Below are 57671 nucleotides of genomic sequence, written 5' to 3'. Positions count from 1 at the left end.
TGCCGCCACCGCGACGATAGCTGCCCCCATATAGAACCAGGCGAACGCGTTATGCTGTGGCATCGGACGGGTTTCCATCAGGCGCTTGTACCCGACCATGCCGATGGCAAAGCTGAGGTTCGCCAGCTGCACGAACATCAGCCCGGTCCAGAAGTGGTCGCTCACTTTGTCGTAGCGAATAATCGCCGCCCCGATCACCGCCAGCGCCGCGCTCAACAGATATCCCCAGCGCAAACGTCGTTTGCTGAGCAGATCGTAAATCAGCGTGATATAGAGCGGCGTAAGCACGGTGAAAAGCAGAAATTCAGAGACAGACAGGTAGACGTAAGCCCGGAAGCTGAACAGGTACATGATGCCGAGCTGCATCGCCCCCACCAGCATGTACAGCAAAATGGTCTTCAGCGATTGCCCGCGTGTACGCAGGAAGGGCAGGAATACCAGCGCCGCCAGCCCCACGCGCATCAGCACCGAGAAGTAGCTGTCGACGTGCCCGGCGAGGTACTCGCCAATCAGGCTAAAAGAGAAGGCCCACAGGATAGTGGTAATAATGAGTAGCGCCACAATGCTTGTCTCTCAGAAAGAAGGACAGGCATTGTAGCGAACTCTTTAGTTGACAACTGAGCAATAAACAATCAAATGAAGATTATTCAAGGAACAGTTTGCGCAGGTATTTTGGTACCGCGTTGTCAGCGTTAGACCCAATCACTTCCAGTTCCGGGTGCAGGTCTTTCAGACGCTGGTGTGCATTCTGCATAATGCAGCCTTTACCCGCCATAGAGAGCATCTCGGCGTCGTTCATGCCATCACCGAAAGCGATACAGTCTTTCAGTTCGAAGCCCAGACGTTTCGCCACGGCTTCCAGCGCGTGCCCTTTGGAAACACCCCCCGCCATAACTTCCAGACAGGTCAGGGTCGAGAAACTCACGTTGACGCGGTCACCCCAACGCGCATTAATCGCCTGTTCCAGCGGCAGCAACGCTTCGTGGCTTTCGCAGGTAAAGAACACCTTGCTGATCCCTTCCGGCTCCAGCAGGCCTGGCTCGTACAGGGAATAGTTAAATACCGCTTCCTTGAAGAAACGCATTTCATCCGGGCGATGGCGATTCATGAACCAGTCGTCATCGCGATAAACGTTAGTGATAATGTCCGGGTTGTTATGCACTACGCCGAACAGATCGGCGGCAATGTCGCGATCCAGGTTATGCGTAAAGATCAGGTTGCCATCGGTATCGTGCACGCGCGCGCCGTTGGAGGTGATCATGTACGATTTGATCTCAAGATTATCGCGGATCTGCCCCACGTCCACGTGGTGGCGGCCGGTGGCAAACACGAAGTTCACCCCGCGGGCGGTCAGAAGCTTTAAGGTCTCTTTCGCGTAAGGCGACAGGGTATGGTCGGGCGAAAGCAGCGTGCCATCTAAATCAGATGCAACAACCTGGTACATAGGGATTTCAACCTCTGGTGGTAAAACAACAATCAATTATGCCTGTCGAAAAATTCAACAATGGCGTTGAGCGCGACTGAGCGCATAGCGTCCTTTTCAAAAAGGATCTCATGGTACGCGCCGTTGATGACCAGCGGTTTACCCCCTTCGCAAGGGTGACCGGCGGCAGCGCGGAGTTCACAAAAGCGGTCATGCATGCGGTTATCCACCACACGCTCTTCTTCAGCCTGAATCAGAAGTGTCGGCGTATCATCTTTACCAACACCAGCAAGCACCTGTTCACCGGCAAGGATCCCTTCCCGCACCCAGTGATATGTCGGGCCACCGACGCGCAGGCGCGGTTCATCGGCATAAAAACGCAGGTTACGGCGATAACGCTGCCGGCTATGGGTCAATACGTTGAGGGCAAACGGCAGCGCGCGCCAGCGCCCTGTCCCGATGGCATACCCTTCACGAATGCGCTGATGGCCCTCAGCCCAGTCGAGAATATGGCGCACCATCCAGTCCGGAAAACGCATGACGATGCCATACATCGGCGCGGTGAGCGCAATGGCATCACACTGGTGGTCATAGCGCTGTAAAAACAGCGTCGAAATCGCCCCACCCATGGAGTGCGCCAGAATATAGCGCTTACGCCATGGGCCCGGCTGAACTTCCTGCTGCCAGAAGGCGGCAAGATCGTCGACGTAATCGCTGAAGTTATCCACATGACCGCGATGCGTGTCCGACAATAAGCGGCCAGAAAGCCCCTGCCCGCGATGGTCGATAATCAACACATCGAAGCCCAGATGGAACAGGTCATAGGCCAGTTCAGCGTATTTGATGTAGCTCTCGATACGTCCCGGACAGACCACGATCACCCGATCGTTTTTCTCATCATGGAAACGCACAAAGCGTACCGGAACATCGCCAACACCCGTAAACTCATCTTCCTCACGCTGACGCCAGAAATCGGTCAGCGGCCCCATAGAGAAAGCAGCAAATGCGTTTTCTCGTGTTTCCCAGTCCTTTTTCTGCTGAAACATCGGGTTTCCACCCCCGTAAGCCAAGGAATATCGTTTTTTCGTCACCGGTCACAAAATGACGTAACAATAGCGTATTGTGGCATAAAAACAGACAATTCGGGAGTTTCAAATGACCTTCGAGTGGTGGTTCGCTTATCTGCTGACATCCATCATCCTTAGCCTTTCCCCAGGTTCAGGCGCCATTAACACCATGACCACCTCCATCAACCACGGCTATCGCGGTGCCGCGGCGTCCATTGCCGGTTTGCAGACCGGTCTGGGCATTCATATCGTGCTGGTGGGCATTGGTCTGGGTACGCTGTTCTCCCGCTCGGTACTGGCCTTTGACGTGCTGAAATGGGCCGGTGCCGCGTACCTGATTTGGCTCGGTATTCAGCAGTGGCGTGCGGCAGGCTCAATTGATCTTAATACGCTCGCCCAGACGCAAACACGCGGACGCCTGTTTAAACGCGCGGTGTTTGTGAACCTGACCAACCCGAAAAGTATTGTTTTCCTTGCCGCGCTGTTCCCGCAGTTTATCGTCCCGCATCAGCCACAGGTTATGCAGTACGTGGTGCTGGGTGCGACCACCATTGTTGTCGATATCATCGTGATGATTGGTTACGCGACGCTGGCGCAGCGGATTGCGGTGTGGATTAAAGGGCCTAAGCAGATGAAGGCCCTGAACAAAATCTTTGGTTCGCTGTTTATGCTGGTAGGCGCGCTGCTTGCGTCAGCGCGTCATGCTTAGCGAGAAATGATGAGATGAATGCCAAAGCCGGCGAACAACGCGCCGGCGAAGCCGTCAATCCACTTCGCAATACGCTGGTAACCGCGGCGCATCGCCGGTAAGGCAAACAGGCTGGCAACCACGGTAAACCACGCAAAAGTTTCCACCACGATCAGCAGGAAAATGCCCCAACGCGCACCCGCCCCCACGTTGTCACCCACAAACAGGGAGAACACGGAGCCGAAATAGATAATCGCTTTTGGGTTCGCCAGGTTGGTGAGCAGCCCTTTAATAAAACTCCGGCCGCCCGTTGCCAGCTCAACTTTCGGTTCTTCCGGCTTTTTCTCTTCTTTCTTCAACGCCCCGCGCAGCATCTGGTAGCCCATCCAGCAAAGGTAAAGCCCCCCGCCAACCATGATGATGTTGTGCAACCAGGCCATCTTCGCCAGAATCAGGTTCAGACCAAGCAGCGCCACGGCCGCCCAGACCATAACGCCCATGGTGATACCCAGCACCCCCATCATCGCTTCTTTGCGGGAGCGGCTGACGGCGGTTTGTGACACGAAGAAAAAGTCAGGGCCCGGGCTCATGAGCGCAACGATGTGCACTAACGCCACGGTAAGAAATAGCATTAACATAATTAACTCGCAGGGAAATAATTAAGTGAGTCACCATCCTGACATTTTTTAGGCTGGCTGACTACTCCTCATCGTCACCGTCGACATGAGCGCGGATAAGCGCCATAAACTCTTTGCCAAAGCGCTCCAGCTTGCGCGTGCCAACACCGTTGACGCTGAGCATTTCGCTGGCGCTGAGCGGCGTCTGCTCTGCCATCTCGATAAGCGTCGCATCGTTGAAGACCACGTAGGGCGGAATGTTCTCTTCATCAGCAATGGCTTTACGCAGCTTGCGCAGTTTGGCAAACAGCTTGCGATCGTAATTGCCGCCGTACGATTTTTGCATCACCCGCGGCTTCAGGGCGACAAGGCGCGGAACCGCGAGCTTCAGTTCGATATCCCCGCGGAGCACCGGACGTGCCGCTTCGGTAAGCTGAAGCGCTGAGTGTTGGGCAATGTTTTGCGTGGCAAAGCCCAGGTGAATCAGCTGACGGATGATGCTCACCCAGTGCTCGTGGCTCTGGTCTTTGCCGATACCGTAGACGGGCAGCTTATCGTGTCCCATGTCGCGGATACGCTGGTTATTTGCCCCACGCAACACTTCCACCACGTAGCCCATGCCGAAGCGCTGGTTCACACGATAGATGGTCGAGAGCGCTTTGCGCGCATCCATCAGGCCATCGTATTGCTTTGGTGGGTCAAGACAGATATCGCAGTTGCCGCACGGCTCCTGACGCCCCTCGCCAAAGTAGTTGAGCAGCACCAGACGGCGGCAGGTTTGCGCTTCGGCAAACGCGCCCATCGCGTTGAGCTTGTGGCGTTCGATATCCTGCAGTTGGCCCTGCGGTTTCTCTTCCAGACAACGGCGCAGCCACGCCATGTCGGCCGGATCGTAAAACAGCATGGCTTCGGCAGGCAGCCCATCACGCCCGGCGCGGCCGGTTTCCTGGTAGTACGATTCGATATTGCGCGGAATGTCGAAGTGTACGACGAAGCGCACGTTCGGCTTGTTGATCCCCATTCCGAACGCCACCGTCGCCACCACAATCTGCAGGTCATCGCGCTGGAATTTCTCCTGCACATCGGCGCGAACCGCGTTTTCCAGCCCGGCATGGTAGGCGGCGGCGCTAAAACCACGGTTCTGCAGGCGCGCGGCCGTGTCTTCCACCTTCGCGCGGCTGTTGCAGTAGATGATGCCGGACTTCCCGCGCTGCTCCTGCACGTAGCGCAGAAGCTGATCCAGCGGCTTGAATTTTTCCATCAGCATGTAGCGGATGTTCGGGCGGTCGAAGCTGCTGACCTGAATCAGCGGATCGTTCAGCCCCAGCAGCCGGACGATATCCTGACGCGTGGTGTCATCTGCCGTCGCGGTGAGCGCCATAAACGGCAGTTCGGGAAAACGCTGACGGAGCTGGCCGAGCGCCGCATATTCCGGGCGGAAATCATGTCCCCACTGGGAGATACAGTGGGCTTCATCCACCGCCAGCAGGACCGGATTCCAGTGCGACAGATGATCGAGGAAGTTATCCAGCATCAGACGTTCCGGCGCGATATACAGCAGGCGAACCTGCCCGGTACGGCAACCGGCCATGACCTCTTGCTGCTGCTCGCGGGTCTGGCTGGAGTTAAGGCAGGCCGCCGCCACGCCGTTGGCAAGGAGCTGATCGACCTGATCTTTCATCAGGGAAATAAGAGGCGATACCACGACCGTCAGGCCGTTGAGCACCAGCGCGGGCACCTGATAGCAGAGGGATTTACCGCCGCCGGTAGGCATGACCACCAGACAATCGCGGCCTTCCAGCACGGTTTCAATGATGGTTTCCTGGCCAGGGCGGAACTGCTGGTAGCCAAAGGTTTCATGCAAAACCTGTTTAGCCAGCGATTCCTGATTCAATACTTCCGCCTGCGCCACGTTAACCCCATTTGCCAGAAATAAAACAGGCGCTATTTTCAGCGCCTGAGAGAGAAACTTCAACGTTTAACGAAAAAACATTCGAGCTGTCTAGAAAATATCGTTCAGCATCACGCCCACACCTACACGGGTCTGGTTGAAGTTGTAATCGATAAGCGACTCGCCGTAGCCGCTGTAAACCTGAGTATAGAGGCGAACGTGCTTGCTCACCGGATAACTGAGGCCCAGTTCCGCGCCACCGTAACCGGTGTTCCAGTTGTACTGGCCTTTGGCGCTCAGCACCGCGTCACCCAACTGATAGCCGATTTTGAGCTGATAGTAACCCATATATTTGGTGATATCCGGGTTGTCGTCGGTGTCGCCCACCACGAACCACGGCTTCACTTCCGCCATCCAGTTGCCGTTCTGCGCCATCAGTCGTGTATAGGCACGGTTCCAGCTGCGCGAGGTAGGGTCGGAGCGTCCGTTTGAATCGTGGTTAAAGCCCACCTCAATGTCACGCAGCGTCCAGCCCGCGAATTCATAATCGGTCGCAAAACCGAGGAACAGCTGCGGCTCATAGTTGGTTTCACGGAACGGTGAAGATTCGCCACTGTTGGAAAGCTGCCACCAGGATTTCTGCGTGTAAGAGGCGCCGAGCACCGAATTCGGTCCCAGAATGCCGCGCCAGAACGGGAACGCGAGACTTAACTGGAACTTCACTTCGTCTTTACGCGCATTATCGGACCAGTTATAGGAGCTTATCGCCTCTTTGTTGAGATCGCTGGTCTGCGTGTATATCACGTAGTTGGTGTCATACGGATACAGCGTGAACGGATTATCATGTTCCTGAAGAAGGTTCGCGATAATGCTGCCCTGCACGGCAGGTTGATCGTGAACTTCTTTAATCGTCGCTTCCTGGGCATATGCTGTGAGGGGCAGCGCAACTGCCGCCAGTAACCAGGCCAGATACGTCCGCATCGGTGGTGTTCTCCTGCAAAGAGTTAATTAGTTGAATTGTTATGTGGCGGATATTCTACATACTTCTGCGACAACTGCTGCATCCTCGTTTCTGAAAGTGGAATTCCTTATTGCTGAAGCATAAAATCAACATTTTATTAACAATAAGGATGTGATGCCTCATGTCAGCCATGCTTACCGCCGAAGAAGCGTTAAAACTCGTGGGCGAGATTTTTGTTTACCATATGCCGTTTAACCGTGCACTGGGTCTGGAACTCGAGTGCTACGAGAAAGCGTTTGCCCAGCTCAGCTTCAACAACCAGCCGATGATGGTAGGCAACTGGGCGCAGAGTATTTTGCACGGCGGGGTGATTGCCTCAGCGCTGGATGTGGCGGCGGGCCTGGTCTGTGTGGGCAGTACGCTGACGCGCCATGACACCATCAATGAAGACGAGTTGCGCCAGCGTTTGTCGCGTATGGGCACCATCGATTTACGCGTCGATTACCTGCGTCCCGGGCGTGGAAACCGTTTTACCGCCACCAGCAGCCTGCTGCGCGCCGGGAATAAGGTTGCCGTCGCCCGCGTTGAATTGCATAACGAAGAGCAGGTCTATATCGCCAGCGCAACTGCCACTTATATGGTGGGTTGAAACCCTAAAATCGGGTAAAATTAATTCACTTTTTTGTAACGGATTATCCCGATGGATGCTAAACAAACGCGGCAGGGCGTACTACTCGCCCTTGCCGCTTATTTTATTTGGGGTATCGCACCGGCGTACTTCAAGTTTATCGCTTACGTACCCGCTGACGAGATCCTCACACACCGTGTGATTTGGTCGTTTTTCTTTATGATCGCGCTGATGAGCGTTAGCCGTCAGTGGTCTGGCGTCAAAACGCTGCTGAAAACGCCGAAAAAGGTGTTCCTGCTGGCCCTCTCAGCCGTGCTGATAGGCGGCAACTGGCTGCTCTTTATCTGGGCAGTCAATAACCATCACATGCTCGAAGCGAGCCTGGGCTATTTTATTAATCCCCTGGTCAACATTGTTCTGGGCATGATTTTCCTGGGCGAGCGCTTCCGTCGCATGCAGTGGCTGGCGGTCATCCTCGCTTTTTGCGGCGTGCTGGTTCAACTGTGGACCTTCGGTTCGCTGCCCGTGATCGCTCTGGGTTTGGCGTTCAGCTTTGCGTTTTACGGGCTGGTCCGGAAGAAAATAGCCGTGGAAGCGCAGACCGGGATGCTGTTTGAAACCCTGTGGCTATTGCCGGTCGCGGCGATTTACCTGTTTGGTATTGCCGACAGCGCAACCAGCCATATGGGCAGTAACCCGTTGTCATTGAATCTGATGCTGATGGCGGCCGGTGTGGTAACCACCATTCCTCTGCTGTGCTTCACCGGTGCCGCGACGCGCCTGCGTCTCTCCACGCTGGGCTTCTTTCAGTACATCGGTCCGACGCTGATGTTCCTGCTGGCAGTGGTGTTTTACGGCGAAGTACCGGGCGCAGATAAGATGGTGACGTTTGCCTTTATCTGGGTGGCGCTGGCGATTTTTGTTGCAGACGCCCTTTATACCCAGCGCAGAACGCGCAAAGGATTGTAAGCGGTAATGAGGCGGGCAGGCACAATGCCACCCGCCTGATGTTTACAGCCAGTTACGGCGCTTGAAGTAGAGGTACGGCGCCAGCCCGGCGAGGATCATAAAGATAATCGCGCCAGGGTAGCCAAAGCTCCACTTAAGCTCCGGCATAAACTCAAAGTTCATCCCGTAGCTCGAGGCCACCAGCGTTGGTGGCAGGAAGACCACCGAGACCACCGAGAAGATCTTGATGATGCGGTTCTGCTCGATATTGATAAAGCCCATCGCCGCCTGCATCAGGAAGTTGACCTTCTGGAACAACGATTCATTGTGCGGCAGCAGGGATTCGATATCGCGCAGGATCTCACGCGCCTGCTCCAGCTGACCGCCCGGCAGACGCGCCTTACGCACCAGGAAGTTCAGCGCGCGCTGGGTATCCATCAGACACAAACGCACCTTCCAGCCGATATCTTCCAGCTCTGCCAGCGTCGAGAGCGCTTCGTCGTATTCATCGCCCTGATGCCCTTCCATAATGACGCGGCTCAGCTTTTCCAGGTCGCTGTAGATGTTTTCAATTTCATCCGCCAGCTGTTCGATTTTGGTTTCAAACAGGTCCAGCAGCAGTTCGTAGGCATTGCCGTCGACCATCGCCTGGCTACGGGCGCGCATGCGGTAGAGACGAAACGCGGGCAGCTCACGCTCGCGCAGGGTAAACAGGCGACCGTCACGAATGGTAAACGCCACGGTGGAGTTACCCGCGTGATCGTCGGCGTCTTCAAAGAAGAAGAAGGAGTGAATATGCAGACCGTCTTCATCTTCAAAAAAACGAGCAGATGCTTCGATGTCTTCCAGTTCCGGGCGGGTTGCCAGGCTTTGCCCCAGCTCAGATTGTACGCGAAGGCGCTCATCGTCGTCCGGCTCGACCAGATCCACCCATACGGCATCAATGAGGGGCTGTGACTCTTCGGCTTCAAGCCGAGTCAGTCGGTTATTTTCGAGTTGAAATGCGCTCAACATGACCGGGACTCCCAATGCAAAAAATATCGGACAGTTCGGTGGGCACACAGAAACAAATTGGGTTTCAGACCATTAAACAGCCTGACTCAGCGCGACGGGAATAATGCAGGTCGCTGACAACCACTAAGGCCATCAGCAAGAGGAGATAGCCTTAGGAGTTGTTCCTGGATGACAGGGAATTGAGCCAGTATCTACTGGGTGTGTCCAAGGCGAATGTCCTCTTAGCGTAATCGTGCGCGCATGTTACGCCAGCAGTAATAGTGGCGTCAACACGCAACGGAACGCTGAAGGGCATTAATTGACCTTCAACGTATAAGGCTAGCAGATTATTACAAAATAATGATATTTTTCTGAAAGTTACACAGTTTCCAGCCTGGCGTAGGCTGCCACCAGCCATTTGATACCTTGCCCCTGGAACGCCACCTGCAGGCGGCTGTGCTCGCCGCTACCTTCCAGATTGACGATGGTGCCTTCACCAAACTTAGCATGACGCACGCGCTGACCCAGCTTGTAGCCGGTGTCCGTTTCAGCAATCGGCGAGCCCATACGCTGATGGCTGACCGGGCGGCTGATACTGGCGCGCAGGCGCACCTCTTCCACGCACTCTTCCGGCAGTTCGCCGATAAAGCGCGACGGACGGTGATACACCTCTTTACCGTACAGGCGTCGGGTTTCGGCATAGGTCAGCGTCAGCTTTTGCATCGCGCGCGTCACGCCAACATAGGCCAGACGACGCTCCTCCTCCAGACGCCCACCTTCATCCAGCGACATCTGGCTCGGGAACATCCCCTCTTCCATCCCGACGATAAACACCTGCGGGAACTCCAGACCTTTGGCGGAGTGCAGGGTCATAAGTTGAACCGCATCCTGCCAGGTGTCTGCCTGCCCTTCGCCCGCTTCCAGCGCCGCGTGGGAGAGGAACGCCTGCAGCGGCATCAAATCTTCGTCTTCTTCGTTGTAGCTGAACTGGCGCGTTGCCGTCACCAGTTCCTCTAAGTTCTCAATACGGGTCTGGCCCTTTTCGCCTTTCTCCTGCTCATACATGGTGCGCAGGCCGGAGTCTTTAATCACCCGGTCGGTCTGTACGTGCAGAGGCATATCGGCCGTTTCCTGTGCCAGGGCATCAATCAGCTCCAGGAAGCGTTGTAAGGCGCTGGCTGCACGTCCGGCGAGCGCTTTCTCCTGCAACAGCTCGCGGCACGCCTGCCAGAGTGTCAGCTGGCGATCGCGGGAGGCCTGACGCACCACGTCCAGGGTACGGTCACCGATGCCGCGGGTTGGGGTGTTCACCACGCGCTCAAACGCCGCATCGTCATTACGGTTTGCGATCAGACGCAGATACGAGAGCGCGTCTTTGATCTCCTGACGTTCGAAGAAGCGCATGCCGCCGTAAATGCGGTACGGCATACTCACCTGCAGCAACGCCTCCTCCAGCACGCGCGACTGGGCGTTGCTGCGATAGAGAATGGCACACTGCTCCAGCGCGCCACCGTTGTCCTGCCAGGTTTTAATACGGTTCACCACAAAGCGCGCTTCATCAAGTTCGTTGAATGCGCAGTAGATAGAGATCGGTTCACCGTCAACGCCATCGGTCCACAGCTTTTTACCCAGACGCCCGTTGTTGTTCTCAATCAGGGCGTTGGCGGCGCTCAGAATGTTGCTGGTCGAACGGTAGTTCTGCTCCAGACGGATGGTCTGAGCACCGGGGAAATCATTGAGGAAGCGCTGAATGTTTTCCACCTGCGCCCCACGCCAGCCATAGATGGACTGATCGTCATCACCGACGATCATCACCTTGCCGGTATCACCGGCCAGCAGGCGGATCCATGCATACTGGATGTTGTTGGTATCCTGGAATTCGTCCACCAGAATATTGGTGAAGCGTTCACGATAGTGCTGCAGGATATGCGGTTTGTTGAGCCACAGCTCGTGCGCACGCAGCAGCAGCTCAGCAAAGTCCACCAGACCTGCGCGATCGCACGCCTCCTGATAGGCTTTATAAACGTTCTGCCAGGTTTGCTCGACCGGGTTGCCGAAGCTCTGAATATGGTGCGGACGCAGCCCTTCGTCTTTCTGGCCGTTGATGTACCACATTGCCTGACGCGGCGGCCACTGCTTCTCGTCGAGATTCATCGCCTTGATAAGACGCTTCAGCAGACGCAGCTGATCTTCGCTGTCGAGGATCTGGAAATCCTGCGGCAGGTTAGCGTCCATGTGGTGCGCCCGCAGCAGGCGATGCGCCAGACCGTGGAAAGTACCCACCCACATGCCGCCCTGGCTGGTGCCCATCAGCTGTGCGATTCGGTGGCGCATCTCTGCCGCCGCCTTGTTGGTAAACGTCACCGCCATAATGGAGTACGGCGAGCAGTTTTCCACGCTCTGCAGCCACGCAATACGGTGTACCAGCACGCGTGTCTTACCACTGCCCGCCCCAGCCAGCACCAGCATGTTGGTGCGCGAAGCGGCAACCGCGTCACGCTGTTTGTCATTAAGGCTGTCGAGCAGGTAAGAAACGTCCATTGGCACCGTCACGTAATGTCAGGCAGGCGAATGTGATTCCTTCGCCAAAACCCTGTTAATTTATACAGAACAATTGATGATTATATCAGCGTCGTGAGGGATGCCAACCGTGAAATTTCCACGTGCGGCAGAAGACGGCTGTCCGGCGTTGTCATCAGGTCAGCGTTTTCCGGCTTGATCCAGCAGGCCTGCATGCCGCAGCGGATCGCCCCGGCCACGTCCGTGGTCAGGTCATCACCCACATGCAACATTTCGCCGAGCGGCAGGTTCAGTTTTTCCGCCGCCAGGTGATACATATCGTTAAACGGTTTCGAGCGCCCGTGCGGGCCCGCGCGCAGCACAAACTCAAAATAATCGCCAAGACCAAACAGCTCAGGCTGGGCATTGCCATTGGTAATCGCCACCAGCGGCCACTTCTCTGCCAGCGCGGCCAGCGTATCGTGGGTCTCCTGTGGCACATCAATACGGCTGCGCCATTTGGCGAAGTTTTCCATGGACGCTTCAGCCCCTATCGCCGCATCACGCGCGCTCATGCCAACATTCAGCATCGCCTGTTCAACCGCACGTCGACGCCATTCGGTCACGTCATGGTAAATGTCCGGCTCGGTCTCCCGCAGGGTCTGACGCAGCTGCTGGAAGTCCTTGTTCTGCATCGTCTTCAGCGCCGGGTGATAGTTCTGCACAAACGTCAGCGACTCCTGCTCGGTACGCAGGATCACCTGGCGGTTATCATAAAGGGTGTCATCAAGGTCAAAGGTAAGGGCTGATATCTGACCCAGTGGGCGGTAAAAACGCATTATTTCCCCCGTTTGGCGCGTGGATGCGCCGCGTCATACACCGAGGCAAGGTGCTGGAAGTCTAAGTGGGTATAAATTTGGGTGGTGGACAAATTCGCGTGGCCGAGCAGTTCCTGCACGCCGCGCAGATCGCCGCTTGATTCAAGCATGTGGGTCGCAAAAGAGTGGCGCAGCTTGTGCGGGTGAACATGGCTGTTCAGCCCCTGCTTAATGCCCCACTCCGCAAAACGCTTCTGCACGTTACGCGCCGAGATCCGCTTGCCGAGTTTCGACAGGAACAGCGCATCTTCTTCCGCGCCAAACAGCCCGCGCAGGTCAAGCCAGTGCTCAATCCAGGCGACAGCGTTGCGACCAATCGGCAAGCGGCGCTCTTTGCTGCCCTTGCCCATCACCCACACTTCGCCGGTGTCCAGATCGAGATGTTTTATATCGAGATTGACCAGTTCAGACAGACGCAGTCCGGCACCGTACATCACCTCCAGCATCGCGCGGTCACGCACCGCCAGCGGATCGTTAAGATCGATATCCAGCAGGCGATTGACATCATCGACGTCGATATTTTTAGGCAGATGACGCGGTGCTTTTGGCGTGGCAATGCCTTTCGCCGGGTTGGCTTTAAGGCTGCCCTGGCTCACCAGCCAGTCGAAGAAACTGCGCAGGGCAGAGAGCCTGAGCGCCAGACTCGCCGGGCCTAACCCTTTCCTGCGGCTACGCACGACGACGCCACGAACCGTCGCAGCGTCACATTGTTGCCAGCTTTTCAGGCCGATTTCATCGGCAATCTGCATGATGGCATCAAGCTGACGCTGATAGTTCAGCAGCGTTATGGGGCTAAGCTGACGTTCAACCCCCAGGTAGCGCAGAAATCGCGCGACGTCAGTGGCAAGAAGTCCGTCCGTCATACGCGCTCAATCCAGCGCTCCAGCAGCTCAGGCAGCATCAGGGCGATCTCCTGCAACAGGTGCGTACCTTGCCCCTGCTCATAGTGATGCGCGTCGCGACTGGTAAATAACATCACGCCTAAGTCGCCATCGCGCCCCATCAATGACATGGCCACCGAGCCAATCGCTTTGGCTTCTGGCAATACCACCAGCAATTCTGGTCCGTTCAGCGGCCCCAGATAGTGATGTTGATGACCCAGGCGCTGAATACGTAGCGGCTCAAACGCCTGACGGCTCAGCGCCAGATGGGTGAAACCAGACGGTGCACCAATGCGCCAGCGGTCGGGGAAGAGACGAAGGGTTGCGCCTGCAAGCCCCAGTTCTCGCGCCCAGCGGTGGAAACGGCTGAGAAACTCGTCAAGGCTGTGGGCCGAGGCCAGACGCGCCTGCAGATGCAGCAGTCGATAGAACAGGCTTTCGTTATTGTTCGCCTGTTCCATGAGCAGCGTCATGTTCTCTTCAAGCTGATTGATGTGGTTGCGCGCGCGGGCCATGTGCCATTCGACCAGCGACACGGTCCCGCGCACCGGATGCGGCACGCGCATCTGTTCGACAAGACGTGCATTGCGAATAAAAAACGCGGGATTGTTCAGCAGATAATCAACAACAGCACTGTCGTCCAGTTCCGTCACCGTTTCCTGCAGTTCTTCCCCTGGTTGCTTCATAGATGGATAAACCCGTCATAGACATGTACCGCCGGGCCAGTCATAAACAGCGGATGACCCGGTCCTTTCCAGGCGATATCAAGACGACCGCCTGGTAACTCCACGCGAACCTCTTCTGCCAGTAACCCCTGAGCGATGCCGACGGCCACTGCCGCGCAGGCACCGCTTCCGCAGGCCTGGGTTTCGCCCGCGCCGCGTTCATACACCCGCAGACGGATGTGTTCACGCTTCACCACCTGCATAAAACCAATGTTCGCGCGTTCCGGGAAGCGTTCATGGCTTTCCAGCACCGGGCCGAGGGTTTCAACGGCGGCGGTCTCCACATCATCAACCTGAATCACGCAGTGCGGGTTTCCCATCGAGACGACGCCACACAATACTGTCTGCTCGGCCGCACGCATAATATAGGTCTTTTCCGCTTTGTTTGCGCGAAACGGCACGGCGGAAGGTTCAAAGTTCGGCTCGCCCATATTCACGCGAACCAGATCGTCATCGGTGACGCTGAGCACCATGCGACCATTCGCGGTACTGACGCGGATATCGCGCTTGTTCGTCAGCCCTTTCAGGCGGACAAAGCGGGCAAAACAGCGCGCACCGTTGCCGCACTGGGAGACTTCACTGCCGTCAGCGTTAAAAATACGGTAGTGGAAATCGAGGTCAGGATCGTACGGCGGCTCAACCACCAGCAGCTGATCGAACCCCACGCCCAGATGCCGATCCGCCAGGCGGCGGATCAGTTCCGGGGAGAAAAAGACATTCTGCGTTACCGCGTCGACGACCATAAAATCGTTGCCAAGGCCATGCATCTTAGAGAACTGCATCATTCGCTCCATTGCGCGGGTACAGAACGTAATCGTCAGAGATTAACCTGAGTCGGACCACCATTATTGCCACGATCGTTCGTGTCTGGCGTGGAAGACTCAATACCGCTTTGCACAGGTTTCGTCGGCGGCGGCGCCGTTTTATCCGCTGGCGGGAAGTAAAGCGGTCCCTTCAGTCCACAGCCCGTCAGACTAAACAGCGTGATGAGAACGGCAAGCGTTCGGAAAACGTTTTTCATTATAAAGTTGCCCGTAAGTTCAAATCTGTTTCTATCATCGCAGGAGAAGACACAAAAGCAAGAGTTTGCCGCTTTCCTGCAACGGGAATTATTTAGCGTTATACTGCCGGCATCACGAAAAACAGGAACAAAACCATGAACGACAGTGAATTCCATCGCCTTGCAGACACCTTATGGATGACCATCGAAGAGCGGCTTGACGACTGGGACGGCGACAGCGATATCGATTGTGAGATCAACGGCGGCATTCTGACCCTGAGCTTCGAAAACGGCAGCAAAATTATTATTAACCGCCAGGAGCCGCTTCACCAGGTCTGGCTGGCCGCCAAACAGGGTGGCTACCATTTCGATCTGAAAGAGGGCGAATGGGTGTGTGACCGTAGCGGCGAAACGTTCTGGGATCTGCTGGAACAGGCGGCGACCGCGCAGGCAGGCGAAGACGTGCGTTTTCGTTGAGTCTGTTTTGCCCGGTGGTGCACTGCATACCGGGCAAAAACCGTCAGGAGAAATACTGCTGCAACAGCGGGGTAGTGTCCTGGCTGGCGGGAACCGCTGGCGTAACGGCCTGCGTACGGAACGGAATCACCTGCGAACGTCCGTCTACATTCACAATCTGGTAGAACTGCGGTAGGTTAAAGTTGATGAAGCTGGAGCCGTAGGTAAAGCGGTCATGTGAGGACGAATAGAAGCGGCTGACGTCGCGCACCAGCTCCTCTTTACTGCCTTCACAGTGGTGATAAACCTCAGCGCGGTTCGTCTCATCCAGGATGTAGATGTTGAAACCGGCGTCGTCACCCGACTCTTCAAAGAAGAACTGAATAATTCCTTCGCTCGCAAAGCCATCCACGACCTGTGGCAGTTTCACGTGGTTGGTTTCCACCTGCACTGACAGGCCATGCAGCTTGTTGTGCGAAATGGCGCCGTAGAACTCGATGGCGTTTTCCAGCTTCTGTACTGAAACATTCAGGCGCTCGAAGAACAGGCCCCAGGTCTGTCCGGAGACGCGCAGCGCTTTAAAGCGACCGGTTTCCTGACGGGTACTGGAGAGGCGCAGTTCGATGCACTCTGAAACCAGCTGCTGCACACGGGTACGGATCAGACCGCGCAGATGCTGGCTATAGCAGAACACCTCAACGCTGTCCGGCGGCGCAGCGTCCTGGTGCATCTTGCCGAGAATCGTTTTCAGCGCTTCGATCATCGCCTGCTCGCCGTTGAAGTGCAGAGTACGCACTTCGTTCCACGAGTTGCGGTACAGCAGGTCTACGCTGCCCACCAGGCAGTTTTGCTGCTCGCCAAAGCTAAAGACATCCAGTTTGCGGAAGTCAAAATGAACCACCTGATTGCGGAAGGCCGCCGTCGGGTCATATTCCAGGTTGACGATGATCGCCAGATGGCGAATTTCACACGGACTGTAGAGCGCTTTTGGCGTCGGCGCCGGCAGACGCAGCGGGAAGTGGTGGGAGACATCCGCCACCATCTCCTGCAGTTTGGCTAAATCGACAACCTCGTTGCCTTTGATAAACAGCCGGGTACGCGAGGTCAGCAGGCCGTTGAACCAGGCCCAGGCCACCAGCTTGTTCAGGTAGCGGTTATATTCCAGCGGCTGATGGCTGATGATCGAGTCCATGCTTGGCGCACGGTTGTACAGGTACCACCCGGTGCGGTTTGCACGGCCCGGTGGCACATAGATAAAGGTCAGGTTCGGTTCTGACAGGTCCGGTGAAATCTGCGGGTTAACCAGCGTGACTTTACCCGGCAATGCTTCAAACGCCGCATACAGTTTACGCGTCAACACCCCGATATCCTGCGGGCTGGCGGAAACGCTGAGATTGTTACGACGCGCAAAGCGGATAAGGTTGCGGTAGCTTTGCATCATGGCATCGAGCAGTTCGTTGTGCGCTTCACGCACCTGATCGATTTTCCAGTTGGCGCGGTTATCAAGCATCGACAGACGTTCTTCGTCCCATCCCCACTCTTTAACCAACTGACTGACCACTTCACGACGCCAGCCCACGCATGCGCGTTCGCGGCTGAGTTTTTCACAGACTTTGAGATAGAAACATCGACGCACCAGATCGAGACGCGTGGTGTCATCAATGGCTTTCAGGTATTCGGTGACACGTTCAAGCATCATGCAGTAAGCATCCAGCCCGTAGGAGACAATTTCTCCGTCGTGCAGACGCTGTTTGATATCTTTCGCCAGCAAACGCGGCGTGGGGTATTCCCAGGAATAGGCTTCCAGCAGCAGGGTTTTCAGCACGGCCTTATACGGCGAATCAATGCTTTTATAGAGCTGCCAGAGGCTCGCGCCAAAGTACTCTTCGGCGGAAAGCGAACTGAGGCCACCCAGATCCAGCCATTCATTTGGTGTCAGCACACCCTGGGAGTACAACGACATTACGTAATCGTCGTAATGCTCTTCTTCGTCGCACGGCACCATATTCCACAGAATACGCTTACCGGCCAGGCGAACGGCAGTACGGTAAAACTCGTCCAGCAGTAAGATGTGCTGGGTTGAGCCGCAGTCTTCACCACCCAGACTGCCACTTTCGTTATGACGGAAACGGTTTTCATCAATCAGGAAGAAACTGACTTCCACGCCAAGCGACGCGGCCCAGCTTTCCAGCAGGCTGCACTTTCGTTGCAGCAGCTGACGCTCGTCGTTATCGAGCCAGGACTGATGACAGACCCAGATGTCCAGGTCCGAAGAACAGCTTTGCCCAACCGAGGAGGTGCTGCCCATGGTGTAAACGCCTGTAATCGGCAGTTCACCTTTCGGTGATTCCTGCGGCGGCATGCCACGGTAGAGTTCAAGTTCGGTCAGGTAGTGTTGTTGGGTTTCATCAGGCGTGAAAAGACAGATGCCTCTGGGAACGTTACCGTCAAGGTAGCCAGGCATCAGCGGATGGTGATAGTGCAATAATGTCGGCAGAAGACTGTATACCTGCTGGAAAGCAGGGCCCATAGCAGCAAGCGCGCGATCGACACGCAGTTGGTTTATGGCATCCAGTCTCTGTTTCAGAGTCTCAATATAGAGGTACAAGACGTATCGCCTGATGTTTCCGGGTGTCGCACGCTATTCAAAACAGAAATAACAGCGGACCCGCAGTATTACAAAAAGAGAACCGTTACCTTTTTTCGCCCTTATCATTATGGTGGTACCGACGAAAAAATGGTCTAAAACGTGATCAATTTAACACCTTGCCGGTTGACCGTAAAGAAAGATGCGCTACATACAGTGTAGCACCGTTCTGTACGTGTAAATTCCTTAATACGGCTGTGGCTGACGAGAACCCCGCCCTGTCCCTCTCTTCTTCATCACCGTAAAACTGCCATCCCAGAGTCAACAATGTTAGGATGGTTAGCGATTGATAATGACGGTAACAAGCATGTTAGACAATGTTTTGAGAATTGCCACACGCCAAAGCCCTCTTGCGCTCTGGCAGGCACATTATGTTAAGCAGCGCCTTGAAGCCTGCCACAGTGGATTGTGCGTCGAGCTGGTGCCGATGGTCACGCGCGGTGACGTGATCCTTGATACGCCACTGGCTAAAGTGGGCGGCAAGGGCCTGTTTGTCAAAGAACTGGAACTGGCATTGCTTGAGAACCGCGCCGATATCGCCGTACATTCGATGAAAGATGTGCCCGTCGAGTTCCCGGAAGGGCTGGGGCTGGTGACCATTTGCGAGCGTGAAGATCCGCGCGATGCGTTTGTCTCCAATCACTATGATTCGCTCGATGCGTTGCCAGAAGGCAGCGTGGTTGGCACGTCCAGTTTACGTCGTCAGTGTCAGCTGGCAGAACGTCGTCCGGACCTGATCATTCGTTCGCTGCGCGGTAACGTTGGTACGCGTCTGAGCAAGCTGGATAACGGCGATTACGATGCCATTATCCTCGCGGTTGCGGGTCTGAAGCGCCTGGGGCTGACGTCGCGCATTCGCGTCGCGTTGCCGCCTGAGCTGTCGCTGCCGGCTGTGGGTCAGGGGGCCGTCGGCATTGAATGCCGTCTGGATGATGAGCGTACCCGCGCGCTGCTTGCCCCACTGAACCATGATGAGACCGCTATCCGCGTTAACGCCGAGCGCGCCATGAACACCCGCCTCGAAGGAGGGTGTCAGGTGCCCATTGGCAGCTATGCTGAATTAATTAACGGTGAACTGTGGCTGCGAGCGCTGGTTGGCGCACCGGACGGTTCACAGATGGTCCGCGGCGAACGTCGCGGTAAAGCGCAAGATGCCGAACAGCTTGGCGTGTCGCTGGCAGAAGAGCTGCTGGATAACGGCGCCCGTGAGATCCTGGCTGAAGTTTATAATGGAGAACCCCCTGCATGAGTATTCTTGTCACCCGCCCTTCTCCCGCAGGAGAGCAATTAGTGAGCCGTCTGCGCGCACTGGGGCAGGTGGCCTGGAGTTTTCCGCTCATTGAATTCTCCCCCGGTCGGGAGCTGTCCGCGCTTGCCGACCATATGAATACCCTCCAGCAGGGCGACTTGCTGTTTGCGCTGTCGCAACATGCGGTGGAATTTGCCCAGGCACAGCTGCAACAGCAGGGGCTTAACTGGCCAACCGCTCCTCACTATTTTGCGATTGGTCGTACAACGGCACTGGCGCTGCATACCGTAAGCGGAACAGACGTTCGTTACCCGTTAGATCGGGAAATCAGCGAAGTCTTGCTACAATTACCTGAATTACAAACTATTGCCGGAAAGCGTGCACTCATTTTACGCGGTAACGGCGGGCGCGAACTGTTGGGCGAAACGCTGCGGGAACGCGGGGCTGAGGTCACGTTCTGCGAATGCTATCAGCGTTGTGCAAAACATTACGATGGTGCGGAAGAGGCGATGCGCTGGCATATGCGCGGCATTACGACCCTGGTGGTGACCAGCGGTGAAATGCTGCAGCAGCTCTGGTCGCTGGTGCCCCTTTGGTATCGTGAAAACTGGTTACTCCACTGCCGGCTTCTGGTCGTCAGTGAGCGTCTGGCGAACCAGGCCCGGGAACTGGGCTGGCAAGATATTCGGATCGCTGATAACGCTGACAACGATGCGCTGCTGCGCGCATTACAATAACTCTCATAATGGGAAGCCATAATGACGGAACACGATAAATCCTCCGCCGTGGTTGAAGAGACCAGGGAGACTGTGGACATCACGCCGCAGTCAGAAACGACTGAGAAAACCGTTGAGAAGAAGAACGGCAGCAATAAAACCAGCCTCGCGCTGAGCGCGATAGCCATCGCCATTGCGCTGGCCGCAGGCGTTGGCCTCTATGGCCTGGTGAAACAGCAAGGTTCCAGCCAGACGGCGACCAACGACACGCTGGTCAATCAGCTTACCGCCCTGCAAAAAGCGCAGGAGACGCAGAAAACTGAACTGGAAACGGTGATTAAACAGCAGTCCGCGGCGCTCGCTGAGGCGAACAGCAAACAGGAAGAGCTGACCAAACAGCTGGATGACGTGCAGCAGAAAGTCGCCACGATTTCCGGTACCGATGCCAAAACCTGGCTGCTCTCGCAGGCCGATTTCCTGGTGAAGCTGGCCGGACGTAAGCTCTGGAGCGATCAGGACGTCACCACCGCCGCCGCACTGCTGAAAAGCGCTGATGCGAGCCTGGCAGACATGAACGATCCGAGCCTCATTACCGCGCGTCGTGCCATTACCGAAGATATCGCCAGCCTCTCTGCCGTTTCGCAGGTGGACTACGATGGCATCATCCTGAAGGTCAATCAGCTTTCAAACCAGATTGATAACCTGCAGCTGGCGGATAACAACGACGATGACTCCCCGATGGATTCTGACGGCACCGAGCTTTCCAGCTCCCTGAGCGAATGGCGCGTGAACCTGCAAAAAAGCTGGCAGAACTTTATGGATAGCTTCATTACTATCCGCCGCCGCGACGAAACCGCCGTTCCGCTGTTAGCGCCGAATCAGGACATTTATCTGCGCGAAAACATTCGCTCCCGCCTGCTGGTGGCGGCTCAGGCCGTACCGCGTCATCAGGAAGAAACCTACAAACAGGCGCTTGATAACGTCTCGACATGGGTACGTGCTTACTACAATACCGATGATGCCACGACCACGGCTTTCCTCGATGACATTGATAAACTGAGCCAGCAGAACATCACCATGAACGTGCCGGATAAGCTGGAAAGCCAGCCGATTCTGGAGAAGCTGATGCAGACGCGCGTGCGCAACCTGCTGGCGCAACCGGGCGTTCCAGCAGAACCTCACGCCCAGGCCCCTGCCGCCGCGCCAGCGCCTGAAAGCGCGCCACAAGGAGAGTAATGATGCTTAAAGTACTCTTACTCTTCATCCTGCTGATCGCCGGGATCGTGCTGGGGCCGATGCTTGCTGGTCATCAGGGTTACGTCCTGATCCAGACCGATAACTACAACATCGAAACCAGCGTAACGGGTCTGGTGATCATCCTGATCCTCGGGGTGGTGGTGCTCATCGCAGTAGAGTGGATCCTGCGCCGAATTTTCCGTACCGGTGCGCATACGCGTGGCTGGTTCGTTGGCCGTAAACGCCGCCGCGCCCGTAAGCAGACTGAGCAGGCACTGCTTAAGCTGGCCGAGGGTGACTATCAGCAGGTTGAAAAGCTGATGTCGAAAAATGCTGACCATGCCGAACAGCCGGTGGTGAACTATCTGCTGGCCGCCGAGGCAGCGCAACAGCGGGGTGACGAAGCCCGCGCCAACCAGCACCTGGAACGCGCGTCAGAACTATCTCCGAAAGACCCGATTCCCGTTGAGATCACCCGCGTTCGACTGCAGCTGGCCCGCAACGAAAACCACGCCGCGCGTCACGGTATCGACCGTCTGCTGGAAGTCTCGCCACGCCACCCGGAAGTGCTGCGTCTTGCCGAGCAGGCCTATATTCGCACCGGTGCCTGGGGTTCACTGCTGGATATCATTCCGTCGATGGCCAAAGCCGACGTCGGTGATGATGAACATCGTGATGAACTTCAGCGTCTGGCATGGATTGGCCTGATGGATCAGGCGCGTGCCGATCTCGGCAGCGATGGCCTGAAAACCTGGTGGAAGAATCAGAGCCGGAAAACGCGTCAGCAGGTTCCGTTGCAGGTTGCGATGGCAGAACATCTGATTGAATGTGACGATCATGACACGGCGCAGGAGATCCTCCTCGACGGACTGAAGCGACAGTATGACGATCGCCTGGTTATGGTGATCCCACGTCTGAGAACCAATAACCCTGAGCAAATTGAAAAAATGCTGCGTCAGCAGATTAAAGCCGTCGGCGACCGTCCACTGCTGTGGAGTACGCTGGGCCAGTCGCTGATGAAGCACGGTGAATGGCAGGAAGCGAGTCTCGCCTTCCGTGCAGCGCTGAAACAGCGCCCGGACGCGTTTGACTACGCGTGGCTTGCCGATTCGCTGGACAAGCAGCACAAGCCGGAAGAGGCCGCCGCCATGCGCCGCGATGGACTGTTATTAACGCTGCAAAATAATGGCAGCCAGCAATAAATAACAAGGAGGCCAGACGGCCTCCTTTTTTTATTCCCCTTCGCCTGCTACATTCTTTACCACATCATCTAAAACGAACCCGCCAATGTAACGACGTCTTTTCATTAACTTTTTTCCATACACGCGACGAGTGCCGCGTGGACTGAATCGTTTTTGAAAGGAAATCGTCATGAACTCCCTTTTGTACGCGCTTATTGAAGCGCTGCGCTGCCACCGCTGGCTGCGCCTGCTGGCCTGTGCCTTTATCTTTACATCACTGGGAAATGGCGTAACCCAGGTGGTGGTCTTCGGCTTACTGTTAGCATGGTCCGCCCCGCCCGCGCTGCTTACCCTCGCCTTTCTTTTCGCCACGCTACCTGGCTTTATCGGCAGCCTCATCAGTGAAAAGCTGTGCGCGCGCTATTCTCCAATACCCCTGTTGATACTCACCGAGGGGCTTGGCTTACTGGCCCTGCTCTTTCCCCTGCTCGGCGTGCACTATCACAGTATCCCTGCGTTACTGGCCGTGCAGTCCACCGAAGCACTGCTTAGCGGAATGAGCTGGCCTGCCCTGACGCTGCTCTTTAAACGCGGACTCAGAGAAGCAGAACTGCCTGCCGCAACCTGCCTCGAGAATGTGATTTTTGCCGCTCAGGTTTTGTTAGGCACCGGGCTGGGGATGGTACTTTTCCAGAAGATCGCCATCCTCGCCTTGCTGGCCATTGATGCCATCAGCTTTCTCGGATCGCTGTTCATGCTCTGGCTGGCGGGTCGTGTATTTTTAGCGCCCACACTGGCAGTCCCCACTGAAGAGAAAGCGCCTGCGGCTTTACGCTGGCAGATGTTGACCATCCGTCAGAAACGCAGTTTGCTGATTTTGCCTGCGCTGGCCGCCGTCGGTTCACCGGCCATGGCGCTTCTTCCGGCAATAGCACAGCAGATCCATCCTCAGGATGCGGCCAGCCTTGCTTTGCCACTGCTTTTTGCAAGGAGCATGGGACAACTTTGCGGTCCCCTCCTGCTAAAAAGAGACAGCCTGACGCGTTTTGCAGCACGCACGCCACGGATTTTACTGTGTCTTGGCATCTTCCTTGCCGCGTATGGGATGCTCCCGCTGTTGTCCGGGTGGATGGCATGCGCGCTGGGGATGATTTTTGTCGCACACCTGGCCTCAAATGTTCTCTTTGCGGCCGGCACGTTTGCCGTACTCAGCAGTTTTCAAACCACGCACATGGCTTCGGCCAGCAGTAAAGTCTGGCGCTGGCAAACGCTCAGTGCCTCGCTTTTCACCGGTATTGCCGCGATGGCGGCGGCAGGGTTTGGCTCCATACAAGCGCTTTACAGCGTTTCGTCAGCCGCTCTGATACTGGTCGCCCTGATCATGTACGTTTACCGGGAATAAGGCATAAAAAAACGCCTGCTATAAAAGCAGGCGTTAAAACAGGTCTGTAAGACAACATATTTGGTGCTTCACTCAACGTTATGCCCATGGTGTCTGATGAGGCCGAAGCGACATCTGTCAGTGGACGATAAGCACCGTAAATGGCTCTGCGTCATTCCTGAGTTTATGAGGCACTAAGGCGAACATAAGAGATGGAATGAGCATCTACACGTATATTATTGCACGTAACGTGCCAACTTGACACGCAGAACTTTTACATCGCGCAACATTTTAAGATAAAAGGAAATTATGTTGTTGAGCGGTATCTTAGACCCTACAACCTGCTGATAAACACGACGATATGTCGTCTGGAGGAGACACGAAAGCCGCCAAATTATTATATCTTTTACTTTCAATGTGTTATGTGTCGCTGAATCGCGACAAGGAAGCCGGCTGTTGTCGTGGAATCACTACAGAGGAGAGAAAGGCGCAGAAAACAAAAAACCCCGCCGAAGCGGGGTTCAAAATTGGTCGGCGAGAGAGGATTCGAACCTCCGACCCACTGGTCCCAAACCAGTTGCGCTACCAAGCTGCGCTACTCGCCGATGTACTGCTTTTTGAATTTTTAGTTCAATTCATTAAAAAGTCGTGGTGCGAGGGGGGGGACTTGAACCCCCACGTCCGTAAGAACACTAACACCTGAAGCTAGCGCGTCTACCAATTCCGCCACCTTCGCAATTCACAACTCTTTCAATAATGGGGTGGCTAATGGGATTCGAACCCACGACAACTGGAATCACAATCCAGGGCTCTACCAACTGAGCTATAGCCACCACTGTATTCTTTCACGCGGTACTGACTACTTCTCAGACCACCGCAGCTCTAGCGCCGGGACTAAAATGGCGCGCCCGACAGGATTCGAACCTGAGACCTCTGCCTCCGGAGGGCAGCGCTCTATCCAGCTGAGCTACGGGCGCTTAGCGCCGTTGCGGGGCTGGATATTACGTACCTCCGACCCCGCTGTCTAGTGCTTTTTTGAAAAAAATGCGCGTTTGGTTATGGTTTGCACATTTTGCCGCTTATTCCTCCACTTTCTGCGAGGTAGCGCGGCGGCCCAGACCAAAAAGCTTATACGCCGCGGTCACCGCCACCAGGAAGATCATCCCGACAAACAGCGACATGCGCGTATCTTCATTAAAGTACATTCCGATTAATACGCAAACCAGGAACGCCATCGTCAAATAGTTGGCATACGGGAACAGAATAGAACGGAACGGATGGCTGGCGATGGCCTTTTTATGTGCCTGGCGGAAACGCAGCTGGCTAATCAGGATAACAAACCAGGGCACCATGCCTGGCAGCACGCTGGCGCTGTAGACATAAACGAACACGCGCTGCGGATTCGGGATGATGTAGTTCAGGCAGGAGCCGATCAGCAGGATCACAATCGACACCGCCACCCCCGCAACCGGTACGCCCGCACGCGAAACTTTCGCCATTGCCGCTGGCAGTTGGTTGTTTCTGGACAGCGCGTAGAGCATACGTCCGCAGCTATACATCCCGCTGTTGCAACCTGACAACGCCGCCGTCAGAACCACAAAGTTAATGATGCCTGCTGCCGCCGTGATGCCAATCTTCGCGAAGGTCAAGACAAACGGGCTACCGGTCGTGCCAATTTCATTCCACGGGAAGATGGTTACGATAACGAAGATCGCCCCCACATAGAAAATCAGGATACGCCACAGCACCTTGCCTACGGCGCTGCGCAGCGTAACCTGCGGGTTTTTCGCTTCACCCGCGGTAATACCGATAAGCTCGACCCCCTGATAAGAGGCCACAACGATACACAGTGCCGTCAGGAAGCCCTTCCAGCCGCCCGCAAAGAAGCCGCCGTTTTCGGTCAGGTTACCAAAGCCAATGGCGTGCCCGCCGTTGCCAAAGCCGAAGAAGATAACGCCCAGCCCGACCACAATCATCACGATGATGGTGGTGACTTTGATCATCGCAAACCAGAATTCGATTTCACCATAAAGACGAACCGCGGCAAGGTTTGCCAGTGCCACCAGCCCCACGGCAATCAGCGCCGGTATCCACTGGACCATGTCCGGGAACCAGAACTGCACATAGACCCCTATCGCCGTGATTTCAGAGATGCCAACCGCCATCCACATAAACCAGTATGACCAGGCCGTCAGGTAGCCAAAGAACGGGCTCATATATCGGTGCGCGTAAACGGCGAAGGAAGCCGTGACGGGCTCCATGAAGAGCATTTCGCCCATCGAACGCATGATGAAGAAAACGAACAATCCCGCAATGATATAAGCCAGCAAGACCGAAGGTCCTGCCCATTTGAGCGTGCTTGCGGAGCCCATAAACAGGCCCACGCCGATAGTGCCGCCCAGCGCTATCAGTTCAATATGACGAGCCTCCAGCCCACGCTGTAGCTCCGGTTTTTTCTCTGCCATAGATCCTCGATTGTGTTTGCTGTTTCCCGACTTAAGGCCGGGTATTGTTTTTTAGGGGTACTAAAATACGGGGCGAATGGTTTCTTAAAATGCGGCAAATGGCAAACGATGCATAAAAAAAATGAATGCATTGCACAGATTCGCAGCAGTTTTGCAGGGGAGTTGCAGCGCGAACAGCATATCGCGCTACATTTTGATTACATTTTCCCGGTGTAGTGCCAGGTAAGGTAGCGAAGCAGACGGATCTGTCGTGTAATCCGCGTCGGCTGAGATAGCAGGCGATACAGCCACTCCAGCCCCAGGTTTTGCCAGACTTTGGGCGCACGCTTAACATGGCCGGTAAAGACGTCATACGTTCCGCCAACGCCCATATAAAGGGCATCCGGACACACCTGACGGCAGTCACGCATCAGGATCTCCTGGCGTGGGGAGCCCATCGCCACGGTGATGATTTTCGCTCCACTGTCGCGAACGCGTTCAAACAGCGCCTGTCGGGCCTCTGGTTTGAAGTAGCCATCCTGGCTGCCCACGATGTTAACATTCCATTGACTGCGCAACTTCGCTTCGGTCTGCGCCAGCACCTCCGGCTTACCGCCAATCAGGAATACCGGCGTGCCTTCCGCCCCTGCGCGTGCCATCAGTTGCTCCCAGAGATCGGCCCCTGCCACGCGAGATACATTAGCGCCAGGATACTTTTTGCGGATTGAACGCACCACGCTGATACCGTCGGCATATTTAAATTCAGCCGCTTCTATCAGGCTTCTCACTTCGGCGTTGTCTTCCACCGCCAGCATCTTTTCCGCATTAATGGCGACCAGCGTACCGGATTTCATCTGACCACCAGCGAACAGAAAATCCAGCGCGTGTTGCATATCGCGCCAGCCAATAAGCTGCAGACCGCGCAGCGTATAGCGCGGTGCAGAAGTTTTATCCGTCATGACTTTCCCTACTCACACTTGCGACAGCGTTGTGCTGCCCTGCGGCTCGCGCTTATGCACAAGCCCTGCACTGTCAAACAGCCAGTACAACAGTTTGGCCAGTAACAGGCAGATGCCAAAAACGACCATGAAGAAAACCACGCGCGACACGAATGAATCCAGCCCTTCACGCGCCAGAACGATCATATTGAAAATGGCGCCAAAGCAGAAACTGTGCAAAATAGCCGCCTTATAGCGGTTTGTTTCTTCGTTGCCGCGCACGTAGAGCCAGTCAAACCACTTGATGATCAGCCCCACCACCACCGCCCCCGGCAGGATAAACCAGCTTCCCCCCATCACCACCAGCGAGCCAATCAAAGTAGGTGAGATCGCAAGGCCTGAGTGGTTGTTCAGCACTTCCCAGGTAAAATAGTTTGCCGTGTTGAGTACGACGCCGGGACGGTCTGGCCACAGCCAGGTTGGGATAAAGACATAAAAGTCGCGCACAATAGGCGCAAGGCCCTGGAAATCGATTTTGTCGTAGTTTTGCAGCAACAACGCCAGGTTTTCCCACGGGGAGAAGGTGTCGCGCGTGAGATAGAGGAATGTGTAAAACGCCTCGTCACCGGCTACGTTGAGCCCGTAGCGCTTCAGGGCAAGCCAGAACATACCAACAATGCCAAACACCCCAGCAGCCACCAGCATCCATAAAGAGATCCACCCGCGGATGATGCCGATAAACAGGAAGATTGCGAAAGCGATGATGATATTTGCACGCGTCCCTCCCACAATCATGTAGGTCAGGAAACCGAAGGCGACGGTACTCACCAGGAAAAACAGCCAGGCTTTGCTGTCCTGACGCAGGAAAAAGATCACCAGCATCGCCGGAATGAAGAAGTAGAAGAAACGCTTAAGCGCCACGCCCGACACTTCGGCAGAAAAAATCTGGCTGTAGGACTGGAGCTTGAACAGTAGAAAACCATTGTGCATGAAGAAGATACCCACGCTTACCAGCGCGATCGTCATCAGCATCACCCACGTCAGGTGCGTCTCCACCCGGTTCATGGTGAAGAGCGCCCGGCGCGGCGCGGTGGATTGCGCTGAACGCAGGCGCGTTTTATAGGTGGCGTAGTAGACGGCGTAGAAGCAGGTCGCTGCCAGGATCGCCTGAAGCAGGATCTCGGGCGGGGCAACGCTCACGTCAAACCGGAAGACCAGAATGCTGGTCAGCGGGAATCCGAAAAAGAAGGTCAGAAGAAACAGTAACGAGAAGAAGACGTTAAAGTTAAAACGCACCCGGCGAAACTCGAACCAGGTGAGCGTGGCGATGAATAAAGTGCTCAGAAGCCAAACGATCAGTAAGCCGCTGAATTGCAACTGGCTCATGCTTTGTCTCCTGCAGCGATACGCAGCGCGCGGTGCCACGGCGTGAGGTAGTTCGGGCTAAAGAAGTCGATGGCACTTTTGTCCACCAGCGCCAGTTGTCTCTGCGCTTCGCGGACCACCTCTTCGTTAAGCACATCGGAAGTAAACAGCACCGGCAGATGCTGCTCCGCCATGTCCTGCCAGAATGGGTTTTCGCGATTGAGTACGCAGGGCACACCCGCCTGAATCAGCAGACACAGCGTGCCAATTCCTTGCTGACGCGCAAAGATGAAATAGCCCAGATCGCACCGACGCAGCAGCGCAAGATACTCATCAAATTCCAGCTTATCGTGGAGAATGTGCACATTCCCGGCGCTAAATAACGCGAGTGCCTGCTGGCGGACCTCATCGATATAGGCATCGTTGTTGGCCGGATACCCCATCGGCACAATCACATTGACGGTGTCGCCAAACTGCTGATGTACCGCCCTGAGCGCGGCAAGATGTTCATTGCTGCGATCGCCTGAATTACCCACCAGAATCGTCAGTTTACCCTCGCGCGGCGTATCATTCGCCATGTTGTTCAGCGCCGGGTTCATTCGGGTCGGGAAATAGAGTAGCTCACCGCGTACGTCAGGGTGGCGTTTAGCAAAATAATTGAGATCGCCACGGGTCGCGAAAACGCATCCCACACGCCCCTGCGCCATGCGCCGCAACGGGTAGAAAAGACGGAATTTCCAGCCGCTGGAGACTTCGTAGAGATCGGCTCCCCAGATATGCCAGCTGCACTGCGAAGGTTTGATCCCCCCGCTCAAGAGCGCCAGCCACAGGCCGGTATTAAACTGCCCATGGAAAAAGAAACGTTGCTCACGATCCGCTTTGGCTTTGGCAACAACCGCCTTCGCCAGCGCAGCCTTGTCCGGCCAGAAAGAGAGAGTCAGCGCCGGACACGCCACGCTCAGGCCATTATCCTGACCGGCAACCATAAACTCACGAGCGTCGGGATCCCCCGATGCCAGTTCATCATTGAAGAACCGTAACACGGTCTGGTTATGGTGTGGGATATCCGATCCCAGTATGTGAATCAGTGCAGTCATGCGCGTTTACGCCAAAGTAAAAATACGCCGCAACAGGCAGCGAAATAAACGATATAGGTTGCCATATAGGCCTGAGCCGCCCCCAGCGCACCGTGTGCCGGGATCAACCAGTGTGAGAATGCGGTCAGTAATGCAAACTGGCTGATTTCCGCCAGGATATACAACCGTAGCGAGGCTTTCGCAATCACCAGATAACCAAAAACGTAAGCCCCCACTTTCAGTACATCGCCCACCAGTTGCCAGGCAAACAGATCGCGCATGGCGGTAAACTTCGCGGAGAAGAGCAGCCAGATGGCGACATCGCGCAATAGCCATACGGTTAAACTGGCTGCCGCAACGGCGGGAAGGACAAACCGCAGTGAGCGGGAAATTTCGCGCGTGATATCCTGCCTGGAGGTCAGGCGCGATAAGGTTGGCAGCAAATAGACGCTAAAGGAAGCCGTTATAAATTGGAGGTAGGCATCGGAAATACTGCTCACCCCTTGCCAAATCCCAACTTCGTCCCAGCTGTAATGCGCCGCCAGCAGGTTTCGCATCATCACGTAGGCGACAGGGAGCGTGACGGAGGTGATGAGCGCCATCAGGGTAAATTTTCCCAGCTTGCTTGCCAGCACCTTGTCCCATTGAGGTTTCAGGTAACTCAACGGAATGGTGCCCCGACGCATTAGCATGAACGCCGCCGGAACGACCACTAATGCCGGTACCAGCGCCAGCCCCAGCAACGCGCCTTCATAGCCGCCCAGCCGATAACAAAAATAGTAGGCAATCACGCCGATGACGCTGCCGAGGATTAACGCCAGTGCGTTCCCGGCCGCATCACGAAAGCCTTTCATCAGCGCCAGCAGCAGGTTAGCCCAGGCAATGCCCAGCTGAACCAGCGCGACCAGACGAACCAGCCCCTGATAATGGGTGTGTCCAAATAACCCCTGGCTTATGGGTGCCGCTGCCAGCAGGAAAATAACCGCCATCAGGGTCGAAAAGCCGGTGACCATCGCCGAGGATGTACCGACAACACGGCGAAGCTGGGCCGCATCATCATGGTACTGCGCAACGTATTTCGTGACGCCGTTGAAAATCCCTGCGCCAGCCAGTACCCCAAGGACGGTCACAAGCTGACGGAAATTGCCCGCCAGCCCGACGCCTGAAGGGCCGAATGAGACGGCCAGCAGCTTGACGACCAGTAGCCCGGCGCCAATTTTGACAAGTGTGGACGCGGCGGTCCACACCGATGCTTTTGCCAGAGACATATCAGCCGAAATAACTCAGAAGGGTGTTAATCACCGTACGCTGGTTAACAGGCGCGAGGTTGTAGAACAGTGGCAAACGAAGCAAACGCTCACTTTCTTTCGTGGTGTAGCGATCTTCACCCGCGAAGACCCCAAATGCCTCTCCTGCAGGGCTGGAGTGCAGCGGGATATAGTGGAACACCGCCAGAATTTCGGCTTCTTTTAGCCAGGCAATCAACTTGCTGCGATCGTCATTATCGCGCAGTTTGATGTAGAACATATGGGCATTATGGACGCAATCAGCCGGAAGGGTCGGCAGCTCTATTCGCCCGGCTTGTGCCAGCGGTTGCAGCGCGTCGTAATAAGTTTGCCACAGGGACAGGCGCTGAAGATTAATGCGGTCCGCTGCCTCCAGCTGCGCCCACAGGTATGCCGCCTGCAGATCGGCCATCAGATAGCTTGAGCCAATATCGCGCCAGGTATATTTGTCTACCTGCCCCCGGAAGAACTGGCTGCGGTTGGTGCCTTTTTCACGGATCACTTCCGCGCGCTCGACCAGCGCACGGTCGTTAATCAGCGTCGCACCACCTTCGCCACCGGCGGTATAGTTTTTGGTTTCGTGGAAGCTAAAGCAGCCGATATGGCCGATCGTTCCCAGCGCTCGACCTTTATAGGTCGACATCACGCCCTGAGCGGCATCTTCAACCACGAACAGGTCATGTTTTTTGGCGATCGCCATGATGGTGTCCATCTCACACGCCACTCCCGCGTAGTGAACCGGCACAATCGCGCGCGTTTTATCCGTGATTGCCGCTTCAATCAGCGTCTCATCGATGTTCATGGTATCCGGGCGAATATCCACAAAGACGATTTTCGCACCACGCAGGACAAAGGCATTCGCCGTAGAAACGAAGGTATAGCTCGGCATGATCACTTCATCGCCCGGCTGGATATCCAGCAACAACGCCGCCATTTCCAGCGATGCGGTACAGGACGGGGTCAGCAGGACTTTAGCGCTGTGAAACCGCTGCTCCATCCACTGCTGGCAGCGACGGGTAAAACCACCGTCACCACAGAGTTTGCCGCTGCCCATAGCAGACTGCATATAGTCGAGTTCAGTGCCCACGACGGGTGGTGCGTTAAATGGAATCATCTTGTCACCTGTATAACCAGTAAGCGGTGGCGTCGATGTTGGCACCACTCGCGATATAACGTTTAAGCGCGGCGGTGTTACCCATCTGGGTTGCCACCCGCAGAGTCAAAAGCTGTTGCTGCTGCGCCCAGTGAAGCGCCGCCTGCATGAGTTTTTCGCCCATGCCGCGCCCGGCTAATAAACCAATACGCCCCTCGTTCGCGTTGAGCTTACGAAGCGAGACAAATCCCTCAATCTGGCCGTCTGCAGTGCGAAACACCAGGCACACATGGTCAAAGGTGCCTTTTACCGCGTTCTCAACCCACTGGGCGTAGAAACGCCCACTGTCGTCCGGTGCATACCACGGTGCGCGAAAACGGCTCCGGGCAAACGCCTGCGCCGCCATCTGACGCAGCGCGGGGATATCCTGCTCCGTTGCCACTTCCGCACCGGGCGAATCATGGCGGGCGAGCGTAAGGGACAGATCAACCTCGCCTTCAACCAGCTGAAAACCTTGTTGCTGGAGCGCATCGAGCAGGTCGGCACGGTCTGCGGGGATCCTGGCCTGTACCCGCGGCCAGGCGGTGAAGTCGGCGTCAGTCAGAACCGGCGCATCGTCGCGCAGGCGCACGATGGCTGATGGCAGACCAAAAAAGGCACTCTCCCACTCAAGGGACTCGAGAACCCCCTTCAGGTGGCTCAACGCCAGACACCTTTCGTATCAACCACGTACTGTTGGCGTACGGCATCACCGGACGTCGCTTTAAATTCTTTATGATCCACCAGCAGCACCAGCACATCCGCCGTCGCCAGCGCCTCATCCAGCGCGGTCAACGTACAGTGGCCCGCCAGTTTTGCCGGCAGTTCATGAATATTGGGTTCAACCACCAGCGTTTCGCCGGTGTGCCAGCCAGCGATCATCTCTGCAATCTCCATCGCCGGGCTTTCGCGTAAGTCGTCAATATTCGGTTTGAATGCCAGACCAAAGCAGGCAATTTTCAGCTCACTGGCGCGTTTGCCGCTCTCAGCCAGACAGTCCGCTACGGTGGCTTTCACCTGACTGAGCACCCAGTGTGGCTTGCTGTCATTCACTTCACGCGCGGTGCGGATCAGGCGGGCCTGCGCCGGGTTTTGCGCCACAATAAACCACGGGTCGACAGCGATACAGTGACCGCCCACGCCCGGGCCAGGCTGGAGGATATTCACGCGCGGATGGCGATTCGCCAGGCTAATCAACTCCCAGACGTTAATCCCCTGATCGGCGCAAATCAGCGACAGTTCATTCGCGAAGGCGATATTCACGTCCCGGAAACTGTTTTCCGTGAGCTTGCACATTTCAGCGGTGCGGGAGTTGGTCACCACACATTCGCCTTCAAGGAAAATCTTGTAAAGCGCGCTGGCGCGTGCAGAACAGACTGGCGTCATGCCACCGATCACGCGATCGTTTTTAATCAGCTCTACCATCACCTGACCTGGCAGCACGCGCTCAGGACAGTAAGCAATATTGATATCAGCTTGCTCGCCCGCCTGCTGCGGGAAGCGTAAGTCAGGTCGGGCTTGCGCCAGCCACTGCGCCATCTGTTCGGTAGCACCGACGGGCGAAGTGGATTCCAGAATCACCAGAGCCCCTTTTTTCAGGACCGGTGCAATCGATTTTGCCGCCGCTTCGACGTAAGCCATGTCGGGCTCATGGTCGCCTTTAAAGGGGGTTGGCACCGCAATAAGATATGCATCTGCCTCGACCGGCGTCGTGCTGGCACGCAGGAATCCGCCATCAACCGCCTCTTTCACCACGCGGTCGAGATCGGGCTCCACGATATGAATTTCGCCACGGTTAATGGTTTCCACCGCACGCGCGTTGATATCCACGCCCACAACCTGTTTTTGACGGGAGGCAAACGCTGCCGCTGTGGGCAAGCCAATGTAGCCAAGACCAATGACAGAGATGGTAGTAAAACTCATAGCGATACCCGATTGTGTTTAAGTGCATGCAAAATACGGCCACAAGCCTGCCCATCGCCATACGGGTTATGGGCCCGGCTCATCGCCTGATACTCTTCGTCGTCGTGAAGCAGGCGCGTCACCTCTTCGACGATCAGCTGTGCATTGGTGCCGACCAGACGTACCGTGCCCGCTTTCACCGCTTCCGGGCGTTCAGTCGTTTCACGCATGACCAGCACAGGCTTGCCGAGAGACGGCGCCTCTTCCTGAATACCACCGGAATCGGTCAGGATCAGCCAGGCGTGGTTCATCAGCCAGACAAACGGCAAGTAGTCCTGCGGTTCAATCAGCAGGACGTTTTCTATATGCCCAAGGATACGGTTGACCGGCTCGCTGACGTTAGGATTAAGGTGCACCGGGTAGACAATCTGCACATCCTGATTCTGCGCGGCGATTTCCGCCAGGGCATGACAGATTTGCTCAAAGCCGCGTCCAAAGCTCTCGCGACGATGGCCGGTGACCAGAATGGTTTTTTTGCCATTGTTCAGGAAGGGGTAGCGTGCGGCGAGTTCTTTCTGAAGATCGTTGTTTGACAGCACGCGGTCACGAACCCAAATCAGGGCATCAATCACCGTATTCCCGGTGACAAAGATTTTGTTGTCGGCAATATTTTCACGCAGCAGGTTCTGTCGTGAATTTTCGGTGGGCGCAAAATGGTACATCGCCAGATGGCCGGTGAGTGTGCGGTTGGCCTCTTCGGGCCACGGCGAATAAAGGTTGCCGGTACGCAGACCCGCCTCAACATGGCCGACAGGAATTCGCTGGTAAAACGCAGCCAGGCTGGTTGCCACCGTGGTGGTGGTATCGCCATGCACCAGAACCACGTCAGGTTTGAAGGACTCCAGAATCGGCTTGAGCTCTTGCAGAATACGGCAGGTTATCTCCGTTAACCCCTGCCCCGGTTTCATAATATTGAGATCGTAATCCGGGACGATAGAAAAGAGAGTTAAGACCTGATCGAGCATCTCACGGTGTTGGGCAGTGACGCACACTTTCGCTTCAATATCAGGATCACTGGCCAGCGCATGAACCAGAGGTGCCATCTTAATGGCCTCCGGCCTGGTGCCAAATACGGTAAGTACTTTCACATCGATTCTCTTCGATTAAACGATGAAGGCCGCAGCCTTCATCGTAGACGGCGTTCTTAGTTAGTGCGACGACGCGTTAACGCCACGCCTGCGCCAGTCAGTGCACCCACAATCCCCCACATGATCATCAGGAATGCGCGGCGCGGACTATCGCGTTTTACAGGTTCTTCAGGCGTTCGCAAATAACGATAGGTCTGAAAACGCGGGTCCATTGTTGGACCGACATTCAGGGTGTTCAGCATCGCGCGGTTTTGATCGTAGTCGAGGTCAAAATCAGGGCCAACGGCCTGGAGGTTTTCCAGTCGAGCCTGCAGCATTGGGCGCCCGAGAAGAAACATTTCTGAATCAGGCAGTTCATCTGCCGGCACGTCCGTCTCGGTGCGGGAAATATTGTGCTGTTCGGCAATTTTCAGCGCCTGCTCAATATTGTGTACACGGCGGGCGAAGATGGCTTTAGCCACCTCTTCCTGACGTTTAACCTGCGCTTTCATCTGGATAGTACGGGCAGCCCAGGCACCTTTCAGCTCTTCATTAAGGTGGCTTGCCGCACGCTGGCTGGCAAAGGCAACGTACTGGCGCAACAGGTTATTGGCATCCGGCGCGGTTTCGGCAATCAGTTTGACGCTGTCGTTGACGTTACGCAGCGCATCTCCCGGCATAAACTGAATGTTGTTAATCATGTCATCCAGCAGCGCGGCATCGGCTTTACTGTTGCCCACCATCCGTTGCTTGTAATAATCCGTCTGGCTCCAGAAATCACGGCGCGTATCCCAGGAAGCCAGCTGCATCACAAACTCTTTATAGGCCTCATCCATGACGGAAGCCTGATCTGGGGTGGCCAGATTGGCTTTGATATCCAGGTTACGCAGGAACTGCTGCTGGGAATAGAACCCCCCGAGCATATTAACCGTTGGTTTATCAGTGATTGCCGTAGCGCTCCACTCTTGTTTTGCAAAGAAGGTGTAGGCCAGCGCTAACAATGCAAACCCCAGCGCGATCCCCGCAATCCAAAGTTTGCCTGCCCACAACACGCGAAACAAACCCCGAATATCCAGCTCATTCTCAGTTACCACTGATTTCGCTCCCGCCAACGGTTGAGTCATCATAGTCCCGGTTTTACTTAGTTAATGTTGTATTGTTGCCACTGTTGCGACGCATCCTGCGTTTAAGACGTTTAATAAACCGCGCCACTTTCCATGCGCGCTTAATGCAGTAGCCGTACAGGAAAAACGCTAGCAAGAATAATACCAACATGACCCATTCAGGGATGAAATGAGCATATTCCGCAGCCACCCCAATTGCCGCCAGAATAGCGGCAGCCAGGGTAATCAGCACAAACGCCTGACGTGAAGTAAAACCGGCACGCATGATGAGATGGTGAATATGCTGGCGATCGGGAGAGAAAGGACTCATTCCTTTACGCAGACGACGATACATAATCGCCACCATATCCATTAGCGGAATGGCAATAATCCACAGCGCTGTTACCGGGCTAATCGGGTGGGTTTTACCCTGAGTAGTCTCCAGCAAAATCCAGATAACGGTAAAGCCGATCAGCGTACTGCCCGCATCACCCATAAACACTTTATAGCGACGACCGAGCGCACCGAGATTTAAGAGGATATAAGGCAGAATGGCGGCAATCATGGCAAAACACCACATCGACAGGCTGTACTGACCATCGAACCATAAAATGATGCCGATTGCGGCAAACGAAACCGACGACAATCCACCGAGCAGGCCGTCAATACCATCCACCATGTTGAAAGCATTTATCGCCGCCCAGACGGCAAACAGTGTCAGGAAGAAGCCAAAGGGCCCCAGTACTAACTCCCAGGGTCCGAACACATAACCGAGGCTTCTCAGATATAGCCCACCAACGACCATCATGATAACGCCAATGGCGGCCTGGACGGTGGCGCGAATTTTTACCGCGATATCGAACCGATCATCCAGCGCCCCGACTAACACCAGGACACCGGCGCAGGCAAGGTAGAGGGCGGCGTGTGGAATATAATAATCCGCAATACCAAACGTGAAACAGATACCAGCGTAAACAGAAATCCCTCCAACCAGAGGAATAAGTCCCTGATGACGTTTACGAAAATTAGGCTTATCCACCAACCCTATTCTTTTGGCCACCTTACGCGCGATGAACAAAAAACAGGTTGTGAATAAAAAAATACTGATTAGCTCAGTAACGGCGGTGAGTAGATTCACAATGGATTGCTCTCAACAAAAGTTAGTCCCGGAAGTATAACCATGAAGCCCCTGCCTCAGAAGTAATAAAGAAGGCTTCTTACAACTCCCTTTGTATATTTTTCAATCAATTATTTCGTTAACTGCACAAACAGTCTTATTGTCGCACTGACTGGTCTGAAATGGGAGTCTGCATTAATAGCGTATAAGCCATAAAAGAAAAACGCCACGTAAAAACGTGGCGCTTGCTGGCTTTATTTGCGTTACGAGCGTTTCATCATATCGAAGAAATCGTCGTTAGTTTTGGTCATCGCCAGTTTGTTAATGAGGAACTCCATTGCGTCGATTTCACCCATTGGATGGATGATTTTGCGCAGGATCCACATTTTCTGCAGCTCTTCCTGGGTGGTGAGCAGCTCTTCTTTACGGGTACCGGAACGGTTATAGTCGATAGCCGGGAAGACGCGTTTCTCAGCAATTTTACGAGAGAGGTGCAGTTCCATGTTACCTGTACCTTTAAACTCTTCGTAAATAACTTCGTCCATTTTGGAACCCGTATCGATCAGCGCCGTAGCGATGATGGTCAGGCTGCCGCCCTCTTCCACGTTACGTGCCGCACCGAAGAAGCGCTTTGGACGATGCAGGGCGTTAGCGTCCACACCCCCCGTCAGCACTTTACCGGAAGCCGGAACGACGGTGTTGTAGGCACGCGCCAGACGGGTGATGGAGTCGAGCAGGATGATCACGTCTTTCTTGTGTTCAACCAGGCGTTTCGCCTTCTCGATAACCATTTCCGCAACCTGAACGTGGCGAGATGCGGGTTCGTCAAAGGTAGAAGCAACCACTTCACCTTTAACCAGACGCTGCATCTCGGTCACTTCTTCCGGACGTTCGTCAATCAGCAGTACCATCAGTACGCAGTCTGGGTGGTTATAAGCGATGCTCTGCGCGATATTCTGCAGCAGCATGGTTTTACCCGCTTTTGGCGGTGCGACGATCAGACCACGCTGGCCACGACCGATTGGCGATGCCAGATCCAGGACGCGAGCGGTTAAATCTTCAGTTGAGCCGTTACCACGCTCCATGCGCAGGCGAGAGTTCGCGTGCAGCGGCGTTAAGTTCTCAAACAGGATCTTATTGCGGGAGTTTTCCGGTTTGTCGAAGTTAACTTCATTCACTTTCAACAGCGCAAAGTAGCGTTCACCCTCTTTTGGAGGACGAATCTTACCTGAAATGGTGTCACCAGTGCGGAGGTTGAAACGGCGGATTTGGCTAGGGGATACGTAGATGTCGTCAGGGCCGGCGAGGTAGGAGCTGTCTGCAGAGCGGAGGAAACCAAATCCGTCTTGCAATATCTCCAGCACACCGTCGCCAAAGATATCTTCGCCACTCTTAGCGTGCTGCTTCAGGATGGCGAAAATGATGTCCTGCTTGCGCATACGAGCCTGGTTTTCCAGCCCCATATTTTCGCCGAGAGTGATCAGCTCAGAAACCGGCGTATTCTTTAATTCGGTAAGATTCATAATGGTGTGGGTTCTTAAACTCGGGGTGATACTCGAACTTAATGTTGTGAATGGTATGGCAGGGTCATCCATGCCTGTTTAGCGGCCATCAACTCATGTCTGTTCGCTGTCTGGTCACAGGGAAAAAACGCAGAACTGAAACGACAAGACGGATTGAGTGACAAGCCCGGAATTTAGCAACTTCACGCACTGTTTGTGTCAACAACGGGAAGTATCGGGTAAAACAAGATTCAAACAACAAGATATGTTTAAAACGAAGTCATAGCTAACTTAGCACGACTTCAGCCGGGCGTCCAGAGTTCCACATAATTTAGGCGCTCTGGACGCGCAGCAAAGAAACCTTACGCCAGGTTAGCGTCGAGGAACTCTTTCAGTTGACCTTTGGACAGTGCGCCCACTTTGGTCGCTGCCACTTCGCCGTTTTTGAACAGCAGCAGGGTCGGAATGCCACGGATACCGTATTTTGGTGCAGTGCCCGGGTTCTGGTCGATGTTCAGCTTGGCAACGGTCAGTTTGCCCTGATATTCGTCAGCGATCTCATCCAGAATCGGGGCGATCATTTTGCAAGGACCACACCATTCAGCCCAGAAATCGACGAGTGTCAGCCCGTCAGCCTTAAGTACGTCCGTGTCAAAACTGTCGTCAGTCAGGTGAATAATTTTATCGCTCATATATAACTCCACAGGAATAAGCCTGGTGCGTTGGTTTCGCCCTCATCAACGACGTGTTGATGTCGCATTAACCAACTAAAGGTTGACTTTATTTCACCGGATACGCTTTCGTAAAGCAATAGTAAGCTGATATTCTACCACACTATGAGCAAAACACATTTAACAGAACAGAAGTTTTCCGACTTCGCCCTGCACCCAAAAGTGATCGAAGCCCTTGAAAATAAAGGGTTTCATAACTGCACGCCCATTCAGGCTCTCGCCCTGCCGCTGACGCTGGCGGGACGTGACGTAGCAGGACAGGCGCAAACCGGTACTGGCAAAACGATGGCGTTTTTAACGTCAACGTTTCATTATTTACTTTCTCATCCAGCGATTGCAGACCGCAAAGTTAACCAGCCGCGCGCGCTAATTATGGCCCCGACGCGAGAACTGGCGGTACAGATCCACGCAGACGCTGAACCCCTGATGCAGGCTACGGGCCTGAAAATCGGCCTGGCTTATGGCGGCGATGGTTACGATAAGCAGCTGAAAGTGCTGGAAAGCGGTGTGGATATCCTGATCGGTACCACCGGCCGTCTTATCGACTACGCAAAACAGAACCACATTAACCTTGGTGCCATCCAGGTTGTGGTGCTGGATGAAGCTGACCGTATGTACGATCTGGGCTTCATTAAAGATATCCGCTGGCTGTTCCGCCGCATGCCACCCGCGAATCAGCGCCTCAACATGCTGTTCTCTGCGACCCTGTCGTATCGCGTACGCGAGCTGGCATTCGAGCAGATGAACAACGCCGAATATGTGGAAGTGGAACCCGAGCAGAAAACCGGCCACCGTATCAAAGAAGAACTCTTCTATCCTTCCAATGAAGAGAAAATGCGTCTGCTGCAAACGCTGATTGAAGAAGAGTGGCCAGACCGCGCCATTATCTTCGCGAACACCAAGCACCGCTGTGAAGATATCTGGGGCCATCTGGCTGCAGATGGTCACCGTGTTGGCCTGCTGACGGGCGATGTCGCGCAGAAAAAACGCCTGCGTATTCTTGAAGAATTCACCCGTGGCGATCTCGATATTCTGGTCGCCACCGACGTCGCAGCGCGCGGCCTGCACATTCCAGCCGTTACGCACGTCTTTAACTATGACCTGCCGGATGACTGCGAAGACTATGTACACCGTATCGGTCGTACCGGTCGTGCGGGTGCAAGCGGCCACTCTATCAGCCTCGCGTGTGAAGAGTATGCGCTGAACCTGCCGGCGATTGAGACGTACATCGGCCATTCTATTCCGGTGAGTAAGTACAACCCGGATGCGCTATTAAGCGAACTGCCGCCGGCTAAGCGCCTTACCCGCGCCCGTTCCGGCAATGGCCCGCGTCGATCTGGCGCGCCGCGTAATCGTCGTCGCTCAGGTTAAAAAATTATGCTCAGCTCCACCTCGCTTTATGCGGCAATTGATCTCGGTTCGAATAGTTTTCATATGCTGGTTGTGCGCGAGGTGGCGGGAAGCATACAAACGCTGACGCGCATTAAGCGCAAGGTCCGCCTCGCGGCGGGCCTGAGCAGCGATAATCACCTCTCTCCTGAAGCCATGGAACGTGGCTGGCAGTGCCTGCGACTCTTTGCAGAGCGTCTGCAGGATATCCCGCATTCCCAAATCACCGTCGTCGCCACAGCGACACTCCGCCTGGCGGTTAACGCCGTGGATTTTATTGCCAAAGCGCAGGAAATTCTCGGTTGTCCGGTGCAGGTTATCAGCGGTGAAGAAGAAGCGCGCCTGATTTATCAGGGCGTTGCGCACACCACGGGAGGCGACGATCGTCGTCTGGTTGTGGATATCGGGGGCGCCAGTACCGAACTCGTGACCGGCACCGGTGCGCAGGCAACGTCGCTATTCAGCCTGTCGATGGGTTGCGTAACCTGGCTTGAGCGCTACTTTACTGACCGCAATCTGGGTCAGGAGAACTTCGACGAGGCGGAAACTGCCGCACGCGAGGTGTTACGCCCGGTGATGGACGAACTGCGCTACCACGGCTGGAAAGTCTGCGTGGGGGCCTCCGGTACCGTGCAGGCATTGCAGGAAATTATGATGGCGCAGGGCATGGATGAGCGGATCACGCTTGCCAAGCTTCAGCAGCTTAAACAGCGGGCCATTCAGTGCGGGCGTCTGGAAGAGCTGGAAATTGAAGGACTGACGCTTGAACGCGCGCTGGTATTCCCGAGCGGGCTCGCGATCCTGATCGCCATCTTCACCGAGCTGAACATCAAATGTATGACGCTGGCGGGCGGCGCGCTGCGTGAAGGTCTGGTCTACGGGATGTTGCACCTGTCGGTCGATCAGGACATTCGCAGCCGTACCCTGCGAAACGTGCAGCGTCGTTTCCTGGTTGATATCGATCAGGCAGGCCGCGTGGCACAGCTGGCGTCACGCTTCGCCGATGATGTGGCTAATGCCTGGGATCTGGACCCTTTGAGTCGTGATCTGCTGCTAAGTGCCTGTGCACTGCATGAAATCGGGTTGAGCATTGATTTTAAACAGGCTCCAGCTCATGCCGCTTATCTGGTGCGTAACCTTGATTTACCCGGCTATACCCCTGCGCAAAAAAAGTTGCTGGCAACGCTGCTGCTGAACCAGACCAACGCCGTTGACCTCTCCTCTTTGCATCAGCAAAACGCCGTACCGCCGCGCGTAGCCGAGCATATGTGCCGCCTGCTGCGTCTGGCTATTTTGTTTGCCAGCCGCCGCCGCGATGATTTGCTGCCGGCACTCAATCTGGTGGCGGATGACGAAAAGCTTTCGCTGACGTTGCCGGAAAACTGGCTGGATAATCATCCGCTTGGGGCGGAGATGGTCGAGCAGGAGTGTCAGTGGCAAAGCTACGTACACTGGGTGCTTGAGGTGAAATAACAGGGCGGACATGCCCGGTAGCGCTACGCTTGCCGGGCGTGTAACAACCTACCCCTTCTCTTTGGCTTTCGCCAGCATGGCGCGGATGTTAGCGACGTTCGCCTGCCCCTTATGCATCCGCTCTTCAGCCGTAATCACTTTACGCTCCTGCTCCCAGATGAGGTCGTCCTGCGGAAGTTCCAGCAGGAAACGGCTCGGCTCCGGGCGCACCAGTTCGCCATATTGTCTACGCTCTTTGCACAGCGTGAAGGTCAGCTCTTTCTGAGCGCGCGTGATGCCTACATAGGCCAGACGGCGCTCCTCATCGACGTTATCTTCATCAATGCTGCTCTGGTGCGGCAGTAACCCCTCTTCCATGCCAACCAGATAGACATACGGGAATTCCAGACCTTTTGATGCATGCAGCGTCATCAGCTGAACCTGATCGGCCTCTTCTTCGCTCTCGCCGCGCTCCATCATATCGCGCAGGGTAAAGCGGGTAACCACCTGCGTCAGGGTCATCGGTTCATCAATCTCCGAGCCTTCCAGCATTTCAGTCATCCAGCTGAACAGCTGGTTAACGTTTTTCATGCGCATCTCGGCCGCTTTCGGACTGGCGGAGGTTTCATACAGCCAGGACTCGTAGTCGATACCGTGGATAAGGTCGCGCACGGCGGCGATAGGTTCGCGCTCTGCCAGCCGCTGCACTTCACCAAGCCAGTGGGTAAAGCGGGTTAATGAATCGTAGCCGCGTCCGGTGAGTGTCTGACTCAGCCCCATATCGAAGCTGGCAGTAAACAGACTCTTATTACGCGTCATCGCCCACTCGCCAAGCTTTTGTAGCGTCGCCGGGCCAATTTCCCGTTTCGGGGTATTCACGATACGCAGAAACGCGCTGTCATCATCCGGGTTAGTGAGCACACGCAGGTAGGCCAGAAGATCTTTGATTTCGGGCCGCGAGAAAAAGGAGGTCCCGCCCGAAATTTTGTACGGGATGCGGTTTTGCATCAGCATCTTTTCAAAGACGCGTGACTGATGGTTGCCGCGATAGAGGATCGCATAGTCTTTGTATTCGGTTTTATTGACGAAGTGGTGGGCGATGAGTTCGCCTGTGACCCGCTCCGCTTCGTGCTCTTCATTGTTGGCGCTGAGCACTTTTAGCTCTGTACCGTAACCCAGTTCGGAGAACAGGCGTTTTTCGAACACGTGCGGGTTGTTGGCGATCAGGATATTCGCGGCTTTAAGGATACGCCCGGAGGAACGGTAGTTCTGCTCCAGTTTGATCACCTGCAGCGCCGGGAAATCTTTGCTCAGCAGGACCAGGTTTTGCGGACGCGCACCGCGCCAGGAGTAAATGGACTGATCGTCATCACCGACCACCGTGAAACGCGCGCGCTGTCCCACCAGCAGTTTCACCAGTTCATACTGGCTGGTATTGGTGTCCTGATACTCATCCACCAGCAGGTAGCGGATTTTATTCTGCCAGCGCTCACGCACCTCTTCATTACGCTGCAGCAGTAGCGTGGGAAGCAGGATCAGGTCGTCGAAATCCAGCACGTTACAGGCTTTCATATGCGCATCGTACAGACCGTAGCAGTGGGCGAAGATCCGATCCCGCTCGCCTTTGGCGATCGCCGCGGCCTGGGCCGGGGTCATCAGATCGTTTTTCCAGTTGGAGATCGTTGAGATCAGCTGCTGCAGCAGAACCTTATCATCTTCGATCAGCCCCTCGGTGAGCTCCTTGAGCAGGGCCACCTGGTCGGTATCGTCAAACAGTGAGAAGTTGGATTTCATCCCCAGCGCGGCATATTCACGTTTGATGATATCCAGCCCCAGCGTATGGAAGGTGGAAATCATCAGACCGCGCGCCTCTTTACGCCCCAGCGTCTGGCCGACACGCTCTTTCATCTCGCGCGCTGCTTTGTTGGTGAACGTCACCGCCGCGATGTGGCGAGCCTGATACCCGCAGCCGCGGATCAGGTGGGCAATCTTATTGGTAATGACGCGCGTTTTGCCGGATCCCGCGCCCGCCAGCACCAGACAGGGTCCAGTGACAAATTCGACGGCTTGTTGTTGTCCGGGGTTTAAACGCATAAATGATCACTCAATGAAAGTCAGGAGGGGAGAATAACAGCGTGGTAGTATAGCGAGCCTAATCCATACCACTCAAGGCACGATCATGGCAAAAACCGCGGCAGCACTGCATATCCTTGTAAAAGAAGAAAAACTGGCTCTGGATCTTCTCGAGCAGATCAAAAACGGCGCCGACTTCGGCAAACTGGCGAAGAAACACTCTATTTGTCCGTCAGGTAAACGCGGCGGTGATTTAGGTGAATTCCGTCAGGGTCAAATGGTTCCGGCGTTCGATAAAGTGGTCTTTTCCTGCCCGGTGCTGGAACCCACAGGCCCACTGCACACGCAGTTTGGCTACCATGTTATTAAGGTTCTGTACCGCAAATAACAGCAAGGCCTTCTCTCAGAGAAGGCCTTGTACGTTTAGTCAGGTCAGGGCATCAGCCCGCCCGGGTATTAACCTGCTACCGCGATACGTTTCATATCGGTCATGTAGCCACGCAGTTTCTGGCCCACTTTCTCGATTTCATGGCCGCGAATGGCTTCGTTTACATCACGCAGCTGCGCGTTATCCACTGCACCTTCCGCAATCGCTTTGCCCAGGTCGCCCGGCTGCAGAGTCGTCATGAACTCTTTCAGCAGCGGTACGCAAGCGTAAGAGAACAGGTAGTTACCGTACTCGGCGGTATCAGAGATAACCACGTTCATTTCGTACAGACGCTTACGGGCGATGGTGTTCGCAATCAGCGGCAGCTCGTGCAGTGATTCATAGTAGGCAGACTCTTCGATGATGCCGGAATCCACCATGGTTTCGAACGCCAGCTCAACGCCAGCTTTCACCATCGCAATCATCAGAACGCCTTTATCGAAGTACTCCTGCTCGCCGATTTTACCTTCAAACTGTGGGGCGGTTTCAAAAGCGGTTTTACCGGTCTCTTCACGCCAGGTCAGCAGTTTCTTATCGTCGTTAGCCCAGTCCGCCATCATGCCGGAAGAGAACTCGCCGGAGATAATGTCGTCCATATGTTTCTGGAACAGCGGTGCCATGATCGTTTTCAGCTGTTCAGACAGCGCGTAAGCACGCAGTTTCGCCGGGTTGGACAGACGGTCCATCATCAGCGTGATACCGCCCTGCTTCAGCGCTTCGGTGATCGTTTCCCAGCCGAACTGAATTAGTTTTTCTGCGTATGCCGGGTCTGTACCCTCTTCCACCAGCTTGTCGAAGCACAGCAGAGAGCCCGCCTGCAGCATACCGCACAGGATGGTTTGCTCACCCATCAGGTCAGATTTTACTTCCGCGACGAAAGACGATTCCAGAACGCCCGCACGGTGGCCACCCGTTGCTGCAGCCCATGCTTTGGCGATCGCCATACCTTCACCTTTGGGATCGTTTTCCGGGTGAACGGCGATAAGCGTTGGCACGCCGAAGCCACGTTTGTACTCTTCACGTACTTCTGTACCCGGGCACTTCGGTGCCACCATCACAACGGTGATGTCTTTACGGATCTGCTCGCCCACTTCAACGATGTTAAAGCCGTGGGAGTAACCCAACGCCGCACCGTCTTTCATCAGCGGCTGCACGGAACGCACAACGTCAGAGTGCTGTTTGTCTGGCGTCAGGTTAACCACCAGGTCTGCCTGGGGGATCAGTTCTTCGTAGGTACCGACTTTAAAACCGTTTTCGGTCGCTTTGCGCCAGGACGCACGCTTCTCAGCAATCGCTTCTTTACGCAGGGCATAGGAGATATCCAGACCGGAGTCACGCATGTTCAGGCCCTGGTTCAGACCCTGGGCGCCGCAGCCGACGATGACCACTTTTTTACCCTGAAGGTAGCTCGCGCCATCGGCAAATTCGTCGCGCGCCATAAAGCGGCATTTGCCCAGCTGCGCCAGCTGCTGGCGCAAATTCAGTGTATTAAAGTAGTTAGCCATAATGGACTCCGTGATGTTGTGTTGTTGTGCTTATTGTTCGGTTCGCTTTTGCGAGAATGAACTTACTATATGACAGGAAATTTATTGCGGAAATTGATATATTCACAACGTCACGTTGCAATATTTGCAATGTAAAAAGGGGGAGTGAAATCAGTGGATTTACGCGATCTGAAAATGTTCCTGCATCTGGCGGAAAGCCGTCACTTTGGGCGCAGCGCCCGGGCGATGCACGTCAGTCCCTCCACGCTTTCGCGCCAGATCCAGCGCCTTGAGGAAGACCTCGGTCAGCCCCTGTTTGTACGCGACAACCGCACCGTCACCCTGACGGAAGCCGGTGAGGAGTTACGGGTCTTTGCCCAACAAACGCTGCTGCAGTATCAACAGCTGCGACACACCATTGACCAGAAAGGGCCATCGCTGTCCGGCGAGCTGCATATTTTCTGCTCCGTGACCGCGGCCTATAGCCATCTGCCGCCGATTCTTGACCGTTTTCGCGCAGAACAACCGTCGGTGGAAATTAAACTCACCACCGGTGATGCCGCCGACGCAATGGAAAAAGTGGTGACAGGCGAGGCGGATCTCGCCATTGCCGGGAAACCCGAAACCCTGCCAGGCGCTGTCGCGTTCTCAATGCTGGAGAACCTGGCGGTCGTGTTGATTGCCCCCGCGTTACCCTGCCCGGTGCGTAATCAGGTGTCGGTGGAAAAACCGGACTGGTCCACGGTGCCTTTTATCATGGCCGATCAGGGGCCGGTGCGCCGACGTATTGAGCTCTGGTTTCGTCGCCAGAAGATCAGCAACCCGTCGATTTACGCGACGGTTGGCGGGCATGAGGCGATGGTGTCAATGGTGGCGCTGGGCTGCGGCGTGGCACTGCTGCCGGAAGTGGTCCTGGAGAACAGCCCGGAACCGGTGCGTAATCGCGTGATGATTCTGGAGCGCAGCGACGAAAAAACGCCGTTTGAGCTTGGCGTATGCGCACAAAAAAAGCGGCTGCAGGAGCCGCTTATTGATGCCTTCTGGCAGATACTGCCTAACCACTAGCCCGCCAGGAAGAACCTGAACGCCGGGTTATGGGTTTCATCGTGACACTCATAGCCCAACTCATTCAGCCGCGTTTCGAAATCAGGCTCGTGCTCGCCCAGTTCGAAGGCGGCCAGCACGCGTCCATAATCGGTACCGTGGCTGCGGTAGTGGAACAGAGAGATGTTCCAGTGCGTGCCCAGCGTATGCAGGAACTTGAGCAACGCGCCCGGTGACTCCGGGAACTCGAAGCTGTAGAGACGTTCCTGCAGCGGCTTCGACGGACGCCCGCCCACCATATAACGCACGTGCAGTTTCGCCATCTCATCGTCGGAGAGATCCACGACGCTGTAACCACCTTCGTGGAGCAGGTGGAGGATCTCTTTACGCTCTTCGAGCCCACGGCTTAACCGTACGCCGACAAAAATGCAGGCATCTCGTGCGTCGGCAAAACGGTAGTTAAACTCCGTGACTGAACGGCCGCCCAGCAGCTGACAAAACTTCAGGAAGCTGCCCTTCTCTTCCGGAATGGTAACCGCCAGCAGCGCTTCGCGTTGCTCACCCAGCTCGCAGCGTTCGGAAACATAGCGCAGACCGTGGAAGTTCACGTTGGCACCAGAAAGGACATGCGCCAGACGCTCGCCGCGGATGTTGTGCTGCGCGATGTATTTCTTCATCCCCGCCAGCGCCAGCGCGCCGGAAGGTTCCGCTACCGCACGCACATCTTCGAACAGATCTTTCATTGCGGCGCAAATGGCGTCGCTGTCGACGGTGATAATATCGTCGAGATACTCCTGGCAAAGACGGAAGGTTTCATCGCCAATGCGTTTAACCGCCACGCCTTCAGCAAACAGCCCGACGCGTGGTAAGTCCACCGGATGACCGGCATCCAGCGCCGCTTTCAGACAGGCCGAGTCTTCCGCCTCAACGGCAATCACTTTGATTTGCGGCATCAGCTGTTTGATCAGCACCGCTACGCCCGCCGCGAGGCCGCCACCGCCAACCGGCACGAAGACGCGGTCGAGATGCGCATCCTGCTGCAGCAGCTCAAGCGCCAGCGTCCCCTGCCCGGCAATGACCATCGGATGATCGAACGGCGGCACCCAGGTAAACCCCTGTTGCTGCGCCAGCTCTATCGCTTTTGCTTTGGCTTCGTCAAAGTTTGCGCCGTGGAGCAACACTTCACCGCCGAAACCGCGTACGGCATCCACTTTGATATCGGCAGTAGCAACCGGCATAACAATCAGCGCTTTCAGCCCCAGGCGCGCAGAGGAGAACGCGACGCCCTGCGCGTGGTTGCCCGCAGAGGCGGTAATTACCCCCCGCGCTTTTTGCTCGTCGGTCAACCCGGCCATCATCGCGTAGGCGCCACGCAGCTTGAAGCTGTGTACCGGCTGGCGGTCTTCGCGTTTCACCAGAATCACGTTATCGAGGCGCGAGGAGAGTTTCTCCATTTTCTGCAGCGGCGTAACCTGCACGGCTTCATAGACCGGTGCACGTAGCACCGCCCTGAGGTATTCCGCCCCCTCAGGGGCGGCGGATAACGGTTGCGACTCGGCCATCATTAGCCCCCAAGTTTCGATTTGTCGCGCACCGCGCCTTTATCTGCACTGGTGGCAAGGCTCGCATAGGCACGCAGGGCGAAGGAGACGTCGCGCTGGCGATCTTTTGGCGTCCAGGCTTTGTCACCGCGAGCTTCCTGGGCTTCACGACGCGCCGCAATCTCCTGGTCGCTCAGTTTCAACTGAATACCGCGATTCGGGATATCAATTTCGATCAGGTCGCCATCTTCAATAATCGCGATGTTGCCGCCGCTTGCCGCTTCCGGTGACACGTGGCCAATGGAGAGACCAGACGTACCGCCAGAGAAACGTCCGTCGGTGATCAGCGCACAGGCTTTACCGAGGCCCATGGATTTCAGGAAGGTAGTGGGATAGAGCATCTCCTGCATACCCGGCCCGCCTTTCGGCCCTTCGTAGCGAATGACAACCACGTCGCCTTCCACCACTTTACCACCGAGAATAGCCTCTACCGCGTCGTCCTGGCTTTCGTACACTTTTGCCGGGCCGGTGAATTTGAGAATGCTGTCATCCACGCCTGCGGTTTTTACAATACAGCCGTTTTCTGCAAAGTTACCGTAGAGCACGGCCAGACCGCCGTCCTTGCTGTAGGCATGTTCCAGTGAGCGAATACAGCCTTCTGCACGATCGTCATCCAGCGTGTCCCAGCGGCAATCCTGTGAGAAGGCCTGGGTGGTACGAATACCTGCCGGGCCGGCGCGGAACATCTTTTTCACCGCATCGTCTTTCGTGAGCATGACGTCGTATTTGTCCAGCGACTCCGGCAGCGTCAGGCCGAGCACGTTTTTGACGTTGCGGTTCAGCAGCCCGGCGCGATCCAGCTCACCGAGAATACCCAGTACGCCACCCGCACGGTGGACATCTTCCATGTGGTATTTCTGAGTACTCGGCGCAACTTTACAGAGCTGCGGTACTTTGCGGGACAGCTTGTCGATATCGCTCATGGTGAAGTCGATTTCAGCCTCCTGCGCAGCGGCCAGCAGGTGGAGAACGGTGTTGGTGGAACCGCCCATGGCGATATCCAGCGTCATGGCATTTTCAAACGCGGCTTTGCTGGCGATATTACGCGGCAGCGCGCTTTCATCATCTTGCTCGTAGTAGCGTTTGGTCAGCTCAACGATGCGTTTACCGGCATTGAGGAACAGCTGTTTACGGTCGGCGTGGGTCGCCAGCAGCGAGCCGTTGCCCGGCTGAGACAGACCCAGCGCTTCGGTCAGACAGTTCATGGAGTTCGCGGTGAACATACCTGAGCAGGAGCCACAGGTTGGACACGCAGAACGTTCAACCTGATCGCTTTGCTCATCAGAAACTTTTGGATCCGCGCCCTGAATCATCGCATCGACCAGGTCGAGCTTGATGATTTTATCGGAAAGCTTGGTTTTACCCGCTTCCATTGGACCGCCGGAGACGAAGATCACCGGAATGTTCAGACGCAGGGAAGCCATCAGCATCCCTGGGGTAATTTTGTCGCAGTTGGAGATACAAACCATGGCATCCGCGCAATGGGCGTTCACCATATACTCCACCGAGTCGGCGATCAGCTCACGCGACGGCAGTGAATAGAGCATACCCCCGTGACCCATCGCGATACCGTCATCCACCGCAATGGTGTTGAACTCTTTCGCCACACCGCCGGAGGCTTCGATTTGCTCGGCAACGAGTTTGCCGAGATCGCGCAGGTGCACGTGGCCCGGCACAAACTGGGTGAAGGAGTTCACCACGGCGATAATAGGCTTACCGAAATCGGCGTCGGTCATCCCGGTGGCGCGCCACAGTGCGCGGGCACCCGCCATGTTACGGCCATGAGTGGTGGTGGCGGAACGATACTTAGGCATGCTTTATTTACTCCCGTCTGACTATTGAATGGGACGGTGCGTGCCGTCCCATATTTATGCTTATTGATTAACCTGATCCAGCCAGCCGTATTTATCTTCCGTTTCACCGGTGAAGAGGCCAAAGAAGGCTTGCTGAATACGTTTGGTGACCGGACCACAGCGGCCAGCACCAACCTGAATACCGTCTACGCTACGAACTGGCGTAATTTCCGCCGCGGTACCGGACATGAACACTTCATCGGCCAGGTACAGGGATTCGCGGGACAGGACCTGCTCACGGACTTCGATACCCAAATCTTTTGCCAGCTTGATGATGGCGTCACGGGTAATGCCCGGCAGAGCGGAAGAGGTAAATGGCGGCGTAAACAGAATGCCGTCTTTCACTTCGAACAGGTTTTCACCTGCACCTTCAGAGATATAGCCATTCACGTCCAGCGCGATACCTTCCTGATAACCGTGACGGCGCGCTTCGCTTCCGACCAGCAGTGAGGAGAGGTAGTTACCGCCCGCTTTTGCCGCCGTCGGGATCGTGTTTGGTGCCACGCGGTTCCAGGAAGAAACCATTGCGTCGATCCCCTGCTCCAGGGCTTCAGCCCCCAGATAAGCACCCCACGGGAACGCAGCAATGATCACATCGGTGGTATAACCGGCTGGCGGGTTCACGCCCATGCCCACATCACCTACAAACACCAGCGGACGAATATAGGCACTGGTGAGGTTGTTCTTACGAATCACGTCGCGGCAGGCTTCCATCAGCTCATCCACGCTCTGAGAAACCGGGAAACGATAAATTTTGGCTGAGTCATGCAGACGCTGCATGTGTTCGCGATGACGGAACACCACTGGCCCTTTGTGTGAGTCGTAGCAACGGATACCTTCGAAGACAGAGGTACCGTAATGCAGCGCGTGGGACATAACGTGGACTTTCGCGTCCTCCCAGCGAACCATCTCACCATTGAACCAAATGAAATCAGCTTTTTTTGTCGTCATTTTCTCTTCCTGTCGCGCTTAAGCACGGATCTGTTGTGATGTGGTTGTGCTCTGGCAGATGGCAACATGTGCAACGTCTACCAGTTTTGTTAACTGACTAAACAGTAAGTCGACCGACCGCGGGCTGGCAACGGTTAATTCGATACTGATATTTTGAGCATCAGTGGCCGTCTCCATATTCATAGAGCAAATCTGAAAGCCACGGTGACGTACCACACGCAAAACGCGTTCTAATGTCTCTGGATTGAAGCGAGCCTGCACGGCGACCTGATGTTGCATCATGATAATTTCTCCAGCATTTGTGAGTTACTGGCACCTGGCGGTACCAACGGCCAGACATTCTCAAGCTCGTCGATTGAGACATGAAGCAGGTACGGCCCTTCGCTTGACAGCATGGTGTCGAGTGCCGCTTCAACCTGGTCTTTACGGGTGATGTGCTGGCCAGGGATACCAAAGGCGCTGGCCAGAATGAGGAAATCGGGGTTATCCGTCAGGGTAGTCTCACTGTAGCGTTCCTGGAAAAACAGCTGTTGCCACTGACGAACCATTCCTAAACGCTGGTTATCGAGCAAGACGATTTTCAACGGTAACTGCTTGCGCTTAACGGTGCCCAGCTCCTGAACGTTCATCATGAAAGAGCCGTCACCGGAGATACAGATAACCGTATCGTTCGGGCGGGCAACCTGCGCCCCTACCGCGGCAGGGAGACCGAAGCCCATCGTCCCTAAGCCGCTGGAGGTAATGAAGTTTTCCGGGCGCGTGTAAGTCATGTGCTGCGCTGACCACATCTGGTGTTGGCCTACATCCGTCGTGACCACACAGTCTGCCGGTTTACGGTCGGACAATTGCTTTAACAGCAGTGGCGCATAGATGGCGTCACCAGGATGGTCGTAACGCCAGGTATGTTCAACGCGCATATCGGCGGTGTGCTGACGCCATGCGTCGATTTTCAGAGGCTGCTGTAAAGCCGGTAATAACGCGTTGAGATTGCCCTGCAGGGCCACATGCGCCTGACGCAGTTTGTTCATCTCCGCCGGGTCGATATCCATGTGGATCACGTTGGCATTCGGCGCGAAGGTATTCAGCTTGCCGGTGACACGATCATCAAAACGGGCACCTACGGCGATCAGCAAGTCACACGCCTGCACGGCCAGGTTCGCCGCTTTGGTACCGTGCATCCCCAGCATGCCCAGATAGTACGGATAGTCCGCATCTACCGCGCCAAGACCTTTCAACGTACAGGTGGCGGGCATTTGCGTAACCGCGATGAATTCGCGCAGGGCGGGAACGGCCTGTGCCATACCAACCCCACCCCCTACGTACAACATCGGTTGTTTAGCGTGGGCAATCATCTGCCGCGCCTCTTCCACCGCGGCGTGCGGGAATGCATCGTCGCTTTCAACGGTGGAGAAGTGCGGTTCCAGATCGCCCAGAGCAACCTGGATATCTTTCGGGATATCAACCAGAACCGGTCCAGGACGACCAGAGTTTGCCACCTCAAACGCCTCTGCCATCACACGCGGCAGCTCTTCCAGAGACTGAACGAGAAAGCTGTGTTTGGTGCAGGCCAGTGACAAGCCGAGCACGTCCACTTCCTGGAAGGCATCAGTACCAATGAGGGGCGAGGCCACCTGACCGGTGATGGCGACAACGGGAACGGAATCAAGCAGTGCATCCGCCAGGCCGGTGATCAGGTTTGTGGCGCCCGGCCCTGAGGTTGCCATGCAGACACCGGTTTTACCGGTGGCACGTGCATAGCCAATGGCGGCCATCGCAGCGCCCTGCTCGTGTCGGCACAAGAGGTGTTCCACGCCGCCGTCATACAATGCATCGTAAATCGGCATTATTGCGCCCCCCGGATAACCGAAGACAGTGTCGACTCCCTGTGCGCGCAACGCATGTACTACCCACTGTGCACCATTCATAGTTAGTTCCCCGTCATAAATCGGGAGAAACAGAATTTTGTGCTATTAGTCATTCTCTGCTCCTCGTGTAAGTTTTTTAGTCATAAAAAAACCCCCGGACCTTTCGGTGCGGGGGTCTTAGTTCGTTAAGGCTTGATTCCTAAGCCTTTCCTCGTCCAAGTGCAGCCCCGCACGGTGGGATAATAATCACCACCACGCTAATCACGACCAGGCTAATCACTCGTAGAAGGGCTGTCATTTTCAGTTCTTTTTGCATCTTGTTCGAAGGAATACCTAAAGAGGTATCACAGTTTTTAAATCAAACACAAGATTTATTTATGGCTGGCTTCGTTAGCCTGCGAATCATATTTTCTTAACGTATTGTTTTATATAAATAAATTAGATAGTGAATATTTTTCATTTTTTCAGCACGGACAGAACGGTAAGTCGCCTGTTCATTTTTTTGCGAGCAGGGTTCCACAGAAAAGAAAAGGTTACATCTTGACGTTAAAACCTCGGAAGAGGATGCGTAAATCCGCTAAATGTGGCTAAACATGCATATCGGTCACGGGCATAGTCATCTCCTGAGGAGGTGCTTATGTCACTGTCAGTTGTTTATACCCGAGCGGCCATTGGAGTAAAAGCACCGCTTATTTCGGTAGAAGTTCATCTCAGCAACGGGCTGCCCGGGCTGACGCTGGTTGGATTGCCGGAGACCACGGTAAAGGAAGCCAGAGATCGGGTGCGCAGTGCGATTATTAATAGCGGTTATACCTTTCCGGCAAAGAAAATCACCATCAACCTTGCGCCTGCAGACTTGCCTAAAGAGGGAGGGCGATATGATTTACCTATCGCTATAGCGCTCCTCGCCGCCTCTGAGCAGCTTAACAGCAGCAGACTAGGCGCATATGAGTTCATCGGTGAACTGGCGCTCACAGGCGCGCTGAGGGGCGTTCCTGGTGCCATCTCGGGTGCGCTGGAGGCCATTCGCGCAGGTCGACAAATCATTGTTGCCAATGAAAATGGTGCAGAAGTGAGCCTGATAGCCGAGAGAGGATGTCTGCTAGCCGGGCATTTACAGGAAGTGTGCGCGTATCTTGAGGGGCAACATGTGCTGTCAGAGCCGGAAGAATCAGGCGATCCCCTGGCAGAAAGCCCGGACGATCTGAGCGATATTTACGGCCAGGAGCAGGGGAAGCGGGCGCTGGAGATCACTGCTGCTGGCGGACATAACCTGTTGCTGATTGGCCCACCGGGTACAGGAAAAACGATGCTGGCGAGCAGGTTGAATGGTTTACTGCCTCCACTTAATAACCATGAAGCGCTGGAAAGCGCGGCGATATTTAGTCTGGTGGGTTCAGTGTCATTGCAAAAACAGTGGCGACGTCGCCCGTTTCGCTCTCCGCACCACAGTGCCTCACTGGCGGCCATGGTCGGCGGTGGCACCATACCAGGGCCGGGAGAGATCTCTCTGGCGCACAACGGCATCCTGTTTCTGGATGAACTGCCTGAATTTGAACGCCGCGTTCTGGATGCGCTGAGGGAGCCCATCGAATCGGGTGAGATCCACATCTCCCGTACACGCGCCAAAATAAGCTATCCCGCGCGGTTCCAGCTGGTAGCGGCAATGAACCCCAGCCCATCGGGCCATTATCAGGGCAACCACAATCGCTCCACGCCTGAACAGACGCTGCGCTACCTGGGGAAGTTATCTGGTCCTTTCCTGGATCGTTTCGATTTGTCGCTGGAAATCCCCTTGCCGCCTCCCGGCCTGCTCAGCCAGAGCAGCGCCAGAGGAGAGAGTACGGTGGAGGTTCGCGAGCGGGTTATCGCCGCGCAGGCCCGGCAGTATATGCGTCAACATAAGCTGAATGCCCGTCTGGATAACGCTGAGATTCGGCAGTTTTGTCCTCTTAAGACTGAAGATTCATGCTGGCTGGAGGATACATTGACGCGCTTTGGGCTTTCCATTCGCGCATGGCAGCGTCTTATAAAAGTCGCCCGCACCATCGCCGATGTGGAAAAGTGCCCTGACATTGAGAGGCGGCATCTGCAGGAAGCGTTAAGCTATCGTGCGATCGATCGCTTGCTCCTGCACCTGCAAAAGTTACTGGCATAAAAAAAGGGGCCACAGCCCCTTTTCTTGTTAGTCGTCAGACTCAGTGTAGTCTTCAGCACCTTCCATCTGCGGCTTACCGCCAGACAGCGTATGGAAACGCTTTGGACGCTTAATGCGTGCCATATACTTGATCCATACACGTTCTGCTTCAGACTGTGGCTCACGCTCGCCACGGCAGACTGCGACAAACTGTTTTTCGTCTTCAGTTGCAGGCTCACGTTTACCCAGATCCAGCTCGTTAAAGGCATAACCATGACGCTCAAGCATCTGCGCCTCTTTGATGGTGAAATCGCCGTGACGAGAGAACCCGCGTGGATAATTTTTATTGTCGAAAAAACGATTAGTCGTCGTAAAGCTTTCCGCCATCCTACACGCTCCTAATTCTTTGGCCGAGCTATTTATGGCGCGGAGTATTAGTTACGCTTGACAGAGTGTAAAACAAAACATTTAAATCATAACGACAAATTATTTTGCGGAGAAAGATGTGGATACGGAATTGCTAAAAACTTTCCTGGAAGTGAGCAGAACGCGCCACTTTGGGCGAGCAGCGGAAGCCCTTTACCTGACGCAGTCAGCGGTCAGTTTTCGTATTCGACAGCTGGAAAATCAACTGGGTGTGAACCTTTTTACCCGCCACCGTAACAACATACGCCTCACGCCAGCCGGTGAAAAACTGCTGCCGTATGCAGAAACACTGATGAATACCTGGCAGGCGGCACGTAAAGAGGTTGCGCACACCTCGAGGCATAACGAGTTCTCCATTGGGGCCAGCGCATCGTTGTGGGAATGTATGCTCAGTCAGTGGCTTACCCGGCTCTACCCTTCCCACAACCATTTGCAATTTGAAGCGCGGATTGCGCAACGTCAGTCGCTCGTTAAGCAACTGCACGAACGCCAGCTGGATCTTCTGATCACGACCGAAGCCCCCAAAATGGACGAATTTAGCAGCCAGATTGTTGGCCAGTTTGGCCTTGCGCTTTATGCCTCCGAGCCTTCAATGATGAAAGCCGACCTGACCTATCTGCGTCTGGAGTGGGGGCCGGATTTCCAGCAACACGAGGCGGGATTGATTGCTCCGGATGATGTGCCACAGTTAACAACCAGCTCTGCGGAGATCGCCTGTCAGCAGCTCTCCTTGCTGAAGGGGTGCACCTGGTTACCTGTTCGCTGGGCAGACACGAAACCCGGGTTGCATACCGTTGTGGACTCCACCACGCTTTCCAGACCGCTGTATGCCATCTGGCTCCAGAACAGCGATAAGCAATCGCAGATAAAAGATCTTCTGAAAATCAACATCATGGATTGATGCATGCGCCAGCAGAAATGCTGGCTGCAACGTCTGAAAAGGGGACTCGGCGTCTTTCAGGCAAAAAAAAATCCTTTGCCGAAGCAAAGGATTATATATGGCAGGGGCGGAGAGACTCGAACTCGCGACACCCGGTTTTGGAGACCGGTGCTCTACCAACTGAGCTACGCCCCTAAAGTCTTTTGCCATTAAGCCTGCCGGGTAGGCAGGCTTAATGTCTTAATAAGTGGCGGAACGGACGGGACTCGAACCCGCGACCCCCTGCGTGACAGGCAGGTAT

Annotated in this window: 53 protein-coding genes and 5 tRNA genes (1 of these 58 running past the window's edge); 15 read left to right on the top strand and 43 right to left on the bottom strand. The window is 55.2% G+C overall.

Going from position 1 to position 57671, the window contains the following annotated elements; translation table 11 throughout:
- From AAIR21_RS21275 to pldB, 3 genes are all read right to left on the bottom strand, one after another.
- On the bottom strand, positions 1 to 561 hold the 5' portion of the coding sequence (locus AAIR21_RS21275) for a carboxylate/amino acid/amine transporter (RefSeq protein WP_025202785.1). Its footprint begins 339 nt before the window's first position; only the first 561 of its 900 coding nucleotides appear in the window; its start codon is at positions 559 to 561; the stop codon falls past the left edge of the window.
- An 82-nt stretch (positions 562 to 643) separates the two neighbouring features.
- Positions 644 to 1444 carry a sugar/pyridoxal phosphate phosphatase YigL gene (gene yigL / locus AAIR21_RS21270; RefSeq protein WP_020882878.1) on the bottom strand — a complete coding sequence of 267 codons (801 nt, stop codon included), beginning with the start codon at positions 1442 to 1444 and terminating at the stop codon, positions 644 to 646.
- A gap of 32 nt (positions 1445 to 1476) precedes the next feature.
- Complete coding sequence (pldB, locus tag AAIR21_RS21265) at positions 1477 to 2469, bottom strand: lysophospholipase L2 (RefSeq protein ID WP_020882879.1); 993 nt, start codon at positions 2467 to 2469, stop codon at positions 1477 to 1479.
- A gap of 109 nt (positions 2470 to 2578) precedes the next feature.
- On the opposite strand from pldB, the gene rhtB reads away from it, so the two are divergent.
- Entirely contained in the window at positions 2579 to 3199 is a 621-nt protein-coding gene (rhtB, locus tag AAIR21_RS21260) for a homoserine/homoserine lactone efflux protein (RefSeq protein ID WP_014172125.1), read from the top strand.
- Here rhtB and rhtC read toward each other — a convergent pair.
- From rhtC to pldA, 3 genes are all read right to left on the bottom strand, one after another.
- Entirely contained in the window at positions 3196 to 3816 is a 621-nt protein-coding gene (gene rhtC / locus AAIR21_RS21255; RefSeq protein ID WP_014172126.1) for a threonine export protein RhtC, read from the bottom strand. The genes rhtB and rhtC overlap by 4 nt on opposite strands.
- Before the next feature lie 61 nt (positions 3817 to 3877).
- Positions 3878 to 5707, bottom strand: coding sequence for an ATP-dependent DNA helicase RecQ (gene recQ / locus AAIR21_RS21250; RefSeq protein ID WP_183516927.1), 1830 nt, complete (start codon positions 5705 to 5707; stop codon positions 3878 to 3880).
- Positions 5708 to 5797: 90 nt separating this feature from the next.
- Positions 5798 to 6667: a phospholipase A gene (gene pldA, locus AAIR21_RS21245; protein WP_020882880.1), complete on the bottom strand. Its 870-nt coding sequence runs from the start codon at positions 6665 to 6667 to the stop codon at positions 5798 to 5800.
- Positions 6668 to 6828: 161 nt separating this feature from the next.
- Here pldA and yigI point away from each other — a divergent pair, with 161 nt between their 5' ends.
- Together yigI and rarD are read left to right on the top strand one after the other, a co-directional pair.
- The gene (yigI, locus tag AAIR21_RS21240; protein ID WP_183516926.1) at positions 6829 to 7296 is read left to right on the top strand and encodes an acyl-CoA thioesterase YigI; all 468 of its coding nucleotides are present in this window, start codon (positions 6829 to 6831) and stop codon (positions 7294 to 7296) included.
- Positions 7297 to 7347: 51 nt separating this feature from the next.
- A complete protein-coding gene (gene rarD, locus AAIR21_RS21235; protein ID WP_014172130.1) occupies positions 7348 to 8244 on the top strand; it encodes an EamA family transporter RarD in 897 nt (298 codons plus the stop codon).
- A 42-nt stretch (positions 8245 to 8286) separates the two neighbouring features.
- Here the strand turns inward: rarD and corA are convergent, their stop codons facing one another.
- The 8 genes from corA to lptM form a co-directional block, all read right to left on the bottom strand.
- Positions 8287 to 9237, bottom strand: coding sequence for a magnesium/cobalt transporter CorA (gene corA / locus AAIR21_RS21230; protein WP_020882881.1), 951 nt, complete (start codon positions 9235 to 9237; stop codon positions 8287 to 8289).
- A gap of 151 nt (positions 9238 to 9388) precedes the next feature.
- Positions 9389 to 9445 (bottom strand): YsgD/CorL family protein, encoded by a 57-nt coding sequence (gene ysgD / locus AAIR21_RS21225; protein ID WP_212743980.1) that lies wholly within the window; start codon positions 9443 to 9445, stop codon positions 9389 to 9391.
- Positions 9446 to 9594: 149 nt separating this feature from the next.
- Positions 9595 to 11757 (bottom strand): DNA helicase II, encoded by a 2163-nt coding sequence (gene uvrD, locus AAIR21_RS21220; protein ID WP_020882882.1) that lies wholly within the window; start codon positions 11755 to 11757, stop codon positions 9595 to 9597.
- A gap of 80 nt (positions 11758 to 11837) precedes the next feature.
- Positions 11838 to 12554 carry a 5-amino-6-(5-phospho-D-ribitylamino)uracil phosphatase YigB gene (gene yigB, locus AAIR21_RS21215; protein ID WP_047954809.1) on the bottom strand — a complete coding sequence of 239 codons (717 nt, stop codon included), beginning with the start codon at positions 12552 to 12554 and terminating at the stop codon, positions 11838 to 11840.
- Positions 12554 to 13456 carry a tyrosine recombinase XerC gene (gene xerC, locus AAIR21_RS21210; RefSeq protein ID WP_014172134.1) on the bottom strand — a complete coding sequence of 301 codons (903 nt, stop codon included), beginning with the start codon at positions 13454 to 13456 and terminating at the stop codon, positions 12554 to 12556. Before xerC ends, yigB begins: the two co-directional genes overlap by 1 nt.
- Entirely contained in the window at positions 13453 to 14160 is a 708-nt protein-coding gene (locus AAIR21_RS21205; protein ID WP_014172135.1) for a DUF484 domain-containing protein, read from the bottom strand. The genes xerC and AAIR21_RS21205 overlap by 4 nt, the downstream gene beginning before the upstream one ends.
- Positions 14157 to 14981, bottom strand: a complete 825-nt coding sequence (gene dapF / locus AAIR21_RS21200) for a diaminopimelate epimerase (protein WP_020882883.1) — start codon at positions 14979 to 14981, stop codon at positions 14157 to 14159. The genes AAIR21_RS21205 and dapF overlap by 4 nt, the downstream gene beginning before the upstream one ends.
- Before the next feature lie 35 nt (positions 14982 to 15016).
- A complete protein-coding gene (gene lptM, locus AAIR21_RS21195) occupies positions 15017 to 15220 on the bottom strand; it encodes an LPS translocon maturation chaperone LptM (protein ID WP_025202779.1) in 204 nt (67 codons plus the stop codon).
- Between the two features lie 135 nt (positions 15221 to 15355).
- Here lptM and cyaY point away from each other — a divergent pair, with 135 nt between their 5' ends.
- The gene (cyaY, locus tag AAIR21_RS21190) at positions 15356 to 15676 is read left to right on the top strand and encodes an iron donor protein CyaY (RefSeq protein ID WP_014172137.1); all 321 of its coding nucleotides are present in this window, start codon (positions 15356 to 15358) and stop codon (positions 15674 to 15676) included.
- 43 nt (positions 15677 to 15719) lie between these two features.
- Here the strand turns inward: cyaY and cyaA are convergent, their stop codons facing one another.
- Positions 15720 to 18263 (bottom strand): class I adenylate cyclase, encoded by a 2544-nt coding sequence (gene cyaA, locus AAIR21_RS21185; protein ID WP_014172138.1) that lies wholly within the window; start codon positions 18261 to 18263, stop codon positions 15720 to 15722.
- 346 nt (positions 18264 to 18609) lie between these two features.
- On the opposite strand from cyaA, the gene hemC reads away from it, so the two are divergent.
- The 5 genes from hemC to AAIR21_RS21160 all read left to right on the top strand — a co-directional run bounded on the left by hemC (position 18610) and on the right by AAIR21_RS21160 (position 24086).
- Positions 18610 to 19551 carry a hydroxymethylbilane synthase gene (hemC, locus tag AAIR21_RS21180; RefSeq protein ID WP_032669623.1) on the top strand — a complete coding sequence of 314 codons (942 nt, stop codon included), beginning with the start codon at positions 18610 to 18612 and terminating at the stop codon, positions 19549 to 19551.
- Entirely contained in the window at positions 19548 to 20288 is a 741-nt protein-coding gene (gene hemD / locus AAIR21_RS21175; protein WP_014172140.1) for a uroporphyrinogen-III synthase, read from the top strand. The genes hemC and hemD overlap by 4 nt, the downstream gene beginning before the upstream one ends.
- 21 nt (positions 20289 to 20309) lie before the next feature.
- A complete protein-coding gene (hemX, locus tag AAIR21_RS21170; protein ID WP_014172141.1) occupies positions 20310 to 21503 on the top strand; it encodes a uroporphyrinogen-III C-methyltransferase in 1194 nt (397 codons plus the stop codon).
- Between the two features lie 2 nt (positions 21504 to 21505).
- Positions 21506 to 22705, top strand: coding sequence for a protoheme IX biogenesis protein HemY (hemY, locus tag AAIR21_RS21165; RefSeq protein WP_183516930.1), 1200 nt, complete (start codon positions 21506 to 21508; stop codon positions 22703 to 22705).
- A 169-nt stretch (positions 22706 to 22874) separates the two neighbouring features.
- Positions 22875 to 24086, top strand: a complete 1212-nt coding sequence (locus AAIR21_RS21160) for an MFS transporter (protein ID WP_040019210.1) — start codon at positions 22875 to 22877, stop codon at positions 24084 to 24086.
- Between the two features lie 507 nt (positions 24087 to 24593).
- Here AAIR21_RS21160 and AAIR21_RS21155 read toward each other — a convergent pair.
- The 17 genes from AAIR21_RS21155 to trxA all read right to left on the bottom strand — a co-directional run bounded on the left by AAIR21_RS21155 (position 24594) and on the right by trxA (position 39749).
- Positions 24594 to 24670, bottom strand: a tRNA-Pro gene (locus AAIR21_RS21155).
- Positions 24671 to 24714: 44 nt separating this feature from the next.
- Positions 24715 to 24801: transfer RNA gene (locus AAIR21_RS21150), tRNA-Leu, on the bottom strand.
- A gap of 21 nt (positions 24802 to 24822) precedes the next feature.
- Positions 24823 to 24898, bottom strand: a tRNA-His gene (locus tag AAIR21_RS21145).
- 67 nt (positions 24899 to 24965) lie between these two features.
- A tRNA-Arg gene (locus AAIR21_RS21140) sits at positions 24966 to 25042 on the bottom strand.
- Between the two features lie 102 nt (positions 25043 to 25144).
- Positions 25145 to 26530: a bifunctional threonine/serine APC transporter ThrP gene (gene thrP / locus AAIR21_RS21135; RefSeq protein ID WP_183516925.1), complete on the bottom strand. Its 1386-nt coding sequence runs from the start codon at positions 26528 to 26530 to the stop codon at positions 25145 to 25147.
- 197 nt (positions 26531 to 26727) lie between these two features.
- Positions 26728 to 27468, bottom strand: coding sequence for a lipopolysaccharide N-acetylmannosaminouronosyltransferase (gene wecG / locus AAIR21_RS21130; protein ID WP_020882887.1), 741 nt, complete (start codon positions 27466 to 27468; stop codon positions 26728 to 26730).
- A 12-nt stretch (positions 27469 to 27480) separates the two neighbouring features.
- Positions 27481 to 28833, bottom strand: coding sequence for an ECA oligosaccharide polymerase (gene wzyE / locus AAIR21_RS21125; RefSeq protein WP_020882888.1), 1353 nt, complete (start codon positions 28831 to 28833; stop codon positions 27481 to 27483).
- Positions 28830 to 29909, bottom strand: coding sequence for a TDP-N-acetylfucosamine:lipid II N-acetylfucosaminyltransferase (locus AAIR21_RS21120; protein WP_047356049.1), 1080 nt, complete (start codon positions 29907 to 29909; stop codon positions 28830 to 28832). The genes wzyE and AAIR21_RS21120 overlap by 4 nt, the downstream gene beginning before the upstream one ends.
- Complete coding sequence (wzxE, locus tag AAIR21_RS21115; protein ID WP_040019199.1) at positions 29906 to 31156, bottom strand: lipid III flippase WzxE; 1251 nt, start codon at positions 31154 to 31156, stop codon at positions 29906 to 29908. Before wzxE ends, AAIR21_RS21120 begins: the two co-directional genes overlap by 4 nt.
- Before the next feature lies 1 nt (position 31157).
- On the bottom strand, positions 31158 to 32288 hold the full coding sequence (gene rffA, locus AAIR21_RS21110) for a dTDP-4-amino-4,6-dideoxygalactose transaminase (RefSeq protein ID WP_020882890.1): 1131 nt from the start codon (positions 32286 to 32288) through the stop codon (positions 31158 to 31160).
- Positions 32289 to 32292: 4 nt separating this feature from the next.
- Complete coding sequence (gene rffC, locus AAIR21_RS21105; RefSeq protein ID WP_014172151.1) at positions 32293 to 32970, bottom strand: dTDP-4-amino-4,6-dideoxy-D-galactose acyltransferase; 678 nt, start codon at positions 32968 to 32970, stop codon at positions 32293 to 32295.
- Positions 32967 to 34229, bottom strand: coding sequence for a UDP-N-acetyl-D-mannosamine dehydrogenase (gene wecC, locus AAIR21_RS21100; protein ID WP_025202775.1), 1263 nt, complete (start codon positions 34227 to 34229; stop codon positions 32967 to 32969). The genes rffC and wecC overlap by 4 nt, the downstream gene beginning before the upstream one ends.
- The gene (gene wecB, locus AAIR21_RS21095; RefSeq protein ID WP_014172153.1) at positions 34226 to 35356 is read right to left on the bottom strand and encodes a non-hydrolyzing UDP-N-acetylglucosamine 2-epimerase; all 1131 of its coding nucleotides are present in this window, start codon (positions 35354 to 35356) and stop codon (positions 34226 to 34228) included. The genes wecC and wecB overlap by 4 nt, the downstream gene beginning before the upstream one ends.
- Before the next feature lie 56 nt (positions 35357 to 35412).
- Positions 35413 to 36459, bottom strand: a complete 1047-nt coding sequence (gene wzzE, locus AAIR21_RS21090) for an ECA polysaccharide chain length modulation protein (RefSeq protein ID WP_020882894.1) — start codon at positions 36457 to 36459, stop codon at positions 35413 to 35415.
- 13 nt (positions 36460 to 36472) lie between these two features.
- A complete protein-coding gene (gene wecA, locus AAIR21_RS21085; protein ID WP_014172155.1) occupies positions 36473 to 37576 on the bottom strand; it encodes a UDP-N-acetylglucosamine--undecaprenyl-phosphate N-acetylglucosaminephosphotransferase in 1104 nt (367 codons plus the stop codon).
- 242 nt (positions 37577 to 37818) lie between these two features.
- Positions 37819 to 39078 (bottom strand): transcription termination factor Rho, encoded by a 1260-nt coding sequence (gene rho, locus AAIR21_RS21080; RefSeq protein WP_008501566.1) that lies wholly within the window; start codon positions 39076 to 39078, stop codon positions 37819 to 37821.
- Between the two features lie 341 nt (positions 39079 to 39419).
- A complete protein-coding gene (gene trxA / locus AAIR21_RS21075) occupies positions 39420 to 39749 on the bottom strand; it encodes a thioredoxin TrxA (protein WP_004386384.1) in 330 nt (109 codons plus the stop codon).
- A 144-nt stretch (positions 39750 to 39893) separates the two neighbouring features.
- Between trxA and rhlB the strand changes: the two genes are divergently transcribed.
- Positions 39894 to 41159 carry an ATP-dependent RNA helicase RhlB gene (gene rhlB, locus AAIR21_RS21070; protein ID WP_014172158.1) on the top strand — a complete coding sequence of 422 codons (1266 nt, stop codon included), beginning with the start codon at positions 39894 to 39896 and terminating at the stop codon, positions 41157 to 41159.
- 6 nt (positions 41160 to 41165) lie between these two features.
- Entirely contained in the window at positions 41166 to 42650 is a 1485-nt protein-coding gene (gppA, locus tag AAIR21_RS21065) for a guanosine-5'-triphosphate,3'-diphosphate diphosphatase (protein ID WP_183516924.1), read from the top strand.
- Between the two features lie 48 nt (positions 42651 to 42698).
- On the opposite strand, the gene rep is transcribed toward gppA, so the two are convergent.
- Entirely contained in the window at positions 42699 to 44723 is a 2025-nt protein-coding gene (gene rep, locus AAIR21_RS21060; protein ID WP_014172160.1) for a DNA helicase Rep, read from the bottom strand.
- A gap of 85 nt (positions 44724 to 44808) precedes the next feature.
- On the opposite strand from rep, the gene ppiC reads away from it, so the two are divergent.
- Positions 44809 to 45090, top strand: a complete 282-nt coding sequence (gene ppiC / locus AAIR21_RS21055; protein ID WP_008501570.1) for a peptidylprolyl isomerase PpiC — start codon at positions 44809 to 44811, stop codon at positions 45088 to 45090.
- Between the two features lie 68 nt (positions 45091 to 45158).
- Here the strand turns inward: ppiC and ilvC are convergent, their stop codons facing one another.
- Complete coding sequence (gene ilvC / locus AAIR21_RS21050) at positions 45159 to 46634, bottom strand: ketol-acid reductoisomerase (RefSeq protein WP_014172161.1); 1476 nt, start codon at positions 46632 to 46634, stop codon at positions 45159 to 45161.
- Between the two features lie 153 nt (positions 46635 to 46787).
- Between ilvC and ilvY the strand changes: the two genes are divergently transcribed.
- Entirely contained in the window at positions 46788 to 47678 is an 891-nt protein-coding gene (ilvY, locus tag AAIR21_RS21045) for an HTH-type transcriptional activator IlvY (RefSeq protein WP_020882896.1), read from the top strand.
- Here the strand turns inward: ilvY and ilvA are convergent.
- The 7 genes from ilvA to ilvL all read right to left on the bottom strand — a co-directional run bounded on the left by ilvA (position 47675) and on the right by ilvL (position 54225).
- Positions 47675 to 49219, bottom strand: a complete 1545-nt coding sequence (gene ilvA, locus AAIR21_RS21040) for a threonine ammonia-lyase, biosynthetic (RefSeq protein ID WP_025202773.1) — start codon at positions 49217 to 49219, stop codon at positions 47675 to 47677. The genes ilvY and ilvA overlap by 4 nt on opposite strands.
- 2 nt (positions 49220 to 49221) lie before the next feature.
- Positions 49222 to 51072 carry a dihydroxy-acid dehydratase gene (ilvD, locus tag AAIR21_RS21035; protein ID WP_020882897.1) on the bottom strand — a complete coding sequence of 617 codons (1851 nt, stop codon included), beginning with the start codon at positions 51070 to 51072 and terminating at the stop codon, positions 49222 to 49224.
- Between the two features lie 60 nt (positions 51073 to 51132).
- Positions 51133 to 52062, bottom strand: coding sequence for a branched-chain-amino-acid transaminase (ilvE, locus tag AAIR21_RS21030; RefSeq protein ID WP_020882898.1), 930 nt, complete (start codon positions 52060 to 52062; stop codon positions 51133 to 51135).
- Positions 52063 to 52080: 18 nt separating this feature from the next.
- The gene (ilvM, locus tag AAIR21_RS21025) at positions 52081 to 52344 is read right to left on the bottom strand and encodes an acetolactate synthase 2 small subunit (RefSeq protein WP_014172166.1); all 264 of its coding nucleotides are present in this window, start codon (positions 52342 to 52344) and stop codon (positions 52081 to 52083) included.
- Positions 52341 to 53987, bottom strand: a complete 1647-nt coding sequence (gene ilvG / locus AAIR21_RS21020; RefSeq protein ID WP_014172167.1) for an acetolactate synthase 2 catalytic subunit — start codon at positions 53985 to 53987, stop codon at positions 52341 to 52343. The genes ilvM and ilvG overlap by 4 nt, the downstream gene beginning before the upstream one ends.
- A gap of 2 nt (positions 53988 to 53989) precedes the next feature.
- Positions 53990 to 54040 (bottom strand): peptide IlvX, encoded by a 51-nt coding sequence (gene ilvX, locus AAIR21_RS21015; protein WP_102046757.1) that lies wholly within the window; start codon positions 54038 to 54040, stop codon positions 53990 to 53992.
- 86 nt (positions 54041 to 54126) lie between these two features.
- The gene (gene ilvL / locus AAIR21_RS21010) at positions 54127 to 54225 is read right to left on the bottom strand and encodes an ilv operon leader peptide (RefSeq protein ID WP_001311244.1); all 99 of its coding nucleotides are present in this window, start codon (positions 54223 to 54225) and stop codon (positions 54127 to 54129) included.
- A gap of 339 nt (positions 54226 to 54564) precedes the next feature.
- On the opposite strand from ilvL, the gene AAIR21_RS21005 reads away from it, so the two are divergent.
- Complete coding sequence (locus AAIR21_RS21005; protein WP_020882899.1) at positions 54565 to 56085, top strand: YifB family Mg chelatase-like AAA ATPase; 1521 nt, start codon at positions 54565 to 54567, stop codon at positions 56083 to 56085.
- 27 nt (positions 56086 to 56112) lie between these two features.
- On the opposite strand, the gene AAIR21_RS21000 is transcribed toward AAIR21_RS21005, so the two are convergent.
- Positions 56113 to 56451: a DUF413 domain-containing protein gene (locus AAIR21_RS21000; RefSeq protein ID WP_014172168.1), complete on the bottom strand. Its 339-nt coding sequence runs from the start codon at positions 56449 to 56451 to the stop codon at positions 56113 to 56115.
- 118 nt (positions 56452 to 56569) lie between these two features.
- Between AAIR21_RS21000 and hdfR the strand changes: the two genes are divergently transcribed.
- Positions 56570 to 57391, top strand: a complete 822-nt coding sequence (gene hdfR, locus AAIR21_RS20995) for an HTH-type transcriptional regulator HdfR (RefSeq protein ID WP_014172169.1) — start codon at positions 56570 to 56572, stop codon at positions 57389 to 57391.
- 98 nt (positions 57392 to 57489) lie between these two features.
- On the opposite strand, the gene AAIR21_RS20990 is transcribed toward hdfR, so the two are convergent.
- Positions 57490 to 57565 (bottom strand) — tRNA-Trp (locus AAIR21_RS20990).
- Between the last annotated feature and the right edge of the window lie 106 nt (positions 57566 to 57671).

Source organism: Enterobacter sp. PTB (assembly GCF_051130085.1).
GTDB lineage: Bacteria > Pseudomonadota > Gammaproteobacteria > Enterobacterales > Enterobacteriaceae > Enterobacter > Enterobacter ludwigii.
The sequence above is the reverse complement of the archived record's forward strand: the minus strand, read 5'-3'. Positions and strand labels throughout refer to the sequence as shown.

What these genes read in the sequence shown, in the direction of transcription:
- yigL (WP_020882878.1), bottom strand. Translation starts at nt 1,444, where the DNA reads ATGTACCAGGTTGTTGCATCTGATTTAGATGGCACGCTGCTTTCGCCC.
- pldB (WP_020882879.1), bottom strand. Translation starts at nt 2,469, where the DNA reads ATGTTTCAGCAGAAAAAGGACTGGGAAACACGAGAAAACGCATTTGCT.
- rhtB (WP_014172125.1), top strand. Translation starts at nt 2,579, where the DNA reads ATGACCTTCGAGTGGTGGTTCGCTTATCTGCTGACATCCATCATCCTT.
- rhtC (WP_014172126.1), bottom strand. Translation starts at nt 3,816, where the DNA reads ATGTTAATGCTATTTCTTACCGTGGCGTTAGTGCACATCGTTGCGCTC.
- pldA (WP_020882880.1), bottom strand. Translation starts at nt 6,667, where the DNA reads ATGCGGACGTATCTGGCCTGGTTACTGGCGGCAGTTGCGCTGCCCCTC.
- yigI (WP_183516926.1), top strand. Translation starts at nt 6,829, where the DNA reads ATGTCAGCCATGCTTACCGCCGAAGAAGCGTTAAAACTCGTGGGCGAG.
- rarD (WP_014172130.1), top strand. Translation starts at nt 7,348, where the DNA reads ATGGATGCTAAACAAACGCGGCAGGGCGTACTACTCGCCCTTGCCGCT.
- corA (WP_020882881.1), bottom strand. Translation starts at nt 9,237, where the DNA reads ATGTTGAGCGCATTTCAACTCGAAAATAACCGACTGACTCGGCTTGAA.
- uvrD (WP_020882882.1), bottom strand. Translation starts at nt 11,757, where the DNA reads ATGGACGTTTCTTACCTGCTCGACAGCCTTAATGACAAACAGCGTGAC.
- yigB (WP_047954809.1), bottom strand. Translation starts at nt 12,554, where the DNA reads ATGCGTTTTTACCGCCCACTGGGTCAGATATCAGCCCTTACCTTTGAC.
- xerC (WP_014172134.1), bottom strand. Translation starts at nt 13,456, where the DNA reads ATGACGGACGGACTTCTTGCCACTGACGTCGCGCGATTTCTGCGCTAC.
- AAIR21_RS21205 (WP_014172135.1), bottom strand. Translation starts at nt 14,160, where the DNA reads ATGAAGCAACCAGGGGAAGAACTGCAGGAAACGGTGACGGAACTGGAC.
- dapF (WP_020882883.1), bottom strand. Translation starts at nt 14,981, where the DNA reads ATGCAGTTCTCTAAGATGCATGGCCTTGGCAACGATTTTATGGTCGTC.
- lptM (WP_025202779.1), bottom strand. Translation starts at nt 15,220, where the DNA reads ATGAAAAACGTTTTCCGAACGCTTGCCGTTCTCATCACGCTGTTTAGT.
- cyaY (WP_014172137.1), top strand. Translation starts at nt 15,356, where the DNA reads ATGAACGACAGTGAATTCCATCGCCTTGCAGACACCTTATGGATGACC.
- hemC (WP_032669623.1), top strand. Translation starts at nt 18,610, where the DNA reads ATGTTAGACAATGTTTTGAGAATTGCCACACGCCAAAGCCCTCTTGCG.
- hemD (WP_014172140.1), top strand. Translation starts at nt 19,548, where the DNA reads ATGAGTATTCTTGTCACCCGCCCTTCTCCCGCAGGAGAGCAATTAGTG.
- hemX (WP_014172141.1), top strand. Translation starts at nt 20,310, where the DNA reads ATGACGGAACACGATAAATCCTCCGCCGTGGTTGAAGAGACCAGGGAG.
- hemY (WP_183516930.1), top strand. Translation starts at nt 21,506, where the DNA reads ATGCTTAAAGTACTCTTACTCTTCATCCTGCTGATCGCCGGGATCGTG.
- AAIR21_RS21160 (WP_040019210.1), top strand. Translation starts at nt 22,875, where the DNA reads ATGAACTCCCTTTTGTACGCGCTTATTGAAGCGCTGCGCTGCCACCGC.
- thrP (WP_183516925.1), bottom strand. Translation starts at nt 26,530, where the DNA reads ATGGCAGAGAAAAAACCGGAGCTACAGCGTGGGCTGGAGGCTCGTCAT.
- wecG (WP_020882887.1), bottom strand. Translation starts at nt 27,468, where the DNA reads ATGACGGATAAAACTTCTGCACCGCGCTATACGCTGCGCGGTCTGCAG.
- wzyE (WP_020882888.1), bottom strand. Translation starts at nt 28,833, where the DNA reads ATGAGCCAGTTGCAATTCAGCGGCTTACTGATCGTTTGGCTTCTGAGC.
- AAIR21_RS21120 (WP_047356049.1), bottom strand. Translation starts at nt 29,909, where the DNA reads ATGACTGCACTGATTCACATACTGGGATCGGATATCCCACACCATAAC.
- wzxE (WP_040019199.1), bottom strand. Translation starts at nt 31,156, where the DNA reads ATGTCTCTGGCAAAAGCATCGGTGTGGACCGCCGCGTCCACACTTGTC.
- rffA (WP_020882890.1), bottom strand. Translation starts at nt 32,288, where the DNA reads ATGATTCCATTTAACGCACCACCCGTCGTGGGCACTGAACTCGACTAT.
- wecC (WP_025202775.1), bottom strand. Translation starts at nt 34,229, where the DNA reads ATGAGTTTTACTACCATCTCTGTCATTGGTCTTGGCTACATTGGCTTG.
- wzzE (WP_020882894.1), bottom strand. Translation starts at nt 36,459, where the DNA reads ATGACTCAACCGTTGGCGGGAGCGAAATCAGTGGTAACTGAGAATGAG.
- rho (WP_008501566.1), bottom strand. Translation starts at nt 39,078, where the DNA reads ATGAATCTTACCGAATTAAAGAATACGCCGGTTTCTGAGCTGATCACT.
- trxA (WP_004386384.1), bottom strand. Translation starts at nt 39,749, where the DNA reads ATGAGCGATAAAATTATTCACCTGACTGACGACAGTTTTGACACGGAC.
- rhlB (WP_014172158.1), top strand. Translation starts at nt 39,894, where the DNA reads ATGAGCAAAACACATTTAACAGAACAGAAGTTTTCCGACTTCGCCCTG.
- gppA (WP_183516924.1), top strand. Translation starts at nt 41,166, where the DNA reads ATGCTCAGCTCCACCTCGCTTTATGCGGCAATTGATCTCGGTTCGAAT.
- rep (WP_014172160.1), bottom strand. Translation starts at nt 44,723, where the DNA reads ATGCGTTTAAACCCCGGACAACAACAAGCCGTCGAATTTGTCACTGGA.
- ppiC (WP_008501570.1), top strand. Translation starts at nt 44,809, where the DNA reads ATGGCAAAAACCGCGGCAGCACTGCATATCCTTGTAAAAGAAGAAAAA.
- ilvC (WP_014172161.1), bottom strand. Translation starts at nt 46,634, where the DNA reads ATGGCTAACTACTTTAATACACTGAATTTGCGCCAGCAGCTGGCGCAG.
- ilvA (WP_025202773.1), bottom strand. Translation starts at nt 49,219, where the DNA reads ATGGCCGAGTCGCAACCGTTATCCGCCGCCCCTGAGGGGGCGGAATAC.
- ilvD (WP_020882897.1), bottom strand. Translation starts at nt 51,072, where the DNA reads ATGCCTAAGTATCGTTCCGCCACCACCACTCATGGCCGTAACATGGCG.
- ilvE (WP_020882898.1), bottom strand. Translation starts at nt 52,062, where the DNA reads ATGACGACAAAAAAAGCTGATTTCATTTGGTTCAATGGTGAGATGGTT.
- ilvM (WP_014172166.1), bottom strand. Translation starts at nt 52,344, where the DNA reads ATGATGCAACATCAGGTCGCCGTGCAGGCTCGCTTCAATCCAGAGACA.
- ilvG (WP_014172167.1), bottom strand. Translation starts at nt 53,987, where the DNA reads ATGAATGGTGCACAGTGGGTAGTACATGCGTTGCGCGCACAGGGAGTC.
- ilvL (WP_001311244.1), bottom strand. Translation starts at nt 54,225, where the DNA reads ATGACAGCCCTTCTACGAGTGATTAGCCTGGTCGTGATTAGCGTGGTG.
- AAIR21_RS21005 (WP_020882899.1), top strand. Translation starts at nt 54,565, where the DNA reads ATGTCACTGTCAGTTGTTTATACCCGAGCGGCCATTGGAGTAAAAGCA.
- AAIR21_RS21000 (WP_014172168.1), bottom strand. Translation starts at nt 56,451, where the DNA reads ATGGCGGAAAGCTTTACGACGACTAATCGTTTTTTCGACAATAAAAAT.